The organism is Flavobacterium sp. GW821-FHT12A05, assembly GCF_058807735.1.
On sequence record NZ_JBXAQY010000004.1, the window covers coordinates 288,357 to 346,027 of the forward strand.

The 57,671-nt window shown below is 32.3% G+C and carries 57 protein-coding genes and 2 pseudogenes (2 of these 59 cut by a window edge); 17 read left to right on the forward strand and 42 right to left on the reverse strand.

Annotated elements, in window-relative coordinates; genetic code table 11:
- A protein-coding gene (locus AC1RRQ_RS10945; RefSeq protein ID WP_493023057.1) for an alpha/beta fold hydrolase crosses the window boundary here: on the forward strand, positions 1–396 show its final stretch. 423 nt of this gene lie to the left of the window's left edge; 396 of the gene's 819 nt are visible here — the last part of the coding sequence; its start codon lies off the left edge, out of view; its stop codon occupies positions 394–396.
- 524 nt (positions 397–920) lie between these two features.
- Here the strand turns inward: AC1RRQ_RS10945 and AC1RRQ_RS10950 are convergent.
- From AC1RRQ_RS10950 to AC1RRQ_RS10990, 9 genes are all read right to left on the reverse strand, one after another.
- Positions 921–1,298, reverse strand: a complete 378-nt coding sequence (locus tag AC1RRQ_RS10950; RefSeq protein ID WP_493023058.1) for a putative quinol monooxygenase — start codon at positions 1,296–1,298, stop codon at positions 921–923.
- A gap of 39 nt (positions 1,299–1,337) precedes the next feature.
- Positions 1,338–1,970, reverse strand: a complete 633-nt coding sequence (locus AC1RRQ_RS10955) for a nitroreductase family protein (RefSeq protein ID WP_493023059.1) — start codon at positions 1,968–1,970, stop codon at positions 1,338–1,340.
- A gap of 19 nt (positions 1,971–1,989) precedes the next feature.
- Entirely contained in the window at positions 1,990–2,433 is a 444-nt protein-coding gene (locus tag AC1RRQ_RS10960; RefSeq protein ID WP_493023060.1) for a nuclear transport factor 2 family protein, read from the reverse strand.
- A 105-nt stretch (positions 2,434–2,538) separates the two neighbouring features.
- A complete protein-coding gene (locus AC1RRQ_RS10965; RefSeq protein ID WP_493023061.1) occupies positions 2,539–3,558 on the reverse strand; it encodes a VOC family protein in 1,020 nt (339 codons plus the stop codon).
- Positions 3,559–3,589: 31 nt separating this feature from the next.
- Entirely contained in the window at positions 3,590–4,447 is an 858-nt protein-coding gene (locus AC1RRQ_RS10970; RefSeq protein ID WP_493023062.1) for an SDR family oxidoreductase, read from the reverse strand.
- Positions 4,448–4,608: 161 nt separating this feature from the next.
- Entirely contained in the window at positions 4,609–5,187 is a 579-nt protein-coding gene (locus tag AC1RRQ_RS10975) for a Crp/Fnr family transcriptional regulator (protein WP_493023063.1), read from the reverse strand.
- 691 nt (positions 5,188–5,878) lie between these two features.
- Positions 5,879–6,112 carry a sulfatase-like hydrolase/transferase gene (locus AC1RRQ_RS10980; RefSeq protein ID WP_493023064.1) on the reverse strand — a complete coding sequence of 78 codons (234 nt, stop codon included), beginning with the start codon at positions 6,110–6,112 and terminating at the stop codon, positions 5,879–5,881.
- Between the two features lie 430 nt (positions 6,113–6,542).
- On the reverse strand, positions 6,543–6,983 hold the full coding sequence (locus AC1RRQ_RS10985; protein ID WP_493023065.1) for a nuclear transport factor 2 family protein: 441 nt from the start codon (positions 6,981–6,983) through the stop codon (positions 6,543–6,545).
- A 29-nt stretch (positions 6,984–7,012) separates the two neighbouring features.
- Positions 7,013–8,017, reverse strand: coding sequence for a saccharopine dehydrogenase family protein (locus AC1RRQ_RS10990; RefSeq protein WP_493023066.1), 1,005 nt, complete (start codon positions 8,015–8,017; stop codon positions 7,013–7,015).
- A gap of 107 nt (positions 8,018–8,124) precedes the next feature.
- Here AC1RRQ_RS10990 and AC1RRQ_RS10995 point away from each other — a divergent pair, with 107 nt between their 5' ends.
- The gene (locus AC1RRQ_RS10995; protein ID WP_493023067.1) at positions 8,125–8,691 is read left to right on the forward strand and encodes a TetR/AcrR family transcriptional regulator; all 567 of its coding nucleotides are present in this window, start codon (positions 8,125–8,127) and stop codon (positions 8,689–8,691) included.
- A gap of 67 nt (positions 8,692–8,758) precedes the next feature.
- On the opposite strand, the gene AC1RRQ_RS11000 is transcribed toward AC1RRQ_RS10995, so the two are convergent.
- From AC1RRQ_RS11000 to AC1RRQ_RS11025, 6 genes are all read right to left on the reverse strand, one after another.
- Positions 8,759–9,637, reverse strand: coding sequence for an NmrA family NAD(P)-binding protein (locus AC1RRQ_RS11000; RefSeq protein ID WP_493023068.1), 879 nt, complete (start codon positions 9,635–9,637; stop codon positions 8,759–8,761).
- A gap of 78 nt (positions 9,638–9,715) precedes the next feature.
- A complete protein-coding gene (locus AC1RRQ_RS11005) occupies positions 9,716–10,285 on the reverse strand; it encodes a Crp/Fnr family transcriptional regulator (RefSeq protein WP_493023069.1) in 570 nt (189 codons plus the stop codon).
- Between the two features lie 42 nt (positions 10,286–10,327).
- On the reverse strand, positions 10,328–10,780 hold the full coding sequence (locus AC1RRQ_RS11010) for an Lrp/AsnC family transcriptional regulator (RefSeq protein ID WP_047775354.1): 453 nt from the start codon (positions 10,778–10,780) through the stop codon (positions 10,328–10,330).
- A gap of 77 nt (positions 10,781–10,857) precedes the next feature.
- Positions 10,858–11,850, reverse strand: coding sequence for a bile acid:sodium symporter family protein (locus AC1RRQ_RS11015; protein ID WP_493023070.1), 993 nt, complete (start codon positions 11,848–11,850; stop codon positions 10,858–10,860).
- A 58-nt stretch (positions 11,851–11,908) separates the two neighbouring features.
- Positions 11,909–12,940, reverse strand: coding sequence for a methionine synthase (locus AC1RRQ_RS11020; RefSeq protein WP_493023072.1), 1,032 nt, complete (start codon positions 12,938–12,940; stop codon positions 11,909–11,911).
- Between the two features lie 30 nt (positions 12,941–12,970).
- Positions 12,971–14,023, reverse strand: coding sequence for a DUF1852 domain-containing protein (locus tag AC1RRQ_RS11025; RefSeq protein ID WP_493023073.1), 1,053 nt, complete (start codon positions 14,021–14,023; stop codon positions 12,971–12,973).
- A gap of 267 nt (positions 14,024–14,290) precedes the next feature.
- Between AC1RRQ_RS11025 and AC1RRQ_RS11030 the strand changes: the two genes are divergently transcribed.
- The gene (locus AC1RRQ_RS11030; protein ID WP_493023074.1) at positions 14,291–14,920 is read left to right on the forward strand and encodes a nitroreductase family protein; all 630 of its coding nucleotides are present in this window, start codon (positions 14,291–14,293) and stop codon (positions 14,918–14,920) included.
- A gap of 156 nt (positions 14,921–15,076) precedes the next feature.
- Here AC1RRQ_RS11030 and AC1RRQ_RS11035 read toward each other — a convergent pair whose 3' ends face one another.
- Complete coding sequence (locus AC1RRQ_RS11035) at positions 15,077–16,054, reverse strand: pyocin knob domain-containing protein (RefSeq protein ID WP_493023075.1); 978 nt, start codon at positions 16,052–16,054, stop codon at positions 15,077–15,079.
- A gap of 908 nt (positions 16,055–16,962) precedes the next feature.
- Between AC1RRQ_RS11035 and AC1RRQ_RS11040 the strand changes: the two genes are divergently transcribed.
- The 3 genes from AC1RRQ_RS11040 to AC1RRQ_RS11050 are packed head-to-tail and all read left to right on the forward strand — an operon-like array spanning position 16,963 to position 24,278.
- The gene (locus AC1RRQ_RS11040) at positions 16,963–20,136 is read left to right on the forward strand and encodes a hypothetical protein (RefSeq protein ID WP_493023076.1); all 3,174 of its coding nucleotides are present in this window, start codon (positions 16,963–16,965) and stop codon (positions 20,134–20,136) included.
- A 12-nt stretch (positions 20,137–20,148) separates the two neighbouring features.
- Positions 20,149–23,925 carry a DUF6443 domain-containing protein gene (locus AC1RRQ_RS11045; RefSeq protein ID WP_493023077.1) on the forward strand — a complete coding sequence of 1,259 codons (3,777 nt, stop codon included), beginning with the start codon at positions 20,149–20,151 and terminating at the stop codon, positions 23,923–23,925.
- 2 nt (positions 23,926–23,927) lie between these two features.
- Positions 23,928–24,278: a hypothetical protein gene (locus tag AC1RRQ_RS11050; protein WP_493023078.1), complete on the forward strand. Its 351-nt coding sequence runs from the start codon at positions 23,928–23,930 to the stop codon at positions 24,276–24,278.
- A 238-nt stretch (positions 24,279–24,516) separates the two neighbouring features.
- Here AC1RRQ_RS11050 and AC1RRQ_RS11055 read toward each other — a convergent pair whose 3' ends face one another.
- The 4 genes from AC1RRQ_RS11055 to AC1RRQ_RS11070 form a co-directional block, all read right to left on the reverse strand.
- Positions 24,517–27,672: a T9SS type A sorting domain-containing protein gene (locus AC1RRQ_RS11055; RefSeq protein WP_493023079.1), complete on the reverse strand. Its 3,156-nt coding sequence runs from the start codon at positions 27,670–27,672 to the stop codon at positions 24,517–24,519.
- Positions 27,673–27,689: 17 nt separating this feature from the next.
- Positions 27,690–28,232, reverse strand: coding sequence for a Riean_0653 family protein (locus AC1RRQ_RS11060; protein WP_493023080.1), 543 nt, complete (start codon positions 28,230–28,232; stop codon positions 27,690–27,692).
- 295 nt (positions 28,233–28,527) lie between these two features.
- Positions 28,528–28,827, reverse strand: a complete 300-nt coding sequence (locus AC1RRQ_RS11065; protein ID WP_493023081.1) for a hypothetical protein — start codon at positions 28,825–28,827, stop codon at positions 28,528–28,530.
- 144 nt (positions 28,828–28,971) lie between these two features.
- Positions 28,972–29,394, reverse strand: coding sequence for a hypothetical protein (locus AC1RRQ_RS11070; RefSeq protein ID WP_493023082.1), 423 nt, complete (start codon positions 29,392–29,394; stop codon positions 28,972–28,974).
- A gap of 315 nt (positions 29,395–29,709) precedes the next feature.
- Between AC1RRQ_RS11070 and AC1RRQ_RS11075 the strand changes: the two genes are divergently transcribed.
- The 4 genes from AC1RRQ_RS11075 to AC1RRQ_RS11090 all read left to right on the forward strand — a co-directional run bounded on the left by AC1RRQ_RS11075 (position 29,710) and on the right by AC1RRQ_RS11090 (position 32,437).
- Positions 29,710–30,360 carry a hypothetical protein gene (locus AC1RRQ_RS11075; RefSeq protein WP_493023083.1) on the forward strand — a complete coding sequence of 217 codons (651 nt, stop codon included), beginning with the start codon at positions 29,710–29,712 and terminating at the stop codon, positions 30,358–30,360.
- 10 nt (positions 30,361–30,370) lie between these two features.
- Positions 30,371–31,009: a hypothetical protein gene (locus AC1RRQ_RS11080; protein ID WP_493023084.1), complete on the forward strand. Its 639-nt coding sequence runs from the start codon at positions 30,371–30,373 to the stop codon at positions 31,007–31,009.
- A gap of 110 nt (positions 31,010–31,119) precedes the next feature.
- Positions 31,120–31,779, forward strand: a complete 660-nt coding sequence (locus AC1RRQ_RS11085) for a sensor histidine kinase (protein ID WP_493023085.1) — start codon at positions 31,120–31,122, stop codon at positions 31,777–31,779.
- Positions 31,780–31,783: 4 nt separating this feature from the next.
- Positions 31,784–32,437: a response regulator gene (locus AC1RRQ_RS11090; protein WP_493023086.1), complete on the forward strand. Its 654-nt coding sequence runs from the start codon at positions 31,784–31,786 to the stop codon at positions 32,435–32,437.
- A 19-nt stretch (positions 32,438–32,456) separates the two neighbouring features.
- Here AC1RRQ_RS11090 and AC1RRQ_RS11095 read toward each other — a convergent pair whose 3' ends face one another.
- From AC1RRQ_RS11095 to AC1RRQ_RS11160, 14 genes are all read right to left on the reverse strand, one after another.
- On the reverse strand, positions 32,457–33,275 hold the full coding sequence (locus AC1RRQ_RS11095) for a hypothetical protein (protein ID WP_493023087.1): 819 nt from the start codon (positions 33,273–33,275) through the stop codon (positions 32,457–32,459).
- A gap of 2 nt (positions 33,276–33,277) precedes the next feature.
- Positions 33,278–34,147 carry a BatD family protein gene (locus AC1RRQ_RS11100; RefSeq protein WP_493023088.1) on the reverse strand — a complete coding sequence of 290 codons (870 nt, stop codon included), beginning with the start codon at positions 34,145–34,147 and terminating at the stop codon, positions 33,278–33,280.
- A gap of 14 nt (positions 34,148–34,161) precedes the next feature.
- A complete protein-coding gene (locus AC1RRQ_RS11105; RefSeq protein WP_493023089.1) occupies positions 34,162–35,835 on the reverse strand; it encodes a toxin-antitoxin system YwqK family antitoxin in 1,674 nt (557 codons plus the stop codon).
- 61 nt (positions 35,836–35,896) lie between these two features.
- Entirely contained in the window at positions 35,897–37,051 is a 1,155-nt protein-coding gene (locus AC1RRQ_RS11110) for a hypothetical protein (protein ID WP_493023090.1), read from the reverse strand.
- A 279-nt stretch (positions 37,052–37,330) separates the two neighbouring features.
- The gene (locus tag AC1RRQ_RS11115; RefSeq protein WP_493023091.1) at positions 37,331–37,909 is read right to left on the reverse strand and encodes a DUF4833 domain-containing protein; all 579 of its coding nucleotides are present in this window, start codon (positions 37,907–37,909) and stop codon (positions 37,331–37,333) included.
- Between the two features lie 17 nt (positions 37,910–37,926).
- Positions 37,927–38,358 carry a GtrA family protein gene (locus AC1RRQ_RS11120; protein WP_493023092.1) on the reverse strand — a complete coding sequence of 144 codons (432 nt, stop codon included), beginning with the start codon at positions 38,356–38,358 and terminating at the stop codon, positions 37,927–37,929.
- 1 nt (position 38,359) lies between these two features.
- A complete protein-coding gene (locus tag AC1RRQ_RS11125; RefSeq protein ID WP_493023093.1) occupies positions 38,360–39,046 on the reverse strand; it encodes a CDP-alcohol phosphatidyltransferase family protein in 687 nt (228 codons plus the stop codon).
- A gap of 154 nt (positions 39,047–39,200) precedes the next feature.
- Positions 39,201–40,007, reverse strand: coding sequence for a phytanoyl-CoA dioxygenase family protein (locus AC1RRQ_RS11130; RefSeq protein ID WP_493023094.1), 807 nt, complete (start codon positions 40,005–40,007; stop codon positions 39,201–39,203).
- 229 nt (positions 40,008–40,236) lie between these two features.
- Positions 40,237–41,025, reverse strand: a complete 789-nt coding sequence (locus AC1RRQ_RS11135; protein WP_493023095.1) for an SDR family NAD(P)-dependent oxidoreductase — start codon at positions 41,023–41,025, stop codon at positions 40,237–40,239.
- Positions 41,026–41,120: 95 nt separating this feature from the next.
- Positions 41,121–41,495 carry a DUF4440 domain-containing protein gene (locus AC1RRQ_RS11140; protein WP_493023096.1) on the reverse strand — a complete coding sequence of 125 codons (375 nt, stop codon included), beginning with the start codon at positions 41,493–41,495 and terminating at the stop codon, positions 41,121–41,123.
- 49 nt (positions 41,496–41,544) lie between these two features.
- Complete coding sequence (locus AC1RRQ_RS11145; RefSeq protein ID WP_493023097.1) at positions 41,545–42,057, reverse strand: PRC-barrel domain-containing protein; 513 nt, start codon at positions 42,055–42,057, stop codon at positions 41,545–41,547.
- A 70-nt stretch (positions 42,058–42,127) separates the two neighbouring features.
- On the reverse strand, positions 42,128–42,283 hold the full coding sequence (locus tag AC1RRQ_RS11150; RefSeq protein ID WP_493023098.1) for a hypothetical protein: 156 nt from the start codon (positions 42,281–42,283) through the stop codon (positions 42,128–42,130).
- A gap of 133 nt (positions 42,284–42,416) precedes the next feature.
- Positions 42,417–42,902, reverse strand: a complete 486-nt coding sequence (locus tag AC1RRQ_RS11155; protein ID WP_493023099.1) for a hypothetical protein — start codon at positions 42,900–42,902, stop codon at positions 42,417–42,419.
- Between the two features lie 164 nt (positions 42,903–43,066).
- The gene (locus AC1RRQ_RS11160) at positions 43,067–43,924 is read right to left on the reverse strand and encodes an AraC family transcriptional regulator (RefSeq protein ID WP_493023101.1); all 858 of its coding nucleotides are present in this window, start codon (positions 43,922–43,924) and stop codon (positions 43,067–43,069) included.
- A gap of 45 nt (positions 43,925–43,969) precedes the next feature.
- Between AC1RRQ_RS11160 and AC1RRQ_RS11165 the strand changes: the two genes are divergently transcribed.
- Positions 43,970–44,293 carry a hypothetical protein gene (locus AC1RRQ_RS11165; protein WP_493023102.1) on the forward strand — a complete coding sequence of 108 codons (324 nt, stop codon included), beginning with the start codon at positions 43,970–43,972 and terminating at the stop codon, positions 44,291–44,293.
- A 52-nt stretch (positions 44,294–44,345) separates the two neighbouring features.
- On the opposite strand, the gene AC1RRQ_RS11170 is transcribed toward AC1RRQ_RS11165, so the two are convergent.
- Positions 44,346–44,906: a hypothetical protein gene (locus tag AC1RRQ_RS11170; RefSeq protein ID WP_493023103.1), complete on the reverse strand. Its 561-nt coding sequence runs from the start codon at positions 44,904–44,906 to the stop codon at positions 44,346–44,348.
- Positions 44,907–45,090: 184 nt separating this feature from the next.
- On the opposite strand from AC1RRQ_RS11170, the gene AC1RRQ_RS11175 reads away from it, so the two are divergent.
- The 5 genes and pseudogenes from AC1RRQ_RS11175 to AC1RRQ_RS11195 form a co-directional block, all read left to right on the forward strand.
- Positions 45,091–45,495 (forward strand): helix-turn-helix domain-containing protein, encoded by a 405-nt coding sequence (locus AC1RRQ_RS11175; RefSeq protein ID WP_493023104.1) that lies wholly within the window; start codon positions 45,091–45,093, stop codon positions 45,493–45,495.
- Between the two features lie 642 nt (positions 45,496–46,137).
- Positions 46,138–46,251, forward strand: a pseudogene (locus AC1RRQ_RS11180) (XRE family transcriptional regulator); the annotation flags it as partial.
- A gap of 250 nt (positions 46,252–46,501) precedes the next feature.
- Positions 46,502–47,674: a hypothetical protein gene (locus tag AC1RRQ_RS11185; RefSeq protein WP_493023105.1), complete on the forward strand. Its 1,173-nt coding sequence runs from the start codon at positions 46,502–46,504 to the stop codon at positions 47,672–47,674.
- A gap of 11 nt (positions 47,675–47,685) precedes the next feature.
- A complete protein-coding gene (locus tag AC1RRQ_RS11190; protein WP_493023106.1) occupies positions 47,686–48,279 on the forward strand; it encodes a hypothetical protein in 594 nt (197 codons plus the stop codon).
- Positions 48,280–48,471: 192 nt separating this feature from the next.
- A pseudogene (locus tag AC1RRQ_RS11195) lies at positions 48,472–48,573 on the forward strand (XRE family transcriptional regulator); the annotation flags it as partial.
- Between the two features lie 1,434 nt (positions 48,574–50,007).
- Here the strand turns inward: AC1RRQ_RS11195 and AC1RRQ_RS11200 are convergent.
- From AC1RRQ_RS11200 to AC1RRQ_RS11210, 3 genes are all read right to left on the reverse strand, one after another.
- The gene (locus tag AC1RRQ_RS11200) at positions 50,008–50,511 is read right to left on the reverse strand and encodes a hypothetical protein (RefSeq protein WP_493023107.1); all 504 of its coding nucleotides are present in this window, start codon (positions 50,509–50,511) and stop codon (positions 50,008–50,010) included.
- A gap of 242 nt (positions 50,512–50,753) precedes the next feature.
- Positions 50,754–51,320, reverse strand: coding sequence for an SH3 domain-containing protein (locus AC1RRQ_RS11205; RefSeq protein ID WP_493023108.1), 567 nt, complete (start codon positions 51,318–51,320; stop codon positions 50,754–50,756).
- 166 nt (positions 51,321–51,486) lie between these two features.
- Positions 51,487–52,506 (reverse strand): META domain-containing protein, encoded by a 1,020-nt coding sequence (locus tag AC1RRQ_RS11210; protein WP_493023109.1) that lies wholly within the window; start codon positions 52,504–52,506, stop codon positions 51,487–51,489.
- A 383-nt stretch (positions 52,507–52,889) separates the two neighbouring features.
- Between AC1RRQ_RS11210 and AC1RRQ_RS11215 the strand changes: the two genes are divergently transcribed.
- The gene (locus tag AC1RRQ_RS11215) at positions 52,890–53,309 is read left to right on the forward strand and encodes an acyl-CoA thioesterase (protein ID WP_493023110.1); all 420 of its coding nucleotides are present in this window, start codon (positions 52,890–52,892) and stop codon (positions 53,307–53,309) included.
- 104 nt (positions 53,310–53,413) lie between these two features.
- Here the strand turns inward: AC1RRQ_RS11215 and AC1RRQ_RS11220 are convergent, their stop codons facing one another.
- The 4 genes from AC1RRQ_RS11220 to AC1RRQ_RS11235 all read right to left on the reverse strand — a co-directional run.
- Positions 53,414–54,112, reverse strand: a complete 699-nt coding sequence (locus AC1RRQ_RS11220; protein ID WP_493023111.1) for a DUF1826 domain-containing protein — start codon at positions 54,110–54,112, stop codon at positions 53,414–53,416.
- Between the two features lie 180 nt (positions 54,113–54,292).
- Positions 54,293–55,717, reverse strand: a complete 1,425-nt coding sequence (locus AC1RRQ_RS11225) for an amino acid permease (RefSeq protein ID WP_493023113.1) — start codon at positions 55,715–55,717, stop codon at positions 54,293–54,295.
- Positions 55,718–55,966: 249 nt separating this feature from the next.
- Positions 55,967–56,707 (reverse strand): hypothetical protein, encoded by a 741-nt coding sequence (locus tag AC1RRQ_RS11230; protein WP_493023114.1) that lies wholly within the window; start codon positions 56,705–56,707, stop codon positions 55,967–55,969.
- Positions 56,697–57,671, reverse strand: partial view of a DUF6443 domain-containing protein gene (locus tag AC1RRQ_RS11235; RefSeq protein WP_493023115.1) — the final stretch only. Its footprint extends 3,168 nt past the window's final position; the window shows 975 of its 4,143 coding nt (coding positions 3,169–4,143); the start codon falls outside the window, past its right edge — the gene reads right to left on this strand; its stop codon occupies positions 56,697–56,699. The genes AC1RRQ_RS11230 and AC1RRQ_RS11235 overlap by 11 nt, the downstream gene beginning before the upstream one ends.

The following is a 57,671-nucleotide window of genomic DNA, read 5'->3' on the forward strand; positions in this document are numbered from 1 at the left end:
GATGAAATTAGAGAAGGAACAGGATTCAACAGAGCACAATATTTCTATGATTTCCCAATCGCTTTTTACGGATGGAACCGTGAAGGAACAACAGTTCAGGAGGGTATCAAACACAATTGGTGGCGTCAAGGAATGATGGGTTCTGTACTGGCTCATTATGAAGGAATTAAAGCTTTCTCTGAATCAGATTTTACAGAAGATTTAAAAAGTTTAAACATACCTGTATTGGTTCTTCACGGAGAAGATGATCAGATTGTTCCATATAATCAGGCACCTAAAGCTGCTGCTCTTTTGAAAAACGGAAAACTAATTTCTTATCCTGGATTTCCTCACGGTATGCCGACTACAGAGGCAGAAACAATTAATAACGATATTTTAGAATTTATCAAATCTTAAATATATCCTGATTTTTTAAATAAAAGCCTCCAGTCTACATTTTGATTCTGGAGGTTTTAATTTTTGATTTCTTTGATGATCTGTTGTCTAAAAATTAAATTGTTTTCGTGTTTAAACATTTGATATCATAATCGAATAACAAAATAGATAAAACTTTACTCATAACAAATATGTAAAGCAGTAAATCAAATTTTGTGGCAAATTCGTAGCATATGAGATTTGGAGTGGATATCTTTTTTGACGCAAAAATTTAAGGAAGTTTTTAATAAAAGAATTTAACTATCTGCTTTTTGATACTACATTTTTCAATCAATCCCCAACAGTACATCCAAACCAAATTTTTAGTGTCATTGAAAGACAGGGTCTACATGTAGTAAGCCAAACTCTTCAAATCATCTATAAATTTTGTAGAAATTTGTCCCGTCGAGGTCACTACAGCCAAATGGCGCCAATTGAAGACAATTGGCGCCATTTTTTATATAGTGTATTAATAATAGTTAGCTTTTAAGATTTCATTTAAAATATTAAACTTTTCCTCTTGGATCATCAATATGCATTCTCGAAATATCATAACGAACACCTTCCCGATCCAGTATTCTTACGTTTTTCACTACTGTAGTTAAAGCAATCAAAAATGTTTCGGAATTTTCATGACGTTCATATGCTTCTTCATCTTTCCAGCCTTCTAAAAGATGGAACGTATTTTCATCTGTCAGATCCTGCGAGAAAGCATAGTAGATACAGCCTTCCAATTTGTTTGCAGCAATCATTTCAGGAACAACAGCATCTATAAATATCTGCCTGTCCTCTGGATGAACTTTGTAATAAGCACTTACAGTGATACCTGTTGTTTGTGTTTTATCGTGGCTATTAGAAGTACCACTTTTAATACTATTTTCCATTTTATTTTATTTTAATTATGATAATAATTTTTGCAATAATTATAGATAAGTCACAAAATCTTCAAAAGGTTTGCGAACTTTTTTATTCTTTAAATTCCAATCATTTTCCTTGTGGCGATAGCCTACTGCCAACAGCATCGAACTTCTAAGGCCTTTAGAAGGCAGATCAAGAAACTGATCGAGCTCTGAAGCATTAAAACCTTCCATTGGTGTTGTGTCAATCCCTTGTGATGCGGCGGCAACTATTGCCAATCCTAACGCTATGTTGGCTTGTTTTGCAGCATGATGAAAATTCTCTTCAATACTCATGTTTCCGAAAAATTGTTTGGCAAAATTTCTTTGTCTTTCATAAGAATCAGACTCTGCTTTTCGTTCTGAAATCAAATGGTCAAAAACGCCATCTATTCTTTCCTCGGTATATTTATTCCAAACGGCAAAAACTAAAAGATGTGATGACTCAACAACTGGAGCCTGATTCATTGCAATAGACAAAATCTGCTTTTTAATTTCGGAATCAGTTATCACAATAATTTTATACGGCTGTAATCCAATTCCTGATGGAGCAAGATGTGAAGCTTCTAAAATGATATTAATCTGCTCTTCTGCTACTTTTTCTCCCGTCATTCTTTTGGTTGCATACCTCCAGTTTAAGAGATCTATTATATTTTTCATTATTTATAATTATTTAAAATCAAAAAATCCCTAACTGCCCTAAAAGTATCGTTCCTGCATTGAAACAATGGAACGATTTTACTTTGCCATTTTCAATTTTAAAAACGTCACAACATGGCACTTCTATTTTTTTTCCAGTAGGCTCGATTCTTCCTGATGAAAACGGAAGAGGTCCTTTATGAGTTCCGTTTAACGATAATTCTACTATAACAGTATTTTCATCATCCAGAACATATAGTTCGTATAATTCTCTGTGCATATCGGGAAAAGCTGTGGCATAAACATCTACTGTTTTTCCAATATCTTCGCCATAATACTTAGTTCCGGAAGAAACATCCCAGAAATAGCCGTCGGCTGTAAATAGTTCAACAAATGCTTTGGCATCCTGGCTTTCTGCCACACTGTAAAGTTTTCGGATTAATTGTTCATTTTCCGAGTTTGAATTCACTACTGAAGCTTTCATAATTGTTCTTTTTTAATATTAATTATTTGAATAAAATTGTGGTTATTCTTTAAAAGTTCTGAGAACAAAACATTAAGGCTAACCGATAATTTGACGGATTTTGTCTTATTTCTTGCTATCAACAAAAACATATAGTTTGACAGCCTTTCCGTTCTCAAAAACGAAAAGATCCATTCCAGTAACAGCATCAGGTTTTTGGGGAGTGCCGTGTTGCCAATAAAGTCTAGCGGTATTATGATTGACATCAATTGCTTTAACAGGTGAAAATCTTGAATTCAAACTTTTTTTCTGAAGATCATCAATAAATCCGTTGATTTCTTGGTGTCCATTGGCAATAAAATGACTATCAACCATCTGGATATTATCAGCATAGACTTTTTTCATCAAGGCTCCACGTTTTTTAACATCATGTTCATTCCAAATTGAAAGATGTGATTCTACTAAAGCTTTGATTTCAGATTCAGATATTACTTTCGTATTTAGTTTATTAGTTTGATTTTCAGCTGTATTTTTTGGCGACCAAAGAATTGTACTAGGTTTATTTTTTTCATATCCTTTTCCATTCGGATAAGAAACCAGTTCCATTTTAGACCCCCAAGGCGTTTCAAAATAAACCCACGACTCGCCAGCTGTCTCTCCTGAAGGCGTAGTGAAGGGTTCTCCAATTATTTTTACGCCTTTACTTTTTAAATATTCTACAGATGCCTTAATATCATTCACATAAAAGGCAATATGCGATGCTCCAATATCATCTGTATTTGGTTGGGTTTTGCTTCCTTTATTATCTGCATATTCAAATACTTCAATACTGGCTCCTGTTCCTGCATTTATCATTTTTATGGTAACTGCTCCCGTTTGACGATTGATATGATTTAATTCTTTCCAAGCAGTATCAAGCGGAATTGGCCCAAGTTGAGTTACTGGCGTAAAACCAAGAACATTATTAAAAAATGTCACGGCTTTATTAAGATTCGGAACATTAATTCCGACGTGATCTACTCCAACTATTCCTGCATTATTTTGAGCTTCGGTTTTTTCCGAAACAGAAAAAAGTATTAATAAATTAAGCATTGCTGCCGCTGAAGTTTGTATTTTTTTATTTGATTTTATATTACTTGTTTTCATGATTATATCTATGTTTATATTTAAAAGAAAATTAATTTGTATAAGCAGCTAACCATTTTGTTTTTATAGCAGCACGAGCTTCAATGAATTCTTTATCAGTTCCCTGTGCAATGGCATCAAGCGGAAAACGAAGTGGTCTCTCCCCTTTTTTCATGTTTACAAGTTCAAGAATACCATCAGCAATGGTCTGCGGATTCATATCAAACTGAGCCATTTTTCCAAATAATGCTGTTCCTAAAGCGTTGAATTTATCGGTTGCTTCGTCTCCGTATTCTTCAATAATTTCTGGTTTATCGGCATGAATACCGGCTTTAGAGCCGTTATTCATTTCTGTCGGATACACTCCAGGCTGGATACTTACGTTTTCAATTCCGTAAGATGCAAGTTCATCCTGCAATCCTTCTGTAAAACTTTCCACAACAAGTTTAGAAGCGATGTACGGAATCATAAAAGGAAGTGTATGTCCGCTTGCGCCAGTGGTTATATTGATAACAAGACCATTTTTTTCTTTTCTCATAGAAGGAAGAACAGCTTGATACATACGAAGGACGCTGTAAACATTGACATCCATCATTCTTCGAACTTGATCAATTGAATAACCCTCCAGTAGACCAAAACCACTTACCGCTGCGTTATTGATCAGCACATCAATTTTGCCATATTTAGTGAGTACTTTTTCGATTGCTTTGCTAACTGATACATCTTCTGTAACATCAATATCTACCACTTCAATGTTTTCTATTGCTTTGAGTTCTTTTGCAACTGCGGCATTTTTATCATTTGTATTGCGCATCCCAGCAATCACTGAATGCCCAGCACTTGCTAATGTTATTGCTGTTAATTTTCCAAAACCTGTACTTGTTCCTGTAATAAAAATTGTTTTTGACATGATTTCTAATTTATAAGTTTATAATGTTTGTTTCTTTTGAACATTACAAAGTTGCGTCTAATGCAAGACCTGCAAATTGATTAGAAATAAGTAAAAACTTGATCTAGATCAAGAGTTTGGAATAGGCATAAAAAAAGGAGCTCTTAAAGCTCCTGATGTTGTTATTTTTTTGCCGTCTGTTTCCGAATACGACTGAGTGTTTCTGGTGTCATACCTAAATAGGAAGCAATCATAGTCTGAGGAATTCTCAAAGCAAATCCCGGATATTTATTGATAAAGTTTAGGTATTTTTCTTCAGCTGTTAAAGTCAGTGAAGCTTGAATTCTGTTTTGAGCCGCTATAAAACTTCTTTGTAAAATCGCATTCACCATATTATTAAAAGCAGGAATTTCTCTGCACAGCAATTCAAAATTTTCATGAGTAAAAAGTACAAGCTCTGTATCTTCTATAGCATCAATATTAAAACGCGACGGTTGCTGCATCAATAAACTCTCACGATCTCCTGTCCACCAGTTTTCAATGCTGAAACTGTTTACATGTTCGCTCCCTTTTTCATCTACAGTATAGGTTCTTACACAGCCTTGCGTAATAAAAGCATCATACTTCCATATATCTCCTTCCTGAAGCAGGTATTGCCTTTTACGAAGTTTTTTAATAATAGCAAAGGATTGTATATAACTAGACTCTTCAAGACTCAGCACTACTTTTTCATCAAGATATTTTTGGAATATTTCATACATAGTATGTAAAATTATGCAAATAGTTACTGATGTACAAATTTTTCAAATTATGCATAACAGCAACCTTAATAATAAAGTTTATTCAAAATCCTTGGCAAATCTCATAACATAATATTTTGGAGCATGCTCCAATTCAGCTACAAAATCTAACGCGGTTTTTATAAAAAATGTAATCTACTCATTAGTGCAAACCTCTAATTTTGAAACTGGACTTGATACTTTTTTCACACAAAAAACTAAGGCGAATGTTAAATAAATTTTAACCTTCAATTATGAAATTTTTACTGCAAAATTAAAGGAAAACTTAAATTATCATTTAGCTAAAAAAGTTTCGAAAATCAAATAGACTTATTTTAAAATCCCAGACAGTAATTCAGAGAGCCAAATAAAGACAATTCACCTTAACTTAAAACATCCTTTTCAAATTCTCTATAATATTTATATAATTATATATTACTTTAATGCAATAAAAAAATTGAGTTTTTATATTTTTTACATCAATCCCCAACAGGACATCTAAACCAAATTCATAAAGCCACTGGAAGACAGACAACTACATATAATAAGCCAATTTCTTCAAATCATCCAAAAAAAATGTTGAAATTTGTCCCGTAGGGGTCACAAAGCCAAAAGGCGCCATTATCTTCAATTGGCGCCTTTATTTATATTCTTAACAATTAATTAAGTCGGATCAATTATATTTATTATCTCCCGGAACACCAACCGTCACCATTCCAGAACGAATTGGATACTGGCCAGTTATAAATGCCGCTCTTCCAGCTGTACAAGATGGTTGCGCATAATGATCTGTAAACCTAATACCCTCATATCCTATGCGGTCAATATTTGGAGTAGTATATCCCATAACCCCCATTCCATAAGCACTTACATTTTCCCAACCTATATCATCGCCCCATATTACCAAAATATTGGGATGTTTAGTCTTCTGGGCATGTAAAAAGTTTGAAATTATCAGAAGAGCACTTAGATAAATTAGGCTATAATATGGTGATTTTATTTTCATACAATTTCTCTTTTACTTAATTAACTAACCGACAGTTTATTAAATAAAATTAATTAAAAAATCCTACAATTTATTCTTTTCTAAACAAAAAGCTGTTCGTAGATTATCTTTCTATTATATTAATCCCCAACAAGACATCAAAACCGAATTCATAAAGCCAATGAAAGACAGACATTACACATGGTAAGCCAATCTTTTTAAATCTTCCATAAAAGTTATAGAAATTTGTCCCGTTGAGGTCACAACAAAGCCAAATGGCGCCAATTGAAGACAATTGACGCCATTTTTGTTTTTTAAATTGATCAGGGTTTTTATCCAAAGTATCTTCTAATCAAGGCTTTTTCTCGATAACAAATGCTTTGAGCTCTGCTATCTTCCCATCTTCGAATCGCCAGATATCACAATAATCAAAATGTTCATATTTTCCGGCCTTATTTTTTAATCGGATTTCCCCCGTCACCATAACAAAATTGTCTTCTTCGATTGCCTTTTCCACACTGAACACCGGTGGCTCCAAGTAAAACTCTTTCATATAAGCACGGACTTCTTCTTTTCCATTAAGAATACGCTCACCAACGAAAACCCATTTGGTGTTTGGGGTACAGTAAGCTAAAAAACTTTCGTAATCGCCATTTTTCACAAATTCATTGGCTTTGTGTAAGATTGTTGTATTTGTCATTTTTGTCTGTTCTTTTAAATGATTATTTTTTGTTTGGGCACTAAGATTAGATGTGACAATAAATAGTGCGATAATGATTAATGATTTTTTCATTTTAAATTGTAGTAAAACGTTAAGGAACATTAGATATTCTCTTCAATAGTTTGAATTCCAAATTCTGCCAAACGGCTTATAATATTGTCCGATGAGACTATGGTTTCAGGAAGGTAAAGACCTCCTGTTTTCTGCGCAGTTTGTCCTTTAAGACCGAGAACCCTCTCTGTGATCAAATAGACACCTACCGCAGTTAGGTGAGAATTACCTTTAGGACCGGACACAATGGTTCTAACTTTCTTCGGTTCTCCAGATGATGAGATCCCTTCTATCTCAATATACAAATCGTGTGATGCTGTCAAACCATTACTGCTGCCTATTGATTCCCCAATAATGAAATCAAACCGAATATTGCTGGCATTCGTAAAAGCGGCGATACTCGGAACGTCAAGGGTACTCATTGGATGGCCAATAGCCGATGATCCACCATACAGGTTAATCGGTCTTGCATTATTTTTTGAATCCACATACTGCCAATTTCCATCCTGACGGATCAGTGCCTTACCTACAAAACCACTAACTTCTTCTGCAACCAATGGTCCTACCGGATCTTTTTCATCGTATAGTCCGGCAGTTTCTATATGCGTGATGCTGCTGAATCCGGAAGCCATCTGCTTTACAACTAATGTCAAGAGTCCAGCCTGCCAATGCCCTGCGAAAACTATAGGAGCAGAAATTGTTTTATGAAGGCCGAGAAATGCTGTAGCAGCAATCTGATCAGCCAATTCGCTTACCGTAATACAGGCAATACCATTTAAAATAGCCGTTTCCCTTAAAATATTGCTATGGTCATCCAAAGCTGATATGATAAGGTCAATTTCTCGAAATTGAGCTAAATTGAAACCTTCTTCCAAATCGATATAGGCTGTTTCAGCGTGGGTTAATTCTTTAGCCAGCAACTCTCCTTTTTGGGGATTTCTACCAGCAAGAATAAGTTTGATAGCACTGTCTGCTTTTCTTATCAAACGTGCTATGTTGGTTCCTACCTGCCCGTAACCGCCAACAATTAAAATTCTTTTTTCTTTTAATACCATATTATAATATTTTATAGATTAAATTTAGGTCACTTGACCTAATGCAAATATAGGTCAAGCGACCTAAATAAAAAATGTTTTTAATATTTTTTATTTAATTTTACAGCATGGACAAAAAAGAAGAGCGATTAAATCAGATCTTATCGACAACAATAGAGGTACTAATAAAGGAAGGTGCAGAAAATCTCTCTATGAGAAAAATAGCGAAAAATGCGAATTTGTCTTTAAGTAATCTCCAATACTATTATAAAGATAAAGATCTTCTCTTGATTGCTACAGTGGAATTTTACTTTGAAAGCTGCAAGAAAGAACTGACTCAAGCTGTTAAACTTTTGGTAGCTGACAGCACACCTGATAAAAATGTTTTTCTGGAAAAGGTTTTGAGTATGTTATTGATTGACGGAAGATCCAGTCATCAAACTTTGATGTTTCAGGAAATATGGACTTTAGCATCCAGAAATAAGGAATTACAAAACGCTGTGGAAACCTACTATAAAACCTATTGTTTATGGATGATCGATCTGGTTTCTGTTTTTTGCAGTAAGCCTGAAGAAATCGTAAGTTTTCTTATTCCTTTTGTAGAAGGATACACCATTGTTAATAATGTCATTCCTCTGACTAAGGAAAAAGTAATCGAGATGATGGTAAAACTGATCACAATTGTGGAAAAGTAAATACTACCTCTTTAAACTTTGCTCAATCAGTATGTTTCCGAATTTCCATGATAATTGCATTCATGTTTTAATTTATTTTAGGAACTAAATTTTCAATCATCCACTCTCTAATGGTTGTAGTTCTTGAAGCAGTCTCTGTTCTTGGCTCTAAGTCATATAAACCATTACCAATTGCCGTCAACATTTCTGTTAAAGAGATTGCAAATGCTTCGCTTGTGTGATGTTCTTCCAACAGCGTTTTTATATAATTCTCTTTTGAAATCTCCATAAAGTAAATAGGCTTTCCTGTTAATATACTCATTTGTCTTGCAATCTCATTATAGCTTATATCTTCCGGACCAAGAACTGTAAATCCTTCAACGCCAGTCCAGGTGTTATCCGTCAAAAATTCTACAGCTTTTGATGCGATATCTTTTACGGCGATTTGCGGCGATTTATAATTTCCGTTCATTGGCAAAGAAAATACTCCCTGTTCTTTTAGAGATGTCATTTGATACAAAAGGGTTTCAAAAAATACCGGACAGCGCAATGCCCTTACTGATGCTCCGCATTGGCTGATTATATCTTCCCCCTTGTGTAGAGCTGTGACAAGACCTGCCTGCAAATTGCTTTCTTTACCGCCGCTGGATAAATAAACGACTCTTTTTGTACCCGCATTTTTAATTGATTTTGAAGCCACTTTTGCAAAATCTTCATAATAGCCATTTACATCTTCCTGGGTATTGCTTTGAGGCACACAAAAATAAAGAGTATCGCAGCCACGTAGTGCCTCTGTAAATTCATATTCGTTGAGCAGAGAACCTGTTGCAACTTCTACTTTTTCTAAAATATCAGCTGGTATTTTTTGAGGATCTCTTAAAAAAATTTTAACCTTTTGCCCCTGCTCTACTAATTGTTGAAGAACTATTGAACCTGTATTTCCTGTTGGTGTTGTTACTAAAATCATAATTGAACTTTTCTGTGTTTGTTGAAGTGCAAAGATGATAAGAGTATATTTTGTAAACGTTGTCCTATGTTCACATTTTTAGATCTTTGATTTTAATCTGCTTAATGTTTGAGGAGTAAGTCCTAGGTAAGATGCAACCATTTTATTAGACAACCTTGTCAGCAATTTTGTTTGGTTTGTTAAAACCCAACGGACTTTTTCTACCGCATTTAGACCTTGAAAACAATATATACGTTCCTGGGATTTTATGTAGGCTAATTCTAAAATCTGTCTGTAAATAAACCCAAACTGAGGAACATTGTTTACCAAATGAAAGTAATCTTCGCGGTTTATCACTAACAGTTCCGAAGGTTCAATAGTCTGCATAAATTCAAATGAAGGTTGTTGATTGATTAAACTGGACAGTGCAGTTCCTAAGGAATCTTCAAAATGAAAATATCTTGTTGCCTCTTCACCTTCTTTATTAATGTTAAATAGTCGGATACAGCCTTTATTGACAAAGTAGAAATTATTACAGATTTCGCCCTCTTTCAACAGAAATTCGTTTCTTTTGGTTTTCCTAAATTTAAAATATGAGTAAATATAAGAAAGTGTCTTATCGTCAATTTCAGTTCTTGATTTAAAATATTTTTCTAATTGTTTATACACTTTAAATATTTTTAGGTTTCACTAAAAGCAGGGAACGCGGAACTATCCATACATATTTTTTATCTCCGACATAACAAAGGTACTTTGGGTACTCCCTATGCTTTCGACTGATCCCAATTTATTAAACACAAAATCCTGATAATGCTTCATGTCTTTGGCAGAAACTTTCATTAAAAAATCATAATCTCCTGAGATATTGTAACATTCTACAACTTCTTCTATTTTCATTATATCACTAACAAATTGATTCCCAATATTACGATCGTGCTGTTTAAGTTTGATATTACAAAAAACAATAAACCCTCTGTTTAGTTTTTCTGCATCCAACAGGGCTATATATTTTTTAATATAGCCGTTGTTTTCCAATCTTTTAATCCGCTCAAAAACAGGCGATGCCGAAAGATTTACCATTTTAGCAAGCTCTTTTACTGTATACTTAGAATTATCGTGTAGTATATTTAATAACTGAAGATCAATATCGTCTATTTGCTCCATAGAATATTTTGGTTTAATTTATTTATAAGACAGAATAAAATTCTTCAAATATAACCAAAAACAACATAAAAATCTTATTATACTTCTTTTCGTCGAGCCATACCCTGAGCGATGATACTGGCAGCAATCAATTGTAAGGCATGGTAAAGCATGAGCGGCAGCAATACGATGCCGGTGATGGTGCTGTGCTGAAAAAGTACTTTTGACATAACGGTGCCATGTACCAATGACTTTTTAGACCCGCAGAATAAAACAGTAATACGGTCTTCATCTGAAAAACCAAGCAGGCGGCTGAGTAGTCCGACACAAAAGAATACGGCAAAAAACAACGCCATCATCCCTGCAGCGAGTCCGGCAAGTTCAAGGGCGGTGAAACCTTCAAAAAGATGTTCGGAAAATGACTTGCAAAACGACGTGTAAATAATCGTTAGAATAACTGCCTGATCGAAGTATTTAAGCTGTTTCTTGTATTTTTCGGCAATGGCGCCAAAACGGGAATTGAGGCTTATGCCAATGATGACAGGCAGCAAGACTTGAAGAATCAACTTTATGACGATTTGAGTAACATCAAAATCGCCTGTCGCAGAAGCTATAAACAGCCCAACCCAGAGTGGTGTAACCACTACTCCAATCAAACTGGAAATGCTTGCATTGAAAATGGCTGCGGGAATGTTTCCCTTAGCGATCGAAACCATGACCACGGAAGAGGAAACTGTAGACGGCAATGCTGCCAGAAAAAACACACCCAGCCAAAGCAGCTCGAAGCCGTTATTGACAAACAACGGGCGAAATGCCAAAACAATGAGCGGAAAAAATAAAAAGGTTGTTAACTGGACGACAATGTGCATTTTCCAGTTGGAAAGTCCGGCTTTTAGTTTCTCAACACTTAGCCGTAAGCCATAAAACAAAAAAATCAACGAAACGCCTGCATTGGCAATTTCCTCCAGCGAAATAGGTTCTTTGACCATACCTGGCTTTGGCAAAAAATAAGCCATCAGAATCATGGTGGCTATCATTAACAGGAAACCGTCGAAACCTGCTTTTTTTAATACTTCTAATAATTTCTTCAATGTGTTTTAAATATTATTCCTCCGTGGAAGCACGGACTCCATTATTAATATATTGAGACTAAATCCCAAGTTCTTTGCGTATAATCTCTGCTCCTGCACTTAAAGCACTTAACTTGCCTCTGGCTACGTTTCGAGATAGCGGGGCCATACCGCAGTTTGTAGAAGGGTAAAGATTTTCGGCGTCTACAAACTCAAGGGCTTTACGCAGGGTAGCAGCTACTTCTTCTGGTGTTTCAATAGTGTTGGCTGCCACATCAATGGCACCTACCATTACTTTTTTACCTCGAACAAGTTCCATTAAATCTAAAGGCACATTGGAGTTGTGACATTCTAAAGACACTATATCAATTTTAGATTTTTGAATTTTCGGAAAAATTTCTTCGTATTGTCGCCACTCTGAACCTAATGTCTTTTTCCAATCAGTATTTGCCTGTATTCCATAACCATAGCAAATATGAACCGCAGTTTGACAGTGTAAACCTTCAATGGCTCTTTCTAATGCTGCCATTCCCCAATCGTTTACTTCATCAAAGAAGACATTAAATGCAGGTTCATCAAACTGGATAATATCTACCCCTGCGTCCTGAAGTTCTCTTGCTTCTTCATTGAGTGCTTTCGCAAATTCCCACGCCAATTTTTCACGGCTTTTATAATGGTCGTCGTACAAGGTGTCTACCATTGTCAGCGGACCTGGCAATGCCCATTTTATTGGCTTGTTAGTCTGTTTACGTAAAAATTTAGCATCTTCCACAAAAACTGCTTTTTGACGTGCAACCTCACCTACAACCACTGGAACACTCGCATCATAACGGTTACGGATTTTTACTATTTTACGATTTTCAAAATCTACACCGCTTAAATGCTCGATAAAAGTTGTTACAAAATGCTGGCGTGTCTGCTCGCCGTCACAAATGATATCCAGATCTGCCAATTGTTGTTCCTGCAGCGAAATACGTAAAGCATCTTGTTTTCCTTCAAGTAACTGATCGCCTTCTAATTTCCATGGTGACCAAAGTTTTTCGGGTGGTGCAAGCCAGGCAGGTTTGGGTAAACTTCCAACAATAGAGGTAGGTAATAATAATTTCTTCATAGTAGTATAGTTTTAATGCGTTGTAATCAATTAAAGGGCAAAATTAGCAGACCATTGTTCGAGGAGACTTTTGTAAGGCTTAATGAAATGCTCTTCTGCATATTTACCTTGTTCAACAGCCAATCGGCTGCGCTCTTCGCGGTCATAATCCACACGAGTCAGTGAATAATCTTCGTGTTTAAGATTGGGTTGATAGATTTTCCCAGCCACTGAATTTGCATTGTAAATTTCAGGGCGATAAATCTTCTGGAAAGTCTCCATCGTACTGATTGAGCTGATTAATCCAAGATCAGTATAATCAGCAAGCAGATCTCCGGAATGGTAAAAAGCCATCGGTGCCACACTATTTTGAGGCATGAAAAAACGAACTTTTAAGCCCATTTTAGAGAAATATTCATCAGTGATAGAATACTGATCCTGCAGATACTCAAAACCCAGAACTGGATGCTGATACTCAGTGCGAGTATAAGTTTTGTTGCTCGATACACTTAGACAAATGATCGGTGACATCTTAAAGTGCTCTTTATAAGTGGCTGAATTCACAAAGCACTTATAAAGTTTTCCGTGCAAATCGCCGAAATTTTCAGGAATACAAAAATTAGGTTTATTTTTATTGTGATCGATCAATAAAATACTGAAGTCATAATCACGAACATAAGACGAAAAATTATTTCCGGCAATACCTTCGATATGCTGGTTAGTCTTGCGGTCAAAAATATTCGTTTTTAAAACTTCAATCAGCGGTAGATTGTTAATACTATTTTTATCATCAATACTCATCGTTACTGTAATGATTTCAAGTTCTACAAGATAACGATCTGCTTTTGGATTATCCAGATGAGCTAATGCATTGAATCGATTGTTAATCATATTTAATGCATTACGTAAGTTTTGCTGGCGATTACCTCCTCTGGCCAGGTTTGCAAAATTGGTTGTCAAACGCGTTTCACTTGAGGGATGATAGTTTTCATCTAAACAAGTGCTCTTTAGTGTGAATGCAAAATCATTCTTGATTGTATTCTGGGTATTTTCAATATTCTGCTTTTCGTTTATTCCCTTATCTTCTTGTATGTTCGCTTTCATCTGATGATAATGTTTAGTTTTTTTACCCTGCAAATTTGAAAATAAAAGATTTAATATTTTTATTTTAACATAAATTCAGTTAATCATTCTTTTAAAATATATTTTAAAAGAATATTAATCCTTAAACAAATATAATAATGAAGAAAAACAGATAAATATTCTTTAGTGGCCTGAGATTATTGATTTAGAGTTTCCCAGAGCGCTTCAAAAACTCGAAAAAGAAAACAATATCATTTATATTTGCCAAAAATTAAGATAGACATAGCAATGAATTTGATAGAAAATTTAAAATGGCGCTACGCCGCAAAAGCTTACAATAACATTAAAGTAACAGAAGAGAAGATCGATCAGATCTTAGAGGCTATAAATCTTTCAGCATCTTCTTGTGGTCTGCAATCTTACCGTGTTTTTGTTGTAAGCAACCCGGAAATCCAAAAAAAATTAGGTGCTGATTCATATAATGGACAGATTAGCTCTTGCTCTCATTTGTTGGTCTTTGCTGCATTCACTGATATGTCTTCGACTTACATTGACGACTACATCGCAATGACAGAAAGGCAAAGAGGTCTTGATACTGGTGCCTTATCAGGATTTAGAAATGGATTGCATTCCTATTTCAGCGCTATTAACGCAGAACAAAAAGCCCATTGGGCAGCCAAACAGGCTTATATTGCACTAGGAACTGCACTTATTGCTGCGGCAGAATTAAAAGTGGACGCTACTCCAATCGAAGGATTTAATGCCGCCACTATCGATGCCGTTTTGGGTTTGAAAGAAAAAGGGCTGCATTCTACAGTTATCCTCGCTTTAGGATATCGTGATTCGGAAAAAGACTATATGGCAGCGACGAAAAAAGTTCGTTTACCTATAGATGAAATGGTTACAAAAGTTTACTAGTAATTTCCGGTCACAGTTTAGCATTATTTTAAATTTTTCTTGAGGTATTTTTCTAAATCTTCGGGTTACCAGCCGAATCATAGCTGAAAGTGATTTTTTGCTGGGCATTTGCAAAAGCACAAAACCCAAATAGTAAAAGTGTAATTAGTTTTTTCATTACTTATTTTCAAGTTTTTTTAAACGTTTATTCTGTTCTGATATAATTTTATTCTGGTCAGAAATAAAAGTTTTTAATTGTTCTGTTTTCTTATCCTGTTCGATTAGATACAGTGTAAGCTCTTCAATCTTCTGAAGAAGTTTCGAATTCATTTCCCCAAGATTAATTCCATTTTTCAAAACCTCTTCTTCACTTGGAATATTCTCTAAATGACCTTTTTCTGCAATATGTTTTTTAACTTCTTCAAGTGTAGGCAGCTTATATTCTTTTTTAAATACAAAATCTGACCAGCCTGTCATGTCTACTTTTACCTCTTTGGAATGTATTGTGCCGTTTACGTCTAATTTATTTGATGGATTTGTTTGTCCAATACCAACGTTTCCGTTATAATTCCATGTCATCACTTGTTGATCTGGAATTGAAGTTGTATTTTCACTACCATTAACAAATAGCTCTAGTTTACTTCCAGTTGTTCCTGTTCCTCCATGACCAATTCTGAATTCTGCATGTTCATTCCAGCTATATCCGTTAGTGCCACTTCTCGAAAGCTTTAAAACTGATTTACTTTCTACATTTTGACCATATGGTCGGCTCTCGCTTGCTTCCCATAAATTTAAACTTCCTAAAACAGTTTGATTTCCTGTGAAAGTATTTACTCCTCTTGTTGCCAATTCATACCATGCTGAATTTGTTGAATTATCGATTTTCCTAAAAAATAATTTATCATTTTCACTATAAGTTGAAGATAACTGGAATTGGTAATTATTTTCTGAATTTGCATGTCTAATAACAAATAAATGCTGCCAATCATGACTATTATCTGGTGCTTTTCCTATAGCATTAGGACCTCCATATACTCCTGAGAATAAAGGAGTATTAAAATCCAGTAAGTGACTGGCATATCCATTTCCTATTTGTTGAGCATAAGAAACAAGAGTATTAATAATAATTATTGTTATAACTAATTTTAGTTTCATTTTTGATTATTGTTTTTTATCTTCAAAAGTTCTATTTCCTTATTCTGTTTTTCAACTGCATTATTCAAAGCTTGATTATCTTTTTTCATTTCAATCATGTAGAGAGTCAATTCCTCAATTTTCTGCAGAAGTTTTACATTCATTTCCCCAAGATTAATTCCATTTTTCAAAATCTTACCAGCCAGACATATCAAATTTTACTTCTTTGGAATGGCCCATTCTATTTACGTCTAACTTGTTGTTTATGTTTGTGATACCAATTCAGACGTTTCCTCCATACAGGTGAAAAGCTATGTTTATTAAGTGAACTAAATGTTTTTGAATACCCGTTGAGGTCTCAAGATTATTTTCATAAACACATTTTAAGAAAATTAATTCTTTGTCAAAACTATTAAATAAGCTTTCTAAAACTTTACGGGATTCCTCATTTTAATAAATTTCCTTCATAGTTAAACAAATCATTCTCAACCAAATTATCAAAGCCAATAAAAGACAGCCTCTACTTCCAGTAAGCCAATCTCTTTAAATCTTTCATAAAGTACACAAAATAATTTCGCTTATTTCTTATTAATCTAAGTACCGCTCTTGGAAAAAATAATAGCGGCTTTTTCCTCTGAAACATTTTTCTTGATCAAACTTTAAAAATTTGCAATTTGAATGCTTCTCCTAAATAGATCAAAATGTGCTTACTGCCACAAACAACACAATAAACTAAAATCAAATAATTACATGAGTTTTTAAAATATATAAAAGTTTATTTTTTAGATTTAATAAAAATAGTTTTAGATTTTATTTGGCAAATTTAAAATAATCGACTATTCTTGTAGTATTAAAAAACTTGTTAAAATACAGTTAATAACCCAAGAAAATTACCACTTAATTGATAAAAAAAAACATTTTATTAAGCCATGATGCATCTAAAAAAGATTTTAAATTGTACAATCCTATTACTATCGGTTAATTTACTTCATTCACAGGATAGAAATCCTATCAGTATTAAATCACCAGAAACTCATTCCTTTGAAAAAGCTGGAAATGTCCCCATAAACCTTTTCGCAGGATCTGTAGACTTAAAAATTCCAATTTGTGATATTCAAGCTAAATCATTAAATATTCCAGTTGTATTATCATACGATTCTTCTGGTTTTGTACCACATAAAAAAACAGATCTTGCCGGTACGAATTGGTCTCTAATTGTGGGAGGAAAAATATCCAGAAACATTAATGGATTGCCAGATGAATATGAAGGGAATCCAACATCTCTCGTACCAGGCTCTTTGTATGGATTGGATATCCATGGATATTTGAAAGGCGTTCGTCTTAAACCTTTTTCTAAAGAGCAGGTTTATGATTTAAACAGCGGTGTGGGTACAGCAACTGTTTCAACATGGGAATTAAGTTCCGGTATTAATGGTTATGAAGGCGAACCAGATTTATTTAGCTTTAGCATTTTAGGCCTTAGAGGTAAATTTATGATAGGTAACGATGGGGTTGTAAAGGTTGAATCTAATGACCCAAACTTAAAAGTTGATATTAGTGGATTAAAAACCTATGGTGGAAACGGATATTGTCTGCCTCTTGATTCTGAAATAATATTAACAGATGGAAATGGCAATAAATATTTTTTTGGTGGTGATTTTTCAAAATATGAAGTATCATACAGCAGAAGCACATCTGGTTTAAGTAAGGATGGGTTTTATGGCTTTCCAACGATAAATTCTTTTAATATTTCTAAAATCATAATGGCAAATAGCGAAGTAATCACTTTTGATTATTATAAAGGAACCTTAGATAGTTCTTTTTGTCAAATGATGACCAGTTCTACTAATTTATTACAAAACGCAAAAATCTTAAGCCTGGATAGTTATTATCAAGAAGGAACCCGAATCGATGAATTTCGAAATTGTCCGGGAGGAGTTTCAGGATGTTATACTTCTTCTTCAAGTGGCCCGGCAACAGGTACTTCATACACTCTATTAAAAAGATCCATGCTGGAAAAGATTACATACAATAATATAAATATATCAATAAATTATAAAAGTCAAGGATATCCAATTAAACATACTGAGGATTCTAATTTGTATTTTAATGAATTTGTAATAGATAATATTGAACTTAAAGATGGTTCAATACTTGTTAAAAAACATGTTTTTGAATATCAGGATTTAGGTGGTGTTAATAAAAGACCTTTTTTGACTGGGTTACAGGAAACAACTGCTGGTAAAAAACATTCTTTTGAATATAGTAAAACTGATAACTTACCTGCTTATTACACTACAGGAATAGATCATTGGGGATTTTGGAACGGAAAGGACACAAATACGCAATATGCTCCCTTTGATACTTATAATTCTGCAACTGGTGATTATACTTTAAATAATACCTCTAGAGATGCTAATTATTTATACGGATCTTCAGCATTATTAAGTAAAATAATTTACCCAACAAAAGGATTTACTGTTTTTGAATATGAGCCGCACCTTTACAGTAAAAGAATCGAAAGAAATTCAGGTAGTTTATTCCTGCCTGTTTTAGTAGATGCACAAGGAATCTGTGGAGGAACAAGAATACAAAAACAAACAGATTATTCAAGTCAAGGTGTAGTATCAAATATAAAGGAATACAAATACAATACAGATATATCCAATACTGTATCGTCTGGTATTTTATCAAATTGGCCAAGATATGTTTATTATTTTGAATTTACTGCTCCAGGTTCTATTCAAAAATTATTCTTAAAGTCCAGTAGTAATGTTCAGCAGAATACACTCGACAGCTACAATGTTGGTTATTCTAAAGTATATGAAATTAATAGTAGTAACGGCTATATTGAGCATTCATTTTATAATTATTCCGACAAACCTGATATCTCACTTCCTTATACCAATAATTTACGTAATTGGACTAATGATAATACAACTACAATAACTCCATTAAATTTATATAAAAACTTTAAAAATTTATATGGTTTAGATTATAGCTCGATCAGAGGATTGAAATCGAAAGAGAAATTTGTCTCTCAGGATGGTATTGCTAAGAAAACAATTGATTACTTGTATAATGATTTTGTAGATTACAATCCAAATTCATCAAAAGATAATAATAATTATGTTTCAATAAATCATTTGAGCGGTATTTGGGTTCAGGGTTATAAAAAATACTTCAACTCATTTGAGTTAAAGAGTAAAATTGTAACAGAAAAATTTAATGGTCAAGATATTATAACTCAATCGGATTTTTTATATACTAGTCCTAATCATTTACAACTTTCATCAGAAAGCAATACTGGTTCGAACAATGTTACCCAACAAACGAAATATAGATATGCAAATGATTATTCATTTCCACCTTTAAGCACAATACCCGCTGCAAATGAAATTCATGATATGGCTGCATTAGTCTCAAATAATGTTGTTAATGTTCCAGTCGAAATAAGCCAGTCTATTATAAAAGGAGGAGTAGAATATGTTACCGGTGGTAAATTAAATTATTTTGAAAATTTAAATGTAGAAAAAGTGTTTGAGCTGGAAACCAATGAGCCAATTAATGCCAATACTTTTAGTCTTTCAACAATTTTACCAACAGGTTTTATTTACGATAGCAGATATAAAGAATCATTATCTTTTCCAAAATACGATACTAAAGGAAATATTTTAGAAATAAAGCCAACAAATGGTATTACCGAAAGCTACATCTGGGGATATAATAATCAATACCCAATAGCAAAAGTTGTAAATGCAACGTATCAGGAAATTACAAATGCTTTAGGTACAGCAGTATTAACTCAATTAAATAATGGATACAAACAGGTTATAGTCTCTCCTGGCCCACCGCAGATTATTTATAATAATATACCCTTAACTGACTTGGAAATTCGCACTATGCTCCTTCCATTACAAACAAGTTTGAGTAATGCTCAAGTGACGATTTTTACCTACAAACCACTTATTGGAATGACTAGTACAACTGATCAAAAAGGTATTACAACTTATTATGAATATGATAGTTTTAACAGACTGTATCTTGTAAAAGATAATGAAAGTAAAATTTTATCAGAGACCAATTATAATTACAAAAACTAACTCAAGAGAAATATGAAAAACATAATCATCATAGCATTTATTCTATTTTCTGTTGCAGTATTAGGTCAGACTCAGACAGAAAATTATATAAAATCAACTACCTATAAAGCGGAATCAGCTTCAGTTATACCAAATCCTACATTGTCTCAGGCAACTGAAAACATTACTTATTTTGATGGTCTTGGCCGTCCTGTTCAAAAAGTAGCTTACAGACAATCTGGAAGTGGAAAAGATGTTGTTACACCAATAGAGTATGATTCTTTTGGACGAATTGTAAAAGATTATCTTTCTTATGTTCCTACTACAGCTGCTTCGCTTGATTATAAAACTGGTGCATTAACAGATATTAATCCATTTTATAACACCGTAAAGTACCAAAACACTCTTAATCCTTATTCTCAAAAAGCATTTGAGGCTTCTCCTTTAAATCGTGTTCTAAGGCAGGCTGCTCCAGGAAATGATTGGAAAATGGGCGGAGGACACGAAGTAAAATTTGATTATCAGACTAATTCGGGATCAGCTGTTAATCAGGATCAGGTAAAAAAATTTAGTGCCAATATTGTAAATGTAAACAACACCTACTCTACTACATTAGTGCAAAATGGATATTATAATGCCAATGATTTATTTAAAATGGTTACTTATGATGAAAATACAGCTAATTCACCTTCTGAAAATAATGGCTCAGCCATTGAGTTTAAAAATAAACAAGGCCAAGTTATTTTAAAAAGGACCTATGGTACCACAGGAGCTAATGCAGTAAGCGAAAGATTCGATACTTATTATGTTTATGATGATTTTGGGAATCTTAGTTTTGTTATCCCGCCAAAAGCATCAGATTTAATTTTTACAAATACATCAACTCAAGCTGATTTAACCTCTACAGATGTTATTTTATCAGGAAATGAACTTAATTTATCAGCATCAAACAGTATAACTTTACTTTCTGGTTTTAATGCTAAAAGCGGTAGTACTTTTACAGCTAAAATTCAAATTGGAGATGATACTATCTTAAATAATTTATGTTATCAATATAAGTATGATTCTCGAAATAGATTAATAGAAAAAAAACTACCTGGAAAACAATGGGAATTCATAGTTTATGATAACCTGAATAGAATTGTAGCTACGGGCCCTGCTAATTCTCCTTTTGATAATACAGCTGCTGGTGCTGCAGGCTGGAATATTACAAAATATGATGCTTTTGACAGACCTATTATCACAGGATGGATGCCTGCAGCATCTATAAATTCGACTGAGAGAAAAAATCTTCAAGATGCAAGAAATGCCGAAACAGTAAATTTTAGCGAAACGAAAACAAGCTCAACTATTAGCACAATTAATAATGTTGATACACGATATACAAATTTAGTATGGCCTAACAATTCATCTACAGCGCCAATTAGCACTTATTATATCCTTTCGATAAAGTATTATGACAATTATGATTATCCGGGCGCGCCTACAGCATTTAACAATGTGGCACAACAGCCTGTTTATTATAATGCATCTGTAAAACCAAAAGGATTATTAACCGGTTCATGGACAAGAATTTTGGAGGCTACTACAGCCCCGATAAAAGGTGAATTAAGCTATACACTTTATGATCGTAAAGCAAGACCTATCCGTACTAATACGTCCAATTACTTGGGCGGGTATAACCAAATAGACACTAATTTTGATTTTTCAGGAAAAACGATCTATACAATTACAGAACATCAAAGAGCAGTTAATGAGTCTGTGATTTCTATTAAGGATGAATACTCTTATACGGCACAAGATAGACTTGAATCTGTTAAACAAACTATTTCAAACAATACCCAATTTTTAGCATTTTATATTTATGATGAATTAGGGCAATTAGTCTCAAAAAAGGTAGGGAATACTCAGGCAGCACCTCTGCAAATTGTTGATTATACTTATAATGTCAGAGGATGGCTTAAAGGAATCAATAATGTAAACCAATTAATTACGGGTACAGATCCTAAAGATTTATTTGCCTTTCAGGTAAACTATAATGATATTACAGATACATCGAAAAGATTGTATAATGGAAATATCAGTCAGACTATCTGGTCAAGTGATAATACAGATAAAAGTGTTAGAAACTACACCTATAGTTATGACTTACTAAATAGGTTAAAAAGTGCAGTAGACAATTCTGGATTCTTTAATGAAGATAATATCCAGTATGATAAAAATGGTAATATTTTAAAACTTCAGCGTACAGGTGCACTCGTACCAAGCCCTTCTACATCGATTCCATCAAATTATGGACAAATGGATAATTTATCTTATTTTTATGACAGTGGAAATAAATTAATGAAAGTAACCGATGATGCGCCTATAGATCAATATGGATTTAAAGATGATGCTGTAAATGGTGCGGCAGATACTGCCGACGATTACAGTTATGATATCAATGGAAATATGCTTACCGATGCCAATAAAGGAATAACCAACATATCCTATAATCATTTAAACCTGCCTGTTAAAATTATTCTTTCAACAGGAAATATTACATATCTTTACAATGCTGCAGGCCAGAAAGTTAAAAAAACTGTAGTTGAAACTTCTTCAGCAAATACAACAATAACAGAGTATTTAAATGGTTTTCAATACAAGAAAGTAAATTCACAAGCAACTGAACTTCAATATTTCCCAACAAAAGAAGGATATGTAGCCAATAAAGCGGGTAGTTATTCGTATGTTTTTCAATATAAAGATCATCTAGGAAATATTAGATTGAGTTATGCCAAAAACATAAGTTCTGGCCTTACCGATATTATTGAAGAAAATAATTATTATCCATTTGGATTAGAGCACCAAGGGTACAATAACAATCCTAATCCTACTTATGGAAATGTTGTATCTGAACAATATAAATACAACGGCAAGGAGCTCCAGGATGAGCTGGGACTTAATGTGTATGATTATGGAGCTAGAAATTATATGCCTGATATTGGAAGATGGGGATCTATTGATAATAAATCTGAAAAATTTATTTCTTTATCACCATATCATTATGCAGGAAATAATCCTATATTATATTTAGATGTTGATGGTAATGAATTTACAGAGGATGCCTGGAAGTGGGTTAATAGGTTAATTGCCGAAATTAATTCAAGGCAAGCATCAAATAGTCAATCTATTAAAAATGCTGAAGAAACTATTGCATCAGGTAAATATGGATGGTTTCAAAGTGAAAAATCACTTAAAAATAAGATCGCACGTCTAAAAAGTGAAAATACTGAACTAGAAACTACAAGAGGAGAAACTGCCGTATTAGCAGCCTCATCACAAGTTTATGACGTTGTAAATAATAGCAGCAATACAGAAAGAGATATGTTAGGAGGTTCTACAACTACTAATCAAACAACTTTTAATAGTGATAATAATAGAGTTCAATTAACTGTCTCTTCAGGTACCGATTTAGGTCTATTTTCACATGAATTAAAACATATGTATCAATTTGAAAAAGGAGAAACTACACTTGGTTTAACTAAAAATAACGGAGGTATTAATCTATCTGGCGGCAAGCTTCTATTCTATGATTTATCTGATGAGGTAGAAGCTTATCAAAGAGGAGCCATGTTTGGTCAAAAAGAAAACATAAATTCAACAGCAGATGTTTTAGCTAAAGGAATATATAGCGATAAAATTCCTTCAGGGCCTATTAATTCTGTTAATCATCCTAATGCTGCTGCAATAAAACAAGATCCTCAATCATTTGCAGATAAGCATAATGCTGCATTTAGAATTGGAATCACAACATATAAACCCAAATAAGTATGAAAAGAATAATTATATTATTAATTGGCTTTTTTATTCTATTTACTTCTTGTAGTAAAAATATTTATGGAAAGTATAATACAACTTATCGAGGAAACAAGAGTGATTTTTTTCAAATCACTCTACATCCTGATAATACAGTAGAAAAAACTGAAATACATACAATAAGTAATTTTTCAAGCGGGAAATTTATAATAAAAGAGGAAAGAATAATCTGTTATTTAGATTCATCAAAATTAGGATATCCTCCAGATACCTTAGTTTTTAAATTGAAAGGAAAAAAACTTTACCAAGTAAGAAAAGGTGTTATCAACAAAAAATTCTACTTAAAAAAAGAGGGTTCTATATAATTGATAATGTTTAATGATAGAATTATAATCTTTTAAGTATTAACAAAAATAACATAGGCGATCAAATGATCGCCTATGTTATTTTCTACTTTTCCTAATCTTACAAAACCTGAATTGATAGCAGCATTTCATCATTTAGGATTTCACGATTATTTCAGAGTAGAACTATAATAATTCTCAAAACATTTAAATAAAAAACGAGTCGCAGGCAAAGCTGACAACTCGTCTTTAGCTTTTATTATTCTATTATAACCTGATGACTTTCAGTAACGCCATCTATATTTATTTTCAGGACATGTATTCCTTTTTTGAGGCCGCTTACATTTATAGAAGCGGTATTGTTTACCACACTCACACTTCTTTTTTCCTGTCCATTCAAGTCATACAATATTGCCGTTATAGGAACCTGCGGGCTTGGTGTTATCGTTTCGTCAAACAATGAGATATTAATGATGTGGCTCGATGGATTGGGGTAAATTTGGTAAAAAGAAGTATTTTCTACCGCATTTGATATTCTAGATGTTCTTGGGCATCCTCCCGAAACTAAAACACGAGCAGTAGCAATTCCGCACGGAGTATTTGCCTCAACTTTTAATAATCCCCCACTACAGCCGAAATTCACTGTTCTAATTCCTCCCGTCTCGGAACTAGATAACAATGTTGACTCACCTTTGTAAATTTTAAAATAACTTCCGGAATTACCAGTTATAATTACATCTAATTGCCCATAAGGACCTGGTCCATTATAGCTTACTGCAATTGGGGTTCCAACAGTAATAATTTTTGTTAGAGTTTTATTACCACAATTGTCATTCCCTAAATTAAGACTTAACGTAACTTTGCCAGTTAAATATACTGATGTCCGATTTAATACAACCGTATTTGTATTACTTCCGGTAAGGGTTACCAAATTTGATCCTTCGGTAATTGTCCAATTATAGGAAGAGCTGAGATTAGGTACAGAATAAACTTCGCTGGCACATAATGTTTCGTTTCCTGTAATTGCAAAATCAGAACACATGTAGGAACAGTTTACTAAACTTGGAATCAGGGCTGGGTTACTCAATGCCTCTAACTCTGATGCAAGCCAGTTTCCATTTCTAGCATTAAAATTGATATGTCCTGAATTACTGGCAGAAGGATTGCTTTTATTAAAATCAGTCACAAAATTTTGAAATGGAGTATTTTTCGGAGCAGCAGGAGGAATTGCTCCCGCATATGGTTTTCTGAAATCACTATCATTAAGTGTAACCAAACCTTTTCCAATATCAAGTGCGCTCGCCGTGGGAATAAAGCTAAAAGAATTTGAAACTATTCCGTCCAGAACTAAATCACTGGTGGAGGTTTGCTGCCTGCCTCCTCCGTAAATATCATAGGGAAGAATATTGCTTGGCTGAGCAGCGTTTTTTTCAGAAACTGTAATAGATACCGGAATAAACCATAAAACTTTTTTCTTATATTTTATACTACCGTGATATATGTTTTTATTGTCATTTAATACAGTCATGTATTTAGACTGAAAATTAATTTCCCATTTAGAATTGCCTGGTAATAAACCAACACTTACAATATCAGGACGTGATAAAAAAGTCCCATAAACTCCATCTAGTATACCTATATAATTTGACAACGCAGTATTGCTTCCCGCAGTCTTAATATAACTCATAATATTCCCGTTATCAGGCTGAAGGACTCCGCATTCACTTCCGTTTGCTATGGCAATATTTCTAATTGGCTTGCCTGGGTAACCTTGAGGATATCCCATGGCAGTCAGTTCCTGCTGCCAGAGATCATGAATTCCATTTTTTATTTCATACTTTCTATTCATCCAATTCACCATCATCTGTCTTGCCGCTGGAGCATCTGATGCTGAAAAAACAGTCAAAGGAGTTACATAATCAATTTCATTAAGATCAGTATTGTTACCATTATTACTGTTTATAAGGTCGATAATTCCATTTGCCAGATTTGAAATAACAGGAATATCAGATTCACCAGTAATCATAGCAATTGGTGAGCTTACATATATATTACGAATATGTCTCATAGCATACTGCACGCTTAAGGGAGTATTAGCGCCCAGATGCGGTGCATCATGCGAAATGTACATTTTAGTATCATGATTAAAGTTTCTGTTCAGCTCTATATCGCGAAGTGCATACCTTGCTATTAATCCGCCCATACTCTGGCCGATAATTACATTTGGAGTTGTGCTTCCTATTACCGCTTTTCTGGCATTGACATACTTAATAACCTCTTCAAGGACATATGCATTTTTTTGAATAAAATCGACCCCATTGTTCCAATTAACATAAATTATATCATATGAGCTGAGAGCAGATGGTAAGCCTGAACCAGAGTAAGTATATTTATTAATAAACTGCAGCCTGGTGTTTAGTCCTTCCTCTTGTTCGGGGCTTACTATGACACCCAAATCAAAACCTTCTGCAACAATTAGAGGTTTACGTATTTGATGATCGGGACTGGCATAGTTAATATGAAGCACCGCTTTACCGAATTGATTTTTGTACGGAGTAGTTGCTGTAATAGGGATTTTATCATCAGCTTTATCATAATTAGTTTGAGTCGATGCCGTTTTTAAATAAGGGCCAATTGGTGCTTCACAGTTAATGCACTCTCCAACAATTGGATTACCTATCTTTACTTTGGAGTGTCCATTTAGAATCTGTCCATTGGTAAGGGTTAATTTGTATCTCCATGTATAATAGCCTTCCGCGGAATAATTTACATTGATTAATTGATTATAATTAACTACTTGATAACCTTGATTATTCGAAAAATCAATTTGAATATTTTGAATTCCGGCGCTGTTATTGGATAGAAAAAGATTCGAAGGCAGCTTTACTTTTAGATTTAGCTCATTCTGCGTATTTACTGCCGGCGATATAGCAAATACTTGTTTTTGGATGTAAGGATTCTGCCATACACCGCTGGTAAATTTATCGGAAAACTGATTGTTCGTATAATTTAGTTTAGATGGATATGCATTTTCATCAAATTTACTGTAATTAAAAAACAGTCCGCTTAATATCATTACTCCGGGCTCACGCTGTGAGTACCATCTCGTTGAGTATTCCTGCATCGATATGAATCCAGATGAACTTTGGGTGACCCTGGACATTAATAGCGTTTTGTAAATATCTGTAATTGTTTGGGAGGTGGTTAATGTAGAATCGCGTAAGACACCATCAAAAGCCAAGAGATTGGTAAAATCCATACCATAATCAAGTAAGATCCCGTTGGGAATCCGCGATTTGTCTAAGTTTTGAAATACCTGGTTGGCAGCGTTTTTGAATTCAGCATTCTGCGTCTGCTGGGCCGAAAGAATATTAAAAAGCAGAATGAATGCACAAAAAGTAATTTTTCTTATCATTTATTTTTTTTTAAAGGTTAATATTTCCAATCAAAACGTCCTTCTCTTATCTCCACTTTTGCACCTTTATCATTTACAGCATCAAACCAAAAACTGCCTGCGATAATTGATTTTGAGATATCTAAATGTGTTATTTTCAATTCACCGGTCACTATTTCATTAGTATAAAATAACTGACTCTCTGCTGAACTATAAACTCCTAATGCTCCAGTTAGTTCAGGTGCTATAGTAAATGTTTTATTCAATTTATAAACCTCTCCTTCTTTTACTTCAATTTTTCTGAGCATTAGTACAACCATTTCATTTTTTCCATTGCGATAATCTGCGAAATTCATAACGAAATATTGTTCTCCCCCTTCAATCTGATAAAAACAATTTACTGAAGGATTAATACCGCTTTGATGCGGCAGGAATACTTTTCCATTAATTAGACATCCTACAGTGTTTGCGCCAGTATTTGTTATTGGCGGCAGTTTTTCTTTTTCGGATATAATATTACCGTCCTTGTCACAAGAACAAAAGAGAAATAAAATTATAAATAATGATAATATTTTTCTCATAGTTTTAATTTTTTAGTAAAGATGTAATATTTTTTTAAATATAAGATAAAGTTTACATTGATTTTCATAATTAATTGTTTTTAAAACAAATATGATTTTTAAAGTTACAAAAATCTAAATATCATACCTCTTTTTTATCTTTTGGAGTTGTTTGTAATGGATAGCAAGCCAATTCTCTTAAATCTTCCAGAAAAATTTATAAAAACTTGTTCTTTAAAAGTCACAAAAATCAAAATCCCATTTCGTTAGAAATGGGATTTTTTTATGTTTTTAAAATCTGTAAAAACAAATTGGATTATTGAGGCGTAGCACTACTACTCTTTTTTCCAGAAGATCTGCTGCTATTGTTTTCAGCAGGTTTTGGTGTAGTTGTTTCACCTGTTCCTGGCACCGATTGTGTTTTTTTAGGCTGTGGTGCTTCTACTGGTTTGTTAGAACTTGCGGTTCTTGTTGTCGGAGTTTTTTCATTACTCGCTTCTCTGGGACTTTGATGTTGCGCACTTTGCGGCGTTTGACTTTCAGTTTTTTCTCCTGTTTGTGCATTTACTGCAAAAGAAGCTCCAATTAGGAATGAGGTAATAATAATTTTTTTCATAATAAAGATTTTTAAGTTAAATAAATGTGTGTAAAAAAACAATGTAATTCACTAAAAACTAAACAGTTAATAATCAACAAGAAACAAAGAGAAAAAGGAAATTAAAAGCTTATTTTCTACATCGATCCTTTTTTTGTGCTCCAATTAACTTAGAGGACATAATTGTGTATATCCAAGACTAAGCACATATTTAACGAGTTTTTTAACCAAAATACCAATGAAAATTCCGCCAGGAATATAGGAGGTAACAAATTCCATTATTTTATCAATGATCTCAGAAGCAGTTGAATCTGGAGAAAGAAATCCACAAAGAAAAGTTCTTAATTTTTGCCATAAGCTGGAGCCTGCCAGCGAGATAGAGAAGCTTGCATTTCTTACTTGTTTTAAGCTCTCCAGATTCGAATAGTAGAGTTGTGCAGTAGCATGGCTGGCCTGCTGATACATTTGAGCCAGGCCTTCTTTTACTTCCTCTAAGGTCGGAGTCGGTTCATTGTCAACATCATCCAACAGTTCGTTTTTAATAATACTGTAATTAAGTGGTTCGAGATCTAAATTTTGTAAATACATAATTTTAAATTTTATAGTAATGCCTACTCTATACTACCCTTTTCGGCTGCCTGGTAATTCAATTAAATTGATATTCCAAAACTACTTTACCAAGCAATTTTATTACTTAGGTAAATACCTAAACCAGCTGTAGTTTTTTGCCTAAAAATTGATTTTCAGCGTAATACAGCTTATTCAAGAGAAAATTGCTATTTTAGCTTACAAATTGATTAATAGGGGTAAAATCTTATAAATTAGGGTTTTACCCTAGCGGCTTAATTTGAGGAATTTTAAAATTTGAATAAATAAATTATTAACCCTTAAATAACTTTAATCATGAAAAAATGTACTCTAATTTTAATGGTTGCTTTAACCACTGCTTCCTGTAAAAAAGAAAAAGAAGACAGCACGACTGTAAACACCGAAACTCAGGCAGACAATGCTACTCCCTTGACTGATTGCTTAACTTTAGAAGGCTATTATAAGTCGAAAAATATTGACGAGAAAACTGAATGGTTAAAAAAGTACGGTGATAGTGTTTGTGAATGCACAATGGAAGAGTCTATTCTAGTAGATCATAGAGTTAAAGGGAGTATAAAAGAGCAAAAACAAAGATATGTTCGCAAATGGGGGGATATTAAAAGTATAATTGGTTCACATGGATATGATGTCTACGTTAATATAGATTACAAGGGAGATACAATTACCGGATTGACATTGGTAGACAGATACATTTCTGATGATGAAACTTTTCGTTTTTCCCCGGTTTTATTTAAAACTCTGGCAAAAAAATACGCCAAAGATGATAATTCAGAGTTTCACTTTAGCTTTGCCAAGTTAGATCAAAAATCTAGTGGGTCTTTACAACCGGTTGTTGTTATTCAAGTAGTTACAGACCCAAGCGCTACAAATTCTTTCGAAGGAAACCCCTATTATGATTATTCGACTGATCCTAAAGTGATTCCGACTGATAATGTACCTTTGTAAATAAATACAATTGAATATATTTGATATCATAAATCCAATAAAAGCATGCGTTGTAATAACGCTGCTTTTTGGTTTATGGAATCTTCGCTGTAAAATTAAAATGCACCGCTATCTGCTTTCCATTCTATTTGTAGTTTTTATTACAGAACTGGTAAACTCTATTTTAGTATATAATAATAAGTCCATTCGAATACCATTTAATATCAGTATCGTTTTTCATGATATTTTGTGGATACTGGCGCTTAAAGAAAACATAAGCAGTAAAAAAATGGCCAATATTATACTATGCATTTTTGCACTATTTTCTATTATTAATTTTATAGTTATCGAAATAGTTAATACTTATAACTATTACACTTTTGTTTTTGGTGCGCTGTTTTATGTCATACTGTTTATTTATGAAAGCTACAGGAAGTTAAGAGAAGAGAATTTAATGTATTTCTTATCCAATAATTATTTATTGCTGTTTGCACCGGTATATTTCTTTTTTGGTATGGGATTACTGTTGGGGTTTAAACCGTTGGAGATTACAGGAAAAATTTTATTTGGTCAGGTTACACTATATGTTTTCATTGTTAATATAGTTTGTATAGCCTATTATTCTTTAATTAATATCTACATCTACAGAGAAAAAAATAACTACAAATGAATCAAGTCGTAATAGGAATAATAATCGCCTTTCTTTTCATTGGTTTAATACTATTTTTTTGTGTTATTCTAATTCGTCTTTATTTTGATAAGATAAAAAAATACACAGAAATGCTGCATGAGAAAGATCTCAATTTTCAAAAAGCTATTACTCAAACTGTAATTGAAACTCAAGAGCAGGTATTGAATAATATTTCACAGGAACTTCATGATGATGCCGGACAGCAGTTAACATACATCAATTTTCAAATAGAAAACATGAAGCTGGATTCTCCCGAACTGGAAGAAATATTAGGACCAATATCACAATCACTAGGGAATTTATCACAATCCATACGAAGCATCAGTCATGCCCTAAACAGCCAATTGTTATTACAGCAAGATGTTATAAAAGCCATAATCACAGAAATAAAGAGACTTCAAAAAAATGACAAAATTGAGATTGTTTACTCTTTTGAAGAAATTGAGGTGAAGAAATTTAATGATAATGAAAAAATAATCATTTATCGCATTTTTCAAGAATGCATCAACAATGTTTTTAGACATGCCAAAGCTTCTAAAATAAGTATTTCTATAACAACCAGCCCCGATTTTAAAATGATAATTGCAGATAACGGCAAAGGATTTGATTCTGCCGAGAAACAAGGCAAATTATCTTTAGGATTGAATAACATGGCAAACAGAGCCGATAATATAGACTATCATTTAGCTGTAAAAAGTCACATAGGATCAGGCACAGAAATTACACTTTCAGAAAATAAAAAAAACTAAAAGTATGGAACAGACTACTATTTGTATAATCGACGATCATGCTATTGTAAGACAGGGACTAAAAGAACTGTTACATAAAATGGGCAACTACAAAGTAATTCATGAGTTTGATAATGGTGACGATTTCTTGCAGGCTTTGCCAATAAACACCTCTCCACATATTTACATTCTGGATTATTCCATGCCTAATATGAATGGCATTGAAGTATTGCAGGCACTAGAAAAAAAAGAGGAAGAGTACAAAGTATTACTGTTGACACAACATCTTGATGAGCAAATAATTGATGCAGCTTATCATCATGGCGCCAGAGGTTTTTTGCATAAAAATTGTACAGCACACGATTTGAAATTTGCTATTGACAATATTATTAAAATAGGATATAACAACGTTTCTGAAATTCTTAAACGCGTTCGTAATTATGATGGCAATGATGAGAAAAGAGGTAATATTGTTTTAACGCAGCGTGAATTTGATTTCTTAAAATTAGTTTGTGACGAAAGGGAATTAACTTATGAGCAAATGGCAGAAATTATGAACCTCTCCATAAAATCTATTGAAGTTTACAGAGCAGCTTTATTTGATAAATATAATATCAAATCAAAAGTAGGACTTGTGTTATTTTCTTTTAAACATCGATTGACTGAACCTTTTTTGTAATCAGAACAACGATTATTTGTTAGTCTTTAATGCTATAAAGAATATTTTCGAAATCAGATTTCACCTTATTTTTATTCGATTCTGATGTCCAAGAAATAAATCTATAAAAAGCTTTGCTTGTTTCTGCAATACCAATAAAGTAATATAAGGTTTTCTTTTTTTGTTTATCGAAAATAGTCACATCTGTTTCGATAAAGTTTACATCTCCTTTCTTAAAAAACTCTGATTTAGAAACTTCTCTTTTTTCTTCATCTATCAAAAAATCTTTCAAGATCTCGTCACGATAATCGGTCGCAGAGTATGTATAAGGTATATTATTAGTTTTTTTATTGTCTACAATTACATAACCATGAACATCATTTTTCTCGCTTTTATATTCTATTGATGAATCTGGACTTATGCCTGATGTTTTGCTTAAATAAGGTGGTAAACTTATATTAAATGTAAAACCCGCTGTATAAGGAACTAGCTCTAAATCTTCTTTTTTAAGTTCTTGTTCTGTAATTTCCACAAATAAATCATTAGATTTTATTACTTCATTGTTAATGAACATAACAACCCTTGGAAGTTTTATTCGTCCTGTTTTTAAAGCCTTATAAATAAATGAAACCTCTGTGCTTCCCGGGTTTGAAATTTTACGGGGATTACTTATTATCTCGAAATTTTGGTTTTCTAGTTTAAGGGAATCTATCTCCTTTTGTATGTTATAGGTAACTTTTATTTCTTCTTCTGCACTAAATTTTAATTTTGAGATTTCAACTTTTATTTCTTGCGCCGTTACTTTATAGGAATGGAACATTATAGAAAAAAGTACCGGAAATAATATTTTAAATTTCATGTTTAGTCTTTTATACTGTATAATATCTTTTGAAAATCTGTTTTTAATTGATCTTTATTTTTGGCAAGTGTTTTTATAATTAAACTGTACAACACTGTTTTAGTTTCAGCAGACCCGATAAAATAATAATAATTTTCGTTTGTTTCGGTATCGACATAAGTCAGATTTGTTTCTGTAAAATTTATATCATTCACTTTAGAAGATTTGACTTGAGACACAGTCTTTTTTTTCAAATCTTTTGCATAGCCATTAACAATATCGTTATGAAAAGTGAGAAGCGAACTTAATTTTCTTCCTGATAACGTAATATCTTCTTTTTTTACTAATATGACAAAAGCCATGATATCTTTTGCAGTATTTCTAAAACAAATTACTGCATCACGACTTGATACATTTACTCGTTCAAGATAGGCAGGCGCACTAATTTTAAAAACATTTCGGGCAGTATATTCTTTATAAGAATCTTCGGGTTTCTTTTTTGCAGTTACTTCCTTATCTGTCAATAACGTACCTGCAATGTTTAAAAAGAGCTTTTCTGGTTTTAAAATCTTTCCGTCTAAATACATTTCTAATTGTGGCAAATCTATTTTTCCTGCTCTGCGAGGTTCTAAAATAAAACTATATGTTTTCTCATATTTACTTTCACCATTCTTATACATTTGAGAAACAGTTGTCGAGGGACCTTCTATAAGTTTGAATTGGCTTTGGTCTAATTCTCCTATATTATCGATATTGCTTTCACTCTTGTAGGTTACTTTTATTTTATCTGTAATATTGTAATCTAATTTGTCTACAATAATCTTCACTTCCTGCCCTATTGAATTTAAAGTTTGCAGCAGTAAAAAAACAAGAGTTATTTTAAAAAATTTCATATTGAAGATTTAAATTATTTGAACGTTTTATTAAAAGTATAAGATCTTTTTTCGTTTTGAAACTCAATTTCTAAATCTATAACAGATTCGGTTTGATCATAAAGCATCACACAATCTTTTACTTTAAAATTCTTGTCGACTGAGGCAAACTCATTAAGAGTCACCATTTTTCCTGAAGCATTAAAAACTTTAATATCCTTATAATTTTTGCCATTTCCAGTATAGGTAAGTTCTGCCATTTTTTTGCCGTCTGGATAAAAAAGTTCCTCAACTCTACCTTGTTCATTATATGTTACTCTCTTTGCTTTCTTTTCTGAACTTGTTTGGTAATAATAAATCAATTCCTTTGCATTTTTTTCATCCCAAGTGTATAATCCTGAAAACTTTATTTTTCCGTTCTCAAAATACTCTGTCGCTTTTCCGTCTTTTTTCCCGCTATAATAATTTATTTCAGAAGCTAAAATTCCGTTTTCAAAATAGGTTTTACAAATTCCTGATAATCTTCCATTCTGTAATATGGATTCTTCCTGTTTTAATTTTCCATTTTCAAAATAAACAAAATGCTTACGGGGCAAGTCGTTTCTTTCATTGCTTATTTCCGGATAATCAGTCTGCTCTTTTAAATTTCCATTTTTATAATACGTTTTCCAACTGCCAGCATTCTGATTGGAAAAAACGCCTCTAACATTTTTAGATTCTACTATCTGGTAATGTTCTATTTTCTCAATCTGCCCGTCAGGGTAATAATAAGTATGTGTACTGTCTTTTAATTGTGGATTTTTAGAAACAAATTTTCCTATAAATTTTAATTTTCCATCCTTATAAAAAATTTTCCATAATCCATCTTTGAAGTTTGCCCTATAACTACCTTGTTCTGCTATGTTTCCGTTGTAATAATGAGATTCAAAATATCCAGAATAATATGTACCAGCATAGTGATATAATTCTTGTATAGAATCTCCAAAAACCTTTTTATAACTTTCTTTTGCAGGATATAAAAGCCTCTCAATTCTTAGTTTACCCGCTTTATCGTATTCTTTTTGAAGCCAGCTATTATCTTTTGGATTTTCATATCCATGTATATCTTGTTTCTTTCTTATACCTGATTCGTAAAAATCTGTTTCAGAAATTCTATTATGGTTTTTATACACCTCTCTTATTCTAATGCTTTCATCATCTCGAATTACTTCATAAACACCGTCTCCTTTTTCATTTAAGTCTTTTGTAATAACCACCTTTCCATTTTCATCGTATTTCCTGATATAATTTGTACGACCTCCTTTATCATAGTATTTTTGAATCTTTTCCAAATCTCCATTTTCATAATATTCTTTGTAAGTACCGTTTCTTTCACCATTTAAATATTTTCCTTCAGATTGCTTTCTACCATTTTCATAAAACGACAGCCATTCTCCGTCTAATTTATTATCTATATAACTAGAAATCACTTTTACCTGTCCCTTATTATAATATTCTTTTCGCTGACCATTGTATTTTCCTTTCAAAAAATTTATTTCTTCATAGATATTTCCGTTAGAATAAAATCTTTGCCACAACCCGGTTTGCAGTCCTTCTGCATCCAAATTACCTTTTTCAGTTCCTCCGTTATATTTTCTCTCAACAAATTTTGTTTGAGAAAACGAAATATTAACTGTTATGATTAAAATTAAAATATATCTTAAATGCATTATTTGATTGAAGTTTAAAAATTAGGTGAATAGGAATTTTGTTTCTTGACTAAAGAAATTATTAATCAACAAAATATTCGATTTTTCGTTTCATTACGGCCGAAATTTCGCTTTTAGGATCATTTACCCTTATCTTACATTCAATCCAATTATCATATTGATCATATTCATACTCGTAATATTTATCTAAATAGAGTTGTTTAACTCTAACCAACTCTTCATCTTTTGGTTCAACATGTAATAAACTAGCAGTCAAATCACCTTGTTTATTATATTTTCTGGTATAATTATGCACATTTGACAAATAATATTCATCAGGATATTTCTTAAAGAGAGATTCTGTTTCTACAAATCCATTGCGTTCGTTATAACTGTATTTAACAGATCCTATTTCTTCTTTTACATCTCCTTTGACAGTAAAAACGGTATATTTTATTAATCTTTCTTTTGCATCATAGTCAAATAGAATTTCAGCTTTTAAAGTTTTTATTTGAAATCTGAAATACTTGGTAATAAAATCTAAAGAAAAATCTCTCTGCATTTTTATTTTTTTCAAAAGACCTTTTTCATTGTATTCAAAATGCCATTTGTCTTTTAAGTTTTTATCATCAAGATCTTGATTTTCATTTCCCTCTAATTTTATATTTGGGGTAATTGTTCTATAAAATACGGCATCTGTAATATTCTTTTCATCTTCATCGTAGTTCAAACCATAAATTTCGTGCACTGCGTCCTTAAGCGCCGGATGGTTTTTTCGATAATGACTATTATCAGGGTATATACTGTAAAATCTCTGATCTAACATAGGTGGAAATTCCTGACGGCCAGAAAGTGCTTTTTTATAAACTAAATCATACTCATTGTAAGTGTAAAAGGTTAAATCTTCTAACTTCATAGGTTCTAATACCATCAGACTGTCATTGTATGTACCTAATAATGATTGTGTCATTAATCCGTCTCTATTGTACTCTACAAAAGCATTTTCAACAGTTCCTTTTGGCGTAGCAATTCTATTAGCACTATTGTATTTATTGCCAGGATCTACATAGCGAACATCTAAGTGATATGATTTAACAGGACCTTTTAGATTTTCGGCTGTTAAATCAGAAGCAAGTATATTTTTGGTGCTATTATTTTTTTTGGTTTGAGAAAAACATTGGAAAGTAAAAAATTGAAAAGTAAAAATAAGTACAAGTAAAGTATTTTTTTTATTCATGTTTGGTAAATATCTAACAATAAGCTTTTTTGAAATCTTTTGACAGTTTGTATTTCTTTATTAAAATGTTATATAACTATTCATTCTTACAGAAAAGTTTGCATTTTATTTTTCAGCTAATATAAATTTATTATTTAATTCTAAAGCTTATTACTAAATTTATAATTAACAAATTATTATGAATGAAATCATTTCTTCACCAAATTAACGTTTTTAACATATAAGCCATAAGATGTACAAACCACTTCTAAAATTGAATATAAAAGTTGTCCAGCTATCTCATTTCAACAACATCCTCTCAGTAATTAATTTATTTGAGGAAGTCTCAATTCCGGTAACTTCGGCGTACTTTACATTTGGCAGCCAAAAAGAACCTCCTTCAATGCGTACGAATATTTTTTCTACCTGTATTCTTTTCTGATTTACACTTACAAAAACATGGTATTTTTGATCTGAATCTATTTTTTTCAGGGTTAAAGGCAGCTTTTTATACGATACAAATTTAAGTTCAAACTCCTCATTATTTACCGTTTTACTTTCTAGACCGTATGCAAATTTACGCTGCATATAATTTAAATCTTTTGTTTCTCCTTTCTCAGCATATCGAATCCAATAGGCTTTTATAGGATTGCTTTTGTTTATTTTTCCATTTTCTTCGTAGTTTATGGCATAAATAGCAGTGTTAATATTGGGATCTCGCTGAATATAAAATAGCATATTGTCTATATTCTTGGGTGTTGGAAAATTTAATGGCGATGGATTTTTGGATTGTGCCAATAGATCTCCAGAAATCATATTTACTAAGATCGTTATAACGATTAGTGATTTTGTAAAATATTTAAATGATAATTTATTCATATCGAAATTTTTATACTCTAATTTGATTCGATTGCATTCTTTTTTTTGCTCACCTTAAAAACCCAATATTTAATCAGCGGATAATTAAATCCATAGGAAACAAAGCTATCCGTGATTAATCTTCCGATTCTATAATCGATTTGAAATACTTTTTGAAAAACAAGTGTACCAAATGATTTTAAGGAAATGCTTCCCAATACAACCAGCGCAAATCTAAAAAGCTGACTATTAATGGGACTGCTGTAACCAGATTGATTTTTAAATACCCAAAATCTATTGATGCTGAAATTGATAATAGCACCAACGGTTCCGGAGATTAGAATAGATAAAGTAAAATGTAATTTAAATACTTCTGTTAATAGAATCATTAAGCCATAATCAGTAATACCGCCTACAAATGCCGCTACTTGTGCTTGTAGAAAAGTGAGAATCGCTTTTTTCCTGAACATATCAGTCTTGGATTTTATCTCTTAAATCACCCAGCTTTAGAAGTTTTAAACTATCTATACTGTTAATTATAAGCAATATAATAGAAATCAAGCCAGCCGAATATGTAATTGATCCCTGAAATAAAACTTCTGCAATTAAAATTAAAGCAATTATAAATCTAAGTTCTGTTGGGCCTACAAAGCCGGAATCTATACTGTATTCGTTTGTAATTTTGTAACGTAACTGACTGATGATGACAGACCAGCCATACAATGCAACAAAAGCAAAGGCTAATACTTGTGTGCCATTTTCGGCATAAATGTAGTAGCCAAAGCCTATAAGTACAATACCAATCCAATCGGCAATAATATCGAGTGCAAAACCATACCAGCGACGCGGAATATTTCTGTAATAAGCCAATCTTCCGTCTAAAGAATCGCCTAGCCAGTTTATAGTCAACCCGAAAATGCCCAAAAGCAAATACCAATTTGTTACATAAGCACCTAAAACAAAAGCTAAGAAAACTAATCCAGAACCAAGCGTACCAATTAAAGTGAGTACGTTTGGCGAAATGAATTTAGGCACTTTTGGAAGCAAAAATACAATCGTTAAGTGTTCTGCTTTTTTTAAAATATTAGTTCGCTTACGGTCTGAAAATGTTCTTTGTGCAATTGCACTATGCTCTTCAATCTGTATTTCTTTTCCCATTAATAGCGCAATATTTGTAAGCCTGACAATATAGCCAGTTCCAGTTTTATCATTTTTAATTTTACTCTTCTTTGCGTATTTTTAAAAAAATCGGTGGTTCTTTTTAGCTTACCTGATCTAACCAGATAACTAAATGCGATAATAAACAGCATAATTATTTAACAATACCCGCAAAACGTTGATAGAAAACCGTTGGACTGTTCTCATTTTTAGGAGCATATTTTCCTGCTATAATCGGGATATAAATAACCCTTCTTCTACTCTCTTCGCCACGAATAGAGGATTCTGCCACTCTGTGCCACAAACGGCCATCGTGAATGGTTAAATCTCCAGCTTCCGGAATAATGGATACTTCCTCTGGATCAGGTTTATTGTCTAAAAAGTATTTTTTTCGGAAAAGCATTTGGTAAATGCTTTGCTTATGAGTACCCGGAATAATTTTAAGGCCTCCGTTTTCGGGCTTTAAAGTGCTTAAGTGAATGCCTACATTTAGCATTGGGTTTAATTTTGCGCCATAAAAAATATCTCTCAAACCATCTGTATGCCAGCCCATTTTAGTAAACTTACTTTCCGGTCCATTGATATAATGATTGAAAACCATTCCGTCTTTTTCTTCAGTGCCTAATCTTGCGCCCTCGCCTGCCAATGGCAATAAACCATTAAATCTCGGATCAAGTAAAAGACCGCTTAAGGTTTGATGATGTTGATTGATAAAAGCAAAACGTTGTACGATTGGAGCGCCATCTAAATCTTTTCCGTATTTAATAGGAACACCGTTTACTTTTTGAAGATCGTTTTCAATCCAATTTTGCTCTACTTGTTTAGAGGCATCAATGATGGATGAAACAGTTTCCGGATTTATAAATTTTTTGAAATGGATGAAGCCATATTCGTTAAAAAATTCAATTTGCTCATTAGTTAATTGCTCAGTAAGGGTAAAGGTTTTATAAGAAGATACCATAATAATATAGATTTAATAAATGAAATAATAGTGTTTGTAATTTTATCCAAAAGATTATAACAACAGCAACAACAAAACATTAGCATGTTGGCGTGCATTCGGTTTTCAGATAAATTAAGTCTATTTTCTCTTTTATTTGACATACTCTATAGAATTAGTAGAATTTAATACAAACTTAATATAATTTTTCTTTTACAAAGAATATTTTTTTTATTTTTTTTGAAAAAAATTAAATTTTATAAATTCCGGCAGCCATTTTTTCGATAAAACCCTTTGGCAGTATACGGTTGGCATAAACCGAAATCATATTGGTAAAACCCGGAATAGCCTCTGATTTTTTATTGAACATGGCTTTTACTGCCATTTTTGCAACTTCATCTGGCTGCATATTAAACTTTTCGGCCATTTTGCTAAAAGCGTCTAAACCAGCTCTTGAAGCAAAACCAGTATCAACCGGCCCGGGACTAAAACAGGTTACTGAAATTGAAGTTTGGGCCAATTCGAAACGCAAGGCACGCGTAAATGATAAAACAAAAGCTTTTGTAGCCGAATAAACCGCCAGTGTAGGTACAGCTTGGTATGCCGCAGTACTTGATATGTTTAAAATGCAGGCTTGTTTTTCTTGCGAAAGTATGGGTATTAATAAATGGCAAAGTTCCACCACTACATTCATGTTAAGCTGCATCATGCCAAGCTGATCATTTAGAGAAGACTTGCTAAAATCGCCCCAAACGCCAAAACCCGCATTGTTAACTAAAATGCCAACTGGATAGTTATTCATTTCTATCCAGTTGGTTACTTTTAGTGATGCATCATTTATCGAAAGATCAATCGATAAAAAATAAGCGTTGATGCCGTATTTAACTTTAAGATCATCAGATAAGACTTTTAATTCCTCGTCGCTTCTTGCAACAAGCAATAACGGATAACCTTGTTTAGCCAATTCATAAGCAATAGATTTTCCAATTCCTTTACTGGCGCCGGTTATTAAGGCATACGGTTTCGTTTTTACGCTCATTTTATTAATTTAATCCTCAAATATAAAGATTAATTGTAAACCTTTAGATGTATCTAAATCATTGATTTATAGTTTTTTTACTTATTTCTTTAATGTCATTGAGACAATTCTGTTTCTGTATGCAGTCCACAAACCCAATTATTATTTTGTTTAATCCAGGTAGAAGTACAAACACATTTCATAGATTGATTTTGTTTGTTATCTCCTGTTCCAAATTCTATTGAGTATCCTATTATTCCCGTATTTTCGGTAATTACCTTTGCTTCTACATTAGAAATGCCCAAAACTTTTATTTTTTTACCATCGCCAGACTCAAACATCTTTTTAAATTTAGATTCGTCTATACTTTGCACTCCATTTTTGCCAGCAATTATACAAGGAAACAACGTAAGGTTTTTGACCGTTTCGTAATCGTGATTTTCTATTCCTTGCCAATATTTTTTTTCCAGTTCAATAATTTGCGTTTCCATAATCATCTTTTAATTTATTAAACAGTTTACAGGAATTTCATAGAAAGTATTATTTATCGTCAAATTCCCTGCGATTGTAAAAATTGTCGTCATCACTATAATACGCAGAGTCAGGATCATTTTCAGGATAATAAGACTTCATGACTTTTCTCTCATAATCTCTGTCAAAATTTTGCTGTCTATTATATCGATTTGTGTTTCTAAAGGTATCATATCCTATACTGTTGGCCATTACAATTTTTGTGTCTTTATTAATACTAACTGATCCAATAGGTATAATAATATGACTGTCGCCATCTTTATAGATAAACTCCCTTCCATTATCATTTGCTATAACATCATGCAATTCATTTCGATTGTCCTCAATTAATTCTTTAGCGACTTTTACATCCAGGTACACAACACGCTTCATATCCTTATTGACCCAAAGATTATCAATTGTACCAATAGTATGATTATCAGCATCTACTATTTTCCATCCTCTTACATCAGAATAATTTGATGCGATCTTATAATCAGATAGTTCGTCTAATCTATATAAATTTTTATCTTTATTTTCCATAATTTCTTTTTTAATAAATAGATATTCGTTTTTCAGCCCGGCTTAACTTTAGTGTCTGCCAGCTAATGTTCTATTGCGCACTTGTTGTGTTTTCGATTTCTACACTGTTTTCGCTGTGAACTTCATGATCTACAAAAAAAATGTAGTATATAAGTGCTGCTATAACCAGTAATAATGCAATCCATGGCCATACCGGCTTTTTTTTCTCAATTTTAATTTCTGCCATAACTTCTCTATTTTGATTTTTTATAATAGTTTTAATACACTATTAAAGGTACAAACGAGAAGAGACTGTAAAGTATTTAATTTCAGGAGGATGTTACAAAATTCCCAGTAAGTTTAGATAAAGGTTATCTCCGTTACAGCAGTAATCTTGATTTCTGTTTTCTAAACTGATAAACTGAACCCGCAATAAAAAGCACCAATAAAATTAGAAGTGTGTTCCCAATTACAGGATCTTTAATGTCTTTTGCCAGCGGATGTCCTAGCGGAACTCTGGTAAAAGTTTCATTAACGGTTGGAACCAGAGACAGGAAAAAGCTAAAAGACAGCCAGAAGTTTTCAAAATAACGTGCTCTAGCGCTGTTTTTTCTTTTTGAATTCAAAAAATAAGCCGCTAAAACCAGCACAATTATAAAAATAGAAAAGACGTGGCCGGGATTAAATCCGCCGTGTTTAGAGATTCCTAATGAGGTTAACGATGTAACGATAGTTCCGTAAAAATATATTTTACCAGATAATGTGTTCAAATTAATTTTACCGTATTTGATAAAATCTACAACTGCCGCCACAATTGCGGCAATACCAATGATGGTGTGAAAAATTCCTAAACTTGATAATCCCATTTTTTATGTTTTAAATTTGTTTGAAAATACACCACAAACTTCGCATAGATCAAGAGAAATGTTTTTGTCAAATAGTCCAATTATTTGGCAATTTGGTTCACAAAAAAACATCCTTACGATAAATCATAAGGATGCTTAAAAACTTTTAAAAAAGTATTTTATAATTACTGATTGTTGTTCAATTTCTGTCGGTAGTTGGTTGGACTAACCTTGTATTTACTGGTAAAGCTTTTGGTGAAATTGGCCAGATCATTAAATCCGCAGTCAAAAGCTATTTCGGTAATACGCTGATCAGAAACCTGAAGCAATTCAGCAGCTTTCTCCAGTTTTTTAGCTTTAATATAATTGGCCGGCGTATCGTGATAAAGTTTTGAAAATTCGCGTTTAAACGATGACACACTTAAGTTATTCTGCTGTGCCAGCTCTTCGATAGTGAGCTGCGAAAATAAATTTGCTTCAATTATTTGTTTAAAAGTATAAGACGCAGGAGAAAAAAGCTGTGATAAAATGAGTTGTACCGATTCTGAATTTTGAGTTTGAGACAGCAGAAGTATAATTTCTTTTACTTTTAAAACCAAAATGTCTTCGTTGATCAATGACGGATTTTCGAAATAAAACAATAATCCTTCGATATATTTTTGAATTAAAAAATCATTGTTTATTTTTTGACTTGATTTATTCGAAATTACATTGTTAGGTTTCTGAAACAGTAATGGAAGCTCCCTGTCGTATATCTTTTTTAATATTTCCGGATAAAACGTCACAATCACAATTTCGCAATTACTGTTTGTCTTTGAATTGTGAATTTGTTTTCCAGAATTTATACAATTCAGTAACAACGAATAGTTAGCGGAAACGTTTATCTGCTGATCATCAATTTGATAATCTACTTCTCCTTCTTTCACATACAAAAAACAAGCCTGTTCCGTTACTGGAAAATCAAATTTAAAAGGCGCTGTTAATTCAATTTTCTGAATCAATGTTTTGCCGTATAAATCATGTTTTTTATAGTTGTTTACCATAACTTTTTATTTGTCTTTTTTACTCCTCATTAAAAATAATCCAAGATGAGCAAATCTACGTATATTCTAATAAAACCAATAATCATGGAAACAGCAGCTTTACTTTCGAATAAAATACTGCATAAACTTGCAGACAGCTATTGGCGTTTTTCTACCTTAGCAGAACTTACAGATAATGTGTCTTCTTATTTAAATACATTACAACCATTTCTGGGAAATATCTCTTTTAAAATAAATGAAGCAAAAATATTAGAAGCTTTAATCCAGCTGGATAATGATGGTTACATTTATTTAAATCCAAATAACGACGAAAGTTCCATAACTATAAAAGGTCTGATTAAATTAGATAACAAAATCCTTTATAATTAAATATCAAAATCCCATTTCTAACGGAATGGGATTTTGATATTATATCGATAATTTACTCTGTTATTGAAACAATCTCATACGGTTCCTTGATTTTCTCCACTCCCCTTTCTCGTATTAACTCTACTGCGTCGAGCATTTTAATTAAATGAATATAATTTGTCGTAAAGTCATTGTCTCGATCTCCGGTATAAGGAGACAATGAAAGCTCCAAAATTAGACATAGAAAGATTTCAAATTCTTCCAGTGTTGTTTCTTTAAATGCGTTTTGAAACACAATAAAAGGATTATCGTATTCTTGCTTGGTTAACGACGAAAGATGAAAAACCGTTTCAGAACGCAAAGACGCTTTCACTTTCCATTTTTTGCTTTTCTTTTTTAAGCAATAACAAATTTTGAGAAAAGAGCTGAAAGCGGTATACAAAACAAAAACATCCGAAGGGTTTTCCTGTTTGTAAACTTTTGTTTTACTGCTGTAAATTACCGTTTCGGTTAAATGTTGTTTATAATAATCAAGATGTGCGAAGGTAAAAAAGGCATCAATTGCCGTAAATGGATTTCCTGTTACAAAGCTTGCCCAAAAGCCAGTGTCGAACGATATTTTATTCTTTTTCATACTCAATGATATTTAAAAATTACGTAGCGAAATTCTTATATTTTAAAAAGATAATCTATACAGAAACCGGATATAATATTCTGACAAAAGAAATATTTTATGGGATATTTTTTTATCTTTGAAACTCAGGATTTTTAGCCCAAATGGCTTTATCTTTGAGCCTTTAGAAAAATTGATATTCGTTATGGAGCAGAAAATACATCAGGGTAGAAACGTAAAACGTTTTAGAGAAATGCTTAACATTAAGCAGGAAGCATTGGCTTATGATCTGGGCGAAGACTGGAACCAAAAGAAAATTTCTATGCTCGAGCAGAAAGATGTAATTGAAGAAAATCTGCTGAAACAAATCTCTGCCGTATTAAAAATTCCTGTTGAAGCTTTTCAGAATTTTGATGAAGAACAAGCGATTAATATTATATCTAATTCATTTGACAATGGTTCAATTGGTTATCAAAAGAATGATACTTGTACATTTAATCCTATTGATAAAATTGTACAATTATATGATGAAAAGATTGCTTTGTACGAGCGCATGTTGAAGGAGAAAGATGAAATGATGGCGAGGCTTGAGAAATTGATTGGGAAATAGATACCTGTAGGAACATTTCTACTGGTTTTATCCTTCTTGCTTTATATAGCAAGATATTTATTTAAATTAGTAAAATAAATCATATTCAATATCGTGAAGCTAGTTTCTTTTATTTTACAACTTTCAGTTTGAGATCTTTAAAAAACCACTGTATGAAAAAAACAACTAAAAACTATTTAATTTTTGCAGCAGTCTACACTTTACTACTGGTGTATTTTTACTTTAATCAGCATTTTTTCACCATTAATTTGTATGACACTTATTATCTTATAAGTTATTTCTATTTTTTTCTACCTCTTTTCATTATTGGCACTTTATACTACTTGACAAAGATTGCAATAAATAAATTGAAAAATAGAATAGAGCACTCTAACGATAAATACTCAAAGTTTTTATTATTTGTTTTAGCGCCTAACTCTTATTTTAAATTTAAAGAAAGAACCAAAAACTATATAATTTTTCTAGTGTTTGGTATTTTGTTATTTGTCTATCTTTATTTTGGTGATTTTTATTATTTCGCTATTTATAATGGTAATTATCATTTTGTTAGTTACTATTATTTTGTTTTGCCAATCTTAATTTTTGGAACTATTTTTTATTTGATTAAATGTATAAAAGAACCACGCTAGAATAATAAGTACATTTAATCGTATTGATAAAATTGTACAATTATATGATGAAAAAATTGCATTATACGAGCGTATGAAGGAGAAAGATGAAATGATGGTGAGGCTTGAGAAATTGATTGGGAAATAGGTTTTTAAAGATATATTGATTTTAAAAAGAGACTTTATTTTTGACAATTAAAATACTACAGATAAATTAAGTCATATCTTATTTTTAAATTGACAATTATTATTCTAGGTTAATACTTAATTACTGTTGTTATATTTATGTACTACAAATATTACTCTTTTAAATGTTAAATCTTACAATTTGTAAGTTATTTCTTTTTTTTATTAGTTTTTAAATTGTATGTTCGCATTGAACTTAATTTATAAACGCCATGAAAAGATTTACATTTATTAAAGTTTTTTTGATTTTTAGTTTTGTTTTCTTAACGACGAATTGTTCGACAGAGGAAATTAACAAACAAAACATTGCTCAGTCTTCCAGTGAGACTAAAATATGGTTTGACAGCCATAAGAATGATTATAATGCAACAGTTCTAAAATATATTGAAGAGCTGCAATGGGAAAATGCCATTATTACTGATGGTGAAAAGGGAGAAATTACAGAAGTTCCTTTTTTACTTAAAAATGATCTAAGTGCTGCAAATAAAGAAGGCGCTTTACATAACGATCACCATCGATTAATGTTTGTAAAAGATGACGAGGAAGGGTTTAAACTTTTTTACATTCAAATATTTACAAAGAATGGAAGTTATAATAATTTAGATAAAAATGTAAATTATTATAATATTGAGGATAATTTTGATGGTGAGGTTTATGTTCAGGAATTATCCTCTTCTAAAGGTACCCGACTTGAATTTGCAGATGGGAAGAAGGTACAGCACTCAGTAACAGCAAAAATGCAGGAAATGGCCTGCCTCTATTATGGTTATTGGGATGGGTCTGGAAAGTTTAACCCTCTATACGAAGTTGCTTGTTATAGTGGCGGCCCTACGGGAAACCCCGAAACACCAGGGACTGTTTATGGTGGTGGCACTGGCACTCCTCCTCATCCTTCAAGCAGTTGCCCAGAAGGGTATGTTTATAAATTTGAAGAATGTGTATTAATAGAACTTCCTCCTCCTAGTTGTGAAAGTTTTAATTTTGTTAAGACTACAGGACTTTGGCAAGTTGCTCTAGTAAAAAATGTTCGTTTTAAAGTTTTTTTACTGAATGACAAAGGAGTAGAAATATTACATTGGATTGATTTTCCGAAACCAATAGCATTTGGTACACCGACTAATATAAAAATGGGGGATACAGATATTACTCCTGGGCTAGCAGCAAATGCATCGGCGAGAGTGTTGCAAAGGTCAATGCAAGACGTTATTGATAAATATGGACATACAAGAACATCAGATTTAACAGTTAGCTTATATTTCGAAGAAAGATTAAAACATAATTATCCATTGTCTATTCCGGGAGCAAGAGTAAATTTTAATGCGGTTGATAATATGGTGGCAACTGAATATAAGACGAACCTATGGACAGCAGGAGATTGTAATTAACTATATATAATATGATTGATAAAGTTTTAACAAATTTAGTATATCTTTTTTACCCAAAGAATACATGTGCTTATACTCAAAAAGATGAATATTTTGCGACGGAAGAATATAATAGATTAAAGGAGATAATTGCTGGCTTTGCTTCCGAAGAAAATAAAAATCTCAGAAAGAGTATAATTGATAGCTTTGAAAAAGATATAACGTTAAAGAATTTTAATGATTTATCTTTATTTGATTGGGAAGATAGATGTTTTACTTTTAGTTTAAATATTATAGAAGATAAAGAGCTTTACACTATATCATTATATTTAAGTATCTTAATTCCTTATTATGTAATTAAGGTTCAAAAAGGGATGATTGAATTATGGTTCTCAGAATCAAAAATCGAAGAATTAGAGAAAGAGAATAACGAAACGAGAAAAATAAATGACTTAGTTTTAGATATTGAAACTATAATCGAAAATAAGTTTTTGTATAGAAAATTCCCTACTGAATTATGTGATATTATTATTCCAGATGTAAGCTTTCAAGATTCAATATTTGGTTACTTTAGCATGTTTAATGCATTTTTTAATAACGTAATAATTAAAGACGATGAAAATTAATTTCCGTATATTTCTTATAATTTGTCTGATAGCTTTTGTGTTTCTTTACTTTAATCAGTATTATTTTAATTTTTGTATAGGAGATACTTTTTATATTGTGAGTTATTTTTTTCCGGTTTTACTAATTTTAATAATTGGAAGTATTGTTTATTTGATTAAATACATGAAAAAGTCACGTTAGAATGATATAATATTCTACAATTATATGATGAAAAAATTAAGTTGTATGAGCGTATGTTGAAGGAAAAAGATAAAATGATGGCAAGGTTTGAGAAGTTAATCACGGACAAATAATCATTTATATATATTAATGCAAAAAAAGAGACTTTTAAAAGTCTCTTTTTTTTTTGAAATATTATAATTGCAAAGTAAGCAGATTTGCATATTCTTCTAAAAAATTCTTCAGAAGATTAATCTTTAAGAACAGATATATATGCAACATAGTCACCCAATGTTTTATGTTTACCTTCTATACGTAACATATCATCTTCGATCTTCATATCAGAATACATTGGTAGAAATTGAAGAGGATACTTTAAAGGTGATAATTCACTATCAACATTAACTACTCCAGTATGATTGCCATTATTGCTTATGTCAATACTTACCTTTGCTGGTACTTCAATTGTTGTTTTGGGTAATTATATGTCATATAAAGATTGAAAACCAATTGTTCCATCACTGAACGATAGATTGTGTAAAAGTAAAAAATCCTTAAGAACTTCCATATTGTCAAACTGTTGTGAACTCATAATTTAAATTTTATTTTTATTTTAAATACAAATTTAAAATTATTATGCCGTACAAAAAAGCTATCTAAAATTATCAATTTATACTCAATAAATAATAGTAAATATGTACATAAAGGTGGATTATGATAAAAGTGTGATATAGAGCTTGACACCGTTGTCAATGATTTGCAACCAGAAAAAAAGTTACTTAATTTTGTGTAGAAATAAAAAAAAGTGAAATTTTAATGAAAAATTATTTAGAATCATTCTAAATAACGATTGGATTTTTATATATTTGTGGAGCAAATTAAGAAAACGCTATTAATACACGTATTATAATGATTAACTAATAATTAACCAATTTTCAATTAGCCTTTTATATTTCTAAATTTGTAGAATACAAGACACAAAAAAAACGAAGCCTAGGAACTTCGTTTTTGGAAGGTCAATTTAATTAACCTTAATTTATAATACTATGAGTGCAGCAAACATTCAAGAGCATTATTTATTATTATCTGTAATAGTAAATTCAATGCAAGGATTAACTTTAATCCTAAAATTAATTTCTAAATCTTCTAAACCTTTAAAACAATTTAGGGAAACCTTAATTGAATTAAGGAAACTTCTAAGAGAGTTGAGAAGGAGAAAGAAGTAGAGAAACTTCTAAATGTATTGAACCATCTGCAGGAGCAGGTGGTTTTTCATTTACAAAAGTACGTAATAATTTTGTTATAAACCAAAATTAGTATATCAAAATTGATATAGCAAAAATGATACATTAAATATACGATAGAAACTAGATACAAATATTAGATGTCCACCTTGTTAAAGTAGATAGTGAAGTATAAGCAAATTTAGATTCTAGTTATATACCTGCTCTACGAAGTGTTGTTATGAAAAGCTTCGCAAATGTCTCCGACTTTGCGCTTTTCAAACTAAATATATTCAAAAACGTTAACTTCCTAAAGTCCTACCTGCTAGCCTAAGTTTTTAAATGCTACTTTCGAATTCTTATTCCTTGTTCTTGTAATTTTAATAGTGCGAGGGTTTCTGACATATCTTTTCCTTTAGAAATACAAAAGTCTATCAAATCATATTCTATTACATATTTAATACTTTCTGCTCTATCGGAAATATCTTTAATTTTATGGAACAATTCCTCTTTTATGTTCCCAGCATTGAAATCATCTTCGTTTCCAATGATAACTTTATGGACCAACCAATTCCTTTGCTGTAAAAAAGCATTTAATTCATCTTGTAATGACAAATTATATAGTTCCTCTTTAATTGCAATTTTAATAGCCTGCCCTAAAGTATAACTCTGGTTCTTTTTTAAAAATTCATCCGCTCGTTCTTTTGTTACTGCGGGATTCATTTTAAGAGTAATTGAATGACTCAACGCTTGTTCAACCAATTGGGTTTTCAATATAGCTTCTCCGAGGAAACAATACAAATTAATTTCATTATTGTTCGCTGGTATTTTTATAATATTATTTTTCATATGCTTTTCGTTTTAAAAATTTCGTTGAAGTTTTACTTTCCATTTTTTTAATTTCGTTAATTAATTATGAAACAAAGATATTTCCGCAGTACGCAGTCTTTTTGCGCATTTAAAAAACTTTCAGTTTATCTTTAATACTCATAATGCAAATTGGTTTATGCATGGAGTGTATGAGCGCTACGCTCACGAAAGTAAAGGAACAAATAGTTATAATCAAATTTGTAATAAAAGCAATATTCCCTCTATACTTTATATACGTATTTTGCGTTAACATATCCAAAATTACCTGATTGAATCACCTTCACCTGCAGCCACTCCCCATCAATAGCAATAACCATTAAGATATCATATCTTTTAAGGTTTTCTATTACTTTATATTCATTTCCCGGTTCTTCATACAACTTAAGAGTTTCAGCATTTACCGCTAGCATATCTTCAGGATTATATGTAATTACCGTTTTTTTTGCAACAGATTCTTTCTTTGTTTTTGATTTAACAGAGGTCTCGGAAGTAAAAGAAACTACTGCAGGCTTTGCAGACGTACTTACACTCCTGCTCTTTGTAGCTTTAGGTGGTGCCGAATATCTGACAGGCTGTGAACGAGAATTACATACCCCACAACTTCCTCCGCTGGAACAATGTGCACACCTGCTGCAGTTCGAACAGGCACCGCAGTACGCACTGCCGGTACATCTGCCCTCTTCTTTAGGTTTTGCATCACAACAGCTTGCAACCAGCTTATTGTTCTGTGCACTAGAGGTTAGTACTGTAAAAAAGAAAAATGCATAAGTAAATATTACTTTGATCATAATAAACTATTTTATTTCAGACAAACCTAAAGAAAGCTTTTTAAAAAAATATACGGTTTTCCGTAATTAGATATTTACCCATAAAAAAACCAGTGAATTAACTCCACTGGTTTGTAATCATTTTTATAAAAACATCATCTATATTAAGATAACTTATAGAACCGTTCTATTTTGTAATACCAAACATCATGACCAATTTATCATTAAGATAAAAATTAAGAGTTTGTTCTGCTACATCAAAACGAAGGTCTTTATTGTTTAAATAAGACAACACTTTTTGCTCTGTTTTATTTCCTTCACCAATACATGCCATTCTTGTAGACGCTACTTTATCAAAAGAAATACGATCACCGTTAGTTTCATAAGTTCCAGAGAAGTTGTTGCAGCCTGTATTTCCACTTACTTTCTTTTCTGCTGCATTAAACTTAATAGAAGCCCTGCCGTAATCCTGTCCAACGTTTTCAAGTGCTATTAGTTTCCAATTGTTTTTTCCAATAAAAGTCCACAGTTCATTTTGAGTTGGTATAGAGAATTCCATAACAACTTTGTTCTTAGCATTTTTAAACTGTACTTTATTGTTTTTCTTTACAATTTTGAACTTTTTATTGGTTATTGCAGCGCTAAAATCTTGCTCTAATTTCATGCTTTCGCTGTCACAAGCCATTAAAGTTCCCATAGGAGAATTGGTCTTAATTTGATTTTTTGAAGAAAGCTTCGTGTATTTTACATTGAAATTATTACATCCGTTTTTACCGCTTATGGTACCAGTTTCATCATTAATGGTGATAAATGCTTTTCCGTTGTTTATCTTTTTTCCGTTTAACTGGGTTAGAATCATTTTGGTATTATAAATTCCTTTTTCTGTACTAACAGGAGTTTTCGAAATAATACTTTTCAGTTTATACTGGTATGCAGAAGCATCAGCCGGAATAGGTTCTTGTCTTTTTGTTCTTGTTACTAGTATCTCATATCGGTTTCCTTTTTCAAAATTAAAACCTTCAATATGATCATAAAAAAGCTGCCATTCTTTGTCCTTATCGTACTTTACCTGCAGACATTCCATAGGCCCAACACCCGTACATGGCACTTTATTTTCTTTTACTAACAGTTTTAAACTTTCCTGACCGTACGTAATTGTTGATAATAACACTACTACAAAAACATACATACATTTAAATCTTTTCATCATTTTAATTTTTTAGAATACCGATTAAGCATTCAGATTATTTATGATTTTTTTGCAGGCATGAATTATGCCACTTTAAAATAAAGAATGCTTTTAACTTTTTTTTACCAGCCCTAAATTACGATTTTTCTTTAACAATTAAAATACTACGTACTGATAATCAGTTTGTTTGTTTTACAAAAGCAAAAATTCTTCTTTCTGTTTTATTTAAGGATGCTTTAGTAGTATTTTTAAACTTTTTTAGACGTAAACTGTCACTCGATTGCTCAGATTATTCGTCCCGAAATATCGTTACGTATATTCCAAATTATTGGTAATTTAGACCATAATAATCGTAACCTATTTACGTTTTCTAAGAAGAATAACACTTTATAAACAATACCATGGAATACACAAAAAATTACACTGTTGCAGATGCACATATAGACGTACAAGGCATTATGGATGGCTTATATTATCCATTTTATATGGAAGAATGCCGTCATGCTTATATTAAGGATATTCTAGGTTTTGATTTCGTTCAACAAGCAGAAAATGGTGTATTTATGGTTTTATCAGAGTATAAAATCAAATTTATCCGCTCGCTCAAAAAAGATGATAATTTTGATGTGACCTGTGCTGTATATACAGATGCTCAGGGATTGCCAAGATTGCATTTTAAACAATCGATGATAAAAAATGGAAAAATAATGGCTTCGGCAGTATTTACAGGAACTTGTATTCCTGCAACTGGCGGAAGACCTTATTTACCCGAAGAATTGAAAGCAAATTTTGCTGATGCCACTCCATTGGAAGTTCAATAATTATATAAAGTTAAACCGCAAATTTACCTTATCAAAAATATCACGATCGCGCGGATTTGTAATCCGTGCGATTGTTGCGTATATGCGAGCGATTGGGGTTTTCTCTAACAAATCAACAACAACCGATATTCCCCTTCATTTTCTATTGGAGCTCTGTGAATGCAAGGCAACACTTCTTGTTTTGGATGATCTACAGCCAGACGCCAAAGATGTCCTAATCCTAAATTAATAGGTTCTGCATCTTCAAGAAGCTGATAATGCAAATCAAAATAATTTTCTTTTAAGAAGTCTTCGAATTCTTCTTCTGGTCCGTCATGAAGTTCTTTTAGCTTTGCCCGGACTTCTGGAATCAGGATTTTTTGCTCTGCCTGCGAATTAGAAACGATATCACTTGCTGCACCGTGATAAGTGCACAAAAAAGTATCGGTTGCAATAGGCGAACGATCAACATGAAACGAATAGACATCGGTCGAGATGAAATCAAATTCATCGTCGCGTTCGTAACATTTCAGTAAATTCAGCGAGGGCGAAGCGCCAAAATCGGTTAATAATTGGAGATCATTTAAGATTATTTCCCTTGCTCTACTCCCCTTTTCTGATAATTGAAGCGCGATTAGATCTTCGGGAAAAACTTCGGTTATATTTTCTTTTAAAGATAACTTAGCAACAATCTCATTAAAGTCGCCATCTAAGTTTCTGAACCAGCAAAGTGCATTCATTTCTCCTTTGAAATCAGTATCTACAAGATCAGAGAAAGCAGCTACTACTCCAATTTGGTTACTGTTAAAGAATGTGCTGCTCATAGTATAATTTGTTTTTTTAACACATAGAAAATAGATTTCACTACCGCTTAAGGCATCTTATTTACATTAATAAACATAGTAAACTATGTGTTAGAAACTAGTTTCTTTTTGTTTTCTTTTTTAGATAAAGAAATAACTATGTTTCTATGTGTTTAAATAAATATTGGCTGTAAAAGCTGCTTATTTTTTTGTTTTAAAAACTTTGTAAAATACAAATAGTATACCGAGCCAAATAGGAATTAATTCTACCGATATCTGCATATTTGTCATCCACATGATGGATAAAATACCCAATAAAAATATAAAACAGATGTAATTGCTTACCGGATAAAATATAGATGCAAACTTAGTTTTGGTGTTTTCTCTGTCTTTTGCACGTCTAAATTGTAGATGTGTATACGAAATCATAACCCAGTTAATAACCAGGCAAGACACTACTAAAGACATTAAAATACTAAAGGCCTCTTCCGGGATTACTTTGTTTATTAAAATACAAATCGCTGCGAAGCATGAAGAAATTAAAATGGCATTAACCGGCACCGAATGTTTGTTTAACTTCTTTAAAAATTTAGGAGCACTCCCCTGATCTGCTAAACCAAATAACATTCTTGAATTGCTGTATACACTGCTGTTGTATACTGATAAAGCTGCAGTTAATACAATTAAATTAAGTACATTAGCGATAAGCTTTGTAAAATATATTTTGGTTCCAAAGAACTCAAATTCCATTCCGTTTAAGTTTTGAAAAACCATTACAAACGGACTGCTGTCTGTAGTAATTTGTCTCCACGGTGATAAAGCAAATAAAATAACCAATGCCCCAACATAAAAAATAAGGATTCTATAAATAACCTGATTGGTTGCTTTTGGAATGTTTTTTTCTGGATTTTCGGCCTCTGCAGCGGTAATTCCTATTAGTTCTAAACCTCCAAAAGAAAACATAATCAGCGCCATTGCGGTTAATAAACCTTGAAAACCTCCATCAGCTGTTTTTTCGAAGAAACCTTTCGGAAAAAAGCCTCCATCGTTATATAAATTGTGAATTGTTGCGTGTTCTCCTCCAGTACCGCTTATTAGCAAATATATACCAAAAAGAATCATGGCAATGATGGCAGCCACTTTTATGATGGAAAACCAAAATTCGGTTTCTCCGTAAACTTTTACCGAAGCAAAATTCAAAGCATTAATAACCAGAAAGAAAAACAAACTGGATGCCCACAACGGAACTTCGGGCCACCAAAATTGTACGTAAACACCAATGGCTGTAAGTTCGGCCATGCTGACTAAAATATACAAAATCCAATAATTCCAACCTGATGCAAAACCGGCAAAAGAACCACAATACTTGTAGGCAAAGTAGCTAAAACTTCCTGATACTGGTTCTTCGACAACCATTTCACCAAGTTGTCTCATGATAAAAAAAGCGATAATTCCGGCAATAGCATATCCTAAAATAACGGATGGTCCTGCTAAAACGGCCGCTGGGCCAATGCCGAGGAAAAGGCCTGTTCCTATTGATCCGCCTAAGGCAATTAACTGAATATGGCGGTTGGTAAGTCCGCGTTTAAGCTGATTAGCTTCTGCGCCTTCATGTTTTTCTTTCACAAATTTGTTTTTTTAAATGAGTTAAATGTACTCAGAAATGTATAAACAGCGAAGATAAGTTAAAAAAGGAATCGTACAAAGTATGCATTATGCTAAAACTTTAATTACTTGAGTCTTTTTTTGAGATATCTTCTGAAAGCCCTGCAAATATTAGCTTAAAGCTAAGGAGCGGACTCCTATTAAATTCAGAAAGCCGCTTCATAATTGAAGCGGCTTTCTATTTTTAATTGTATTTACAAGATGGGGCACTTACTTTCTAATATAGGTCTTGCCGTCCCAAATAAGTTTATTTTCATTTACAACCTTTATATAATCTCCCTTTAACCTTTTAAACGAAAAGTATCCGTAATCTAATTTTGGTATATTAATTTTAAAAACATTGGCTTTTGAATTAACTACTTTATACGTTTTTAATTTAACTTCTCTAGTTTCTAACTGATATAAAGGGATGTCATATTTTGGATAAATCTTTATTTGAAATTCCTTAATTTCATTATCCGAACTGATTACAATTGGATTTTTATCTGAAATAATATCCTGAAAATCAGAATTTACTATTTCTACAGAATAAAGTAATTCTCTATAACTTTCGTTAAAGCGTTTATAGTGATTCTCAATTGGGTTAGTAAAAATAAATTTTACAGAATCTTGATTAATGACTTGAGATTCTTCTACATTAAAATTTAAAAACTCATCATTAAGATATTTTACACTGGTTAAAGTCAAAAGAAAATCTTTACTAGAATATTCTATATTTCCATAAGAAAGAGTGTCACAGCATTTAAAAAGGGCTAAATCTCTCTTTTTATCTTCCCTAATTTGTAAAAATGAATTTTCTTTTAAAATCAGCTTTTCATTTTGATCTCCTGAGTTAATATAAATACCGTTAAAATTATTTATCGAAATGTTCTTAGACGGCGTGCAGGAAATCATTGTAAATAAAAAAAGCGTAAAAAAAGTGATTTTTGTTGTTTCTATCTTATTTTTCATTTTCCTGAGCTTTTCTTTCAATTTTCTCTTGTTCTTTTCTGGCTTTAATCTGTTCGTGATATTGATCATATAAAGCTTGATATACCGGCTTATTATCATCATCCTTAATTGATGCTAAGAATACGAGATCTATTTCATTAATAGAACGTACACTAGAAGGAAGTGAAGATGGAGAGAATGCGTACTGAGCTGCATATCCATACATTTCGTCCCTTAAACCACCAGCAAAATTTGCTAATAAGTATCCTTCATCATTGAAACGAAGTCCCCTGCTATTGCTTAATGAAAATGCTGCATGGTTTAACTCATGAATTTGTAAAGCACTATTAGGACCTTGGATATTTATTACTCCGTCTTCTCCTTTTTTTACATAATTTTTACCATCATCACCACCAACAAGGTCAAACGTATGGTCTTTATCTTTTCCTAAAGCATCTATACTTGATAAGGTTTTATCCAAACTTTTTATCCTTGAATCATAATCTGCGATTCTTTTATTTATTCTATTTTTTTTATCATCAGAAATGCCTTCCTTAGAAAGAGCCTTCAAATCTTCTGCTCTGGAGCTCGCTATATTTCTTTTGATCTTTTCAATTTCTGCTTTAAGTTCGTCTGCCTCTGTTTGATCTTTCCATATCATCCCATTAGGATCTGTTAATCTTAAAGGATTGTTTTTAACATAACTATAAGGAGTCAGCTTATAAGTAACTTCAGCCAATGGATCTATATTCATCCAGCGGGCAAGTGCAGCATCATAATTTCTAGCTCCATAATCATATACATTAAGCCCTGCTTCATCCTGAAGCTCTTTGCCGTTATATTTGTACTTCTGAGCTGTGCTATTACCTGTGGTTATATTATTTACATAATTATAGCCTTTTTGCTTTAAACCAAATGGGTAATAATTGTTTTCTTCCTGAATAGCAAGATTTTTATCATAACTCAAACGAACGTTTCCTAAATG

Coding starts and splice junctions, on each gene's coding strand:
- AC1RRQ_RS10950 (WP_493023058.1), bottom strand. CDS start 1,298: ATGGAAAATAGTATTAAAAGTGGTACTTCTAATAGCCACGATAAAACA.
- AC1RRQ_RS10955 (WP_493023059.1), bottom strand. CDS start 1,970: ATGAAAAATATAATAGATCTCTTAAACTGGAGGTATGCAACCAAAAGA.
- AC1RRQ_RS10960 (WP_493023060.1), bottom strand. CDS start 2,433: ATGAAAGCTTCAGTAGTGAATTCAAACTCGGAAAATGAACAATTAATC.
- AC1RRQ_RS10965 (WP_493023061.1), bottom strand. CDS start 3,558: ATGAAAACAAGTAATATAAAATCAAATAAAAAAATACAAACTTCAGCG.
- AC1RRQ_RS10970 (WP_493023062.1), bottom strand. CDS start 4,447: ATGTCAAAAACAATTTTTATTACAGGAACAAGTACAGGTTTTGGAAAA.
- AC1RRQ_RS10975 (WP_493023063.1), bottom strand. CDS start 5,187: ATGTATGAAATATTCCAAAAATATCTTGATGAAAAAGTAGTGCTGAGT.
- AC1RRQ_RS10985 (WP_493023065.1), bottom strand. CDS start 6,983: ATGAAAAAATCATTAATCATTATCGCACTATTTATTGTCACATCTAAT.
- AC1RRQ_RS10990 (WP_493023066.1), bottom strand. CDS start 8,017: ATGGTATTAAAAGAAAAAAGAATTTTAATTGTTGGCGGTTACGGGCAG.
- AC1RRQ_RS10995 (WP_493023067.1), top strand. CDS start 8,125: ATGGACAAAAAAGAAGAGCGATTAAATCAGATCTTATCGACAACAATA.
- AC1RRQ_RS11000 (WP_493023068.1), bottom strand. CDS start 9,637: ATGATTTTAGTAACAACACCAACAGGAAATACAGGTTCAATAGTTCTT.
- AC1RRQ_RS11010 (WP_047775354.1), bottom strand. CDS start 10,780: ATGGAGCAAATAGACGATATTGATCTTCAGTTATTAAATATACTACAC.
- AC1RRQ_RS11020 (WP_493023072.1), bottom strand. CDS start 12,940: ATGAAGAAATTATTATTACCTACCTCTATTGTTGGAAGTTTACCCAAA.
- AC1RRQ_RS11025 (WP_493023073.1), bottom strand. CDS start 14,023: ATGAAAGCGAACATACAAGAAGATAAGGGAATAAACGAAAAGCAGAAT.
- AC1RRQ_RS11030 (WP_493023074.1), top strand. CDS start 14,291: ATGAATTTGATAGAAAATTTAAAATGGCGCTACGCCGCAAAAGCTTAC.
- AC1RRQ_RS11035 (WP_493023075.1), bottom strand. CDS start 16,054: ATGAAACTAAAATTAGTTATAACAATAATTATTATTAATACTCTTGTT.
- AC1RRQ_RS11040 (WP_493023076.1), top strand. CDS start 16,963: ATGATGCATCTAAAAAAGATTTTAAATTGTACAATCCTATTACTATCG.
- AC1RRQ_RS11045 (WP_493023077.1), top strand. CDS start 20,149: ATGAAAAACATAATCATCATAGCATTTATTCTATTTTCTGTTGCAGTA.
- AC1RRQ_RS11050 (WP_493023078.1), top strand. CDS start 23,928: ATGAAAAGAATAATTATATTATTAATTGGCTTTTTTATTCTATTTACT.
- AC1RRQ_RS11055 (WP_493023079.1), bottom strand. CDS start 27,672: ATGATAAGAAAAATTACTTTTTGTGCATTCATTCTGCTTTTTAATATT.
- AC1RRQ_RS11060 (WP_493023080.1), bottom strand. CDS start 28,232: ATGAGAAAAATATTATCATTATTTATAATTTTATTTCTCTTTTGTTCT.
- AC1RRQ_RS11065 (WP_493023081.1), bottom strand. CDS start 28,827: ATGAAAAAAATTATTATTACCTCATTCCTAATTGGAGCTTCTTTTGCA.
- AC1RRQ_RS11070 (WP_493023082.1), bottom strand. CDS start 29,394: ATGTATTTACAAAATTTAGATCTCGAACCACTTAATTACAGTATTATT.
- AC1RRQ_RS11075 (WP_493023083.1), top strand. CDS start 29,710: ATGAAAAAATGTACTCTAATTTTAATGGTTGCTTTAACCACTGCTTCC.
- AC1RRQ_RS11085 (WP_493023085.1), top strand. CDS start 31,120: ATGCTGCATGAGAAAGATCTCAATTTTCAAAAAGCTATTACTCAAACT.
- AC1RRQ_RS11090 (WP_493023086.1), top strand. CDS start 31,784: ATGGAACAGACTACTATTTGTATAATCGACGATCATGCTATTGTAAGA.
- AC1RRQ_RS11095 (WP_493023087.1), bottom strand. CDS start 33,275: ATGAAATTTAAAATATTATTTCCGGTACTTTTTTCTATAATGTTCCAT.
- AC1RRQ_RS11100 (WP_493023088.1), bottom strand. CDS start 34,147: ATGAAATTTTTTAAAATAACTCTTGTTTTTTTACTGCTGCAAACTTTA.
- AC1RRQ_RS11105 (WP_493023089.1), bottom strand. CDS start 35,835: ATGCATTTAAGATATATTTTAATTTTAATCATAACAGTTAATATTTCG.
- AC1RRQ_RS11110 (WP_493023090.1), bottom strand. CDS start 37,051: ATGAATAAAAAAAATACTTTACTTGTACTTATTTTTACTTTTCAATTT.
- AC1RRQ_RS11115 (WP_493023091.1), bottom strand. CDS start 37,909: ATGAATAAATTATCATTTAAATATTTTACAAAATCACTAATCGTTATA.
- AC1RRQ_RS11120 (WP_493023092.1), bottom strand. CDS start 38,358: ATGTTCAGGAAAAAAGCGATTCTCACTTTTCTACAAGCACAAGTAGCG.
- AC1RRQ_RS11125 (WP_493023093.1), bottom strand. CDS start 39,046: ATGGGAAAAGAAATACAGATTGAAGAGCATAGTGCAATTGCACAAAGA.
- AC1RRQ_RS11130 (WP_493023094.1), bottom strand. CDS start 40,007: ATGGTATCTTCTTATAAAACCTTTACCCTTACTGAGCAATTAACTAAT.
- AC1RRQ_RS11135 (WP_493023095.1), bottom strand. CDS start 41,025: ATGAGCGTAAAAACGAAACCGTATGCCTTAATAACCGGCGCCAGTAAA.
- AC1RRQ_RS11140 (WP_493023096.1), bottom strand. CDS start 41,495: ATGGAAACGCAAATTATTGAACTGGAAAAAAAATATTGGCAAGGAATA.
- AC1RRQ_RS11145 (WP_493023097.1), bottom strand. CDS start 42,057: ATGGAAAATAAAGATAAAAATTTATATAGATTAGACGAACTATCTGAT.
- AC1RRQ_RS11150 (WP_493023098.1), bottom strand. CDS start 42,283: ATGGCAGAAATTAAAATTGAGAAAAAAAAGCCGGTATGGCCATGGATT.
- AC1RRQ_RS11155 (WP_493023099.1), bottom strand. CDS start 42,902: ATGGGATTATCAAGTTTAGGAATTTTTCACACCATCATTGGTATTGCC.
- AC1RRQ_RS11160 (WP_493023101.1), bottom strand. CDS start 43,924: ATGGTAAACAACTATAAAAAACATGATTTATACGGCAAAACATTGATT.
- AC1RRQ_RS11165 (WP_493023102.1), top strand. CDS start 43,970: ATGAGCAAATCTACGTATATTCTAATAAAACCAATAATCATGGAAACA.
- AC1RRQ_RS11170 (WP_493023103.1), bottom strand. CDS start 44,906: ATGAAAAAGAATAAAATATCGTTCGACACTGGCTTTTGGGCAAGCTTT.
- AC1RRQ_RS11175 (WP_493023104.1), top strand. CDS start 45,091: ATGGAGCAGAAAATACATCAGGGTAGAAACGTAAAACGTTTTAGAGAA.
- AC1RRQ_RS11185 (WP_493023105.1), top strand. CDS start 46,502: ATGAAAAGATTTACATTTATTAAAGTTTTTTTGATTTTTAGTTTTGTT.
- AC1RRQ_RS11190 (WP_493023106.1), top strand. CDS start 47,686: ATGATTGATAAAGTTTTAACAAATTTAGTATATCTTTTTTACCCAAAG.
- AC1RRQ_RS11200 (WP_493023107.1), bottom strand. CDS start 50,511: ATGAAAAATAATATTATAAAAATACCAGCGAACAATAATGAAATTAAT.
- AC1RRQ_RS11205 (WP_493023108.1), bottom strand. CDS start 51,320: ATGATCAAAGTAATATTTACTTATGCATTTTTCTTTTTTACAGTACTA.
- AC1RRQ_RS11210 (WP_493023109.1), bottom strand. CDS start 52,506: ATGAAAAGATTTAAATGTATGTATGTTTTTGTAGTAGTGTTATTATCA.
- AC1RRQ_RS11215 (WP_493023110.1), top strand. CDS start 52,890: ATGGAATACACAAAAAATTACACTGTTGCAGATGCACATATAGACGTA.
- AC1RRQ_RS11220 (WP_493023111.1), bottom strand. CDS start 54,112: ATGAGCAGCACATTCTTTAACAGTAACCAAATTGGAGTAGTAGCTGCT.
- AC1RRQ_RS11230 (WP_493023114.1), bottom strand. CDS start 56,707: ATGAAAAATAAGATAGAAACAACAAAAATCACTTTTTTTACGCTTTTT.